54 protein-coding genes and 1 other annotated feature (2 of these 55 only partly in view) are annotated in these 57671 nt (G+C 37.9%); of the genes, 51 read left to right on the forward strand and 3 right to left on the reverse strand.

The annotated features are described in order from the left end of the window. The 18 genes from WAK64_RS03290 to pyrE all read left to right on the forward strand — a co-directional run. Positions 1-96, forward strand: the final stretch of a protein-coding gene (locus WAK64_RS03290; protein WP_336585516.1) for a cell division protein SepF. Its footprint begins 345 nt before the window's first position; the window shows 96 of its 441 coding nt (coding positions 346-441); its start codon lies off the left edge, out of view; its stop codon occupies positions 94-96. A gap of 4 nt (positions 97-100) precedes the next feature. Further along, on the forward strand, positions 101-361 hold the full coding sequence (locus WAK64_RS03295) for a YggT family protein (protein WP_336585517.1): 261 nt from the start codon (positions 101-103) through the stop codon (positions 359-361). A 101-nt stretch (positions 362-462) separates the two neighbouring features. Beyond that, entirely contained in the window at positions 463-1236 is a 774-nt protein-coding gene (locus tag WAK64_RS03300; protein WP_336585518.1) for a YlmH family RNA-binding protein, read from the forward strand. Positions 1237-1327: 91 nt separating this feature from the next. Then, entirely contained in the window at positions 1328-1843 is a 516-nt protein-coding gene (locus WAK64_RS03305; RefSeq protein WP_336585519.1) for a DivIVA domain-containing protein, read from the forward strand. A 46-nt stretch (positions 1844-1889) separates the two neighbouring features. Then, positions 1890-2121 (forward strand) — a binding site (T-box leader). A 98-nt stretch (positions 2122-2219) separates the two neighbouring features. After that, positions 2220-4985: an isoleucine--tRNA ligase gene (gene ileS / locus WAK64_RS03310; RefSeq protein ID WP_336585520.1), complete on the forward strand. Its 2766-nt coding sequence runs from the start codon at positions 2220-2222 to the stop codon at positions 4983-4985. Positions 4986-5096: 111 nt separating this feature from the next. Then, complete coding sequence (locus tag WAK64_RS03315) at positions 5097-5360, forward strand: hypothetical protein (RefSeq protein ID WP_336585521.1); 264 nt, start codon at positions 5097-5099, stop codon at positions 5358-5360. Between the two features lie 38 nt (positions 5361-5398). After that, positions 5399-5905, forward strand: coding sequence for a signal peptidase II (gene lspA, locus WAK64_RS03320; protein ID WP_336585522.1), 507 nt, complete (start codon positions 5399-5401; stop codon positions 5903-5905). Next, positions 5877-6797 carry an RluA family pseudouridine synthase gene (locus WAK64_RS03325; RefSeq protein WP_336585523.1) on the forward strand — a complete coding sequence of 307 codons (921 nt, stop codon included), beginning with the start codon at positions 5877-5879 and terminating at the stop codon, positions 6795-6797. Before lspA ends, WAK64_RS03325 begins: the two co-directional genes overlap by 29 nt. Before the next feature lie 188 nt (positions 6798-6985). Next, complete coding sequence (pyrR, locus tag WAK64_RS03330) at positions 6986-7525, forward strand: bifunctional pyr operon transcriptional regulator/uracil phosphoribosyltransferase PyrR (RefSeq protein ID WP_336585524.1); 540 nt, start codon at positions 6986-6988, stop codon at positions 7523-7525. 136 nt (positions 7526-7661) lie between these two features. Further along, positions 7662-8981, forward strand: a complete 1320-nt coding sequence (locus tag WAK64_RS03335; RefSeq protein WP_336585525.1) for a solute carrier family 23 protein — start codon at positions 7662-7664, stop codon at positions 8979-8981. Between the two features lie 230 nt (positions 8982-9211). Continuing rightward, positions 9212-10099 carry an aspartate carbamoyltransferase catalytic subunit gene (locus WAK64_RS03340; protein WP_336585526.1) on the forward strand — a complete coding sequence of 296 codons (888 nt, stop codon included), beginning with the start codon at positions 9212-9214 and terminating at the stop codon, positions 10097-10099. Between the two features lie 4 nt (positions 10100-10103). Further along, positions 10104-11387 carry a dihydroorotase gene (locus tag WAK64_RS03345; RefSeq protein WP_336585527.1) on the forward strand — a complete coding sequence of 428 codons (1284 nt, stop codon included), beginning with the start codon at positions 10104-10106 and terminating at the stop codon, positions 11385-11387. Next, complete coding sequence (locus WAK64_RS03350; protein WP_336585528.1) at positions 11384-12472, forward strand: carbamoyl phosphate synthase small subunit; 1089 nt, start codon at positions 11384-11386, stop codon at positions 12470-12472. The genes WAK64_RS03345 and WAK64_RS03350 overlap by 4 nt, the downstream gene beginning before the upstream one ends. Then, positions 12465-15671, forward strand: coding sequence for a carbamoyl-phosphate synthase large subunit (carB, locus tag WAK64_RS03355; protein ID WP_336585529.1), 3207 nt, complete (start codon positions 12465-12467; stop codon positions 15669-15671). Before WAK64_RS03350 ends, carB begins: the two co-directional genes overlap by 8 nt. Further along, entirely contained in the window at positions 15671-16447 is a 777-nt protein-coding gene (locus tag WAK64_RS03360) for a dihydroorotate dehydrogenase electron transfer subunit (RefSeq protein ID WP_336585530.1), read from the forward strand. Before carB ends, WAK64_RS03360 begins: the two co-directional genes overlap by 1 nt. After that, positions 16444-17379 carry a dihydroorotate dehydrogenase gene (locus WAK64_RS03365; RefSeq protein WP_336585531.1) on the forward strand — a complete coding sequence of 312 codons (936 nt, stop codon included), beginning with the start codon at positions 16444-16446 and terminating at the stop codon, positions 17377-17379. The genes WAK64_RS03360 and WAK64_RS03365 overlap by 4 nt, the downstream gene beginning before the upstream one ends. Next, complete coding sequence (gene pyrF, locus WAK64_RS03370; RefSeq protein ID WP_336585532.1) at positions 17351-18061, forward strand: orotidine-5'-phosphate decarboxylase; 711 nt, start codon at positions 17351-17353, stop codon at positions 18059-18061. The genes WAK64_RS03365 and pyrF overlap by 29 nt, the downstream gene beginning before the upstream one ends. Then, entirely contained in the window at positions 18061-18687 is a 627-nt protein-coding gene (gene pyrE, locus WAK64_RS03375; protein ID WP_336585533.1) for an orotate phosphoribosyltransferase, read from the forward strand. Before pyrF ends, pyrE begins: the two co-directional genes overlap by 1 nt. A gap of 170 nt (positions 18688-18857) precedes the next feature. On the opposite strand, the gene WAK64_RS03380 is transcribed toward pyrE, so the two are convergent. Together WAK64_RS03380 and WAK64_RS03385 are read right to left on the reverse strand one after the other, a co-directional pair. Beyond that, the gene (locus WAK64_RS03380) at positions 18858-19376 is read right to left on the reverse strand and encodes a DUF2199 domain-containing protein (protein WP_336585534.1); all 519 of its coding nucleotides are present in this window, start codon (positions 19374-19376) and stop codon (positions 18858-18860) included. A 389-nt stretch (positions 19377-19765) separates the two neighbouring features. Beyond that, positions 19766-21472: an Rqc2 family fibronectin-binding protein gene (locus WAK64_RS03385; RefSeq protein ID WP_336585535.1), complete on the reverse strand. Its 1707-nt coding sequence runs from the start codon at positions 21470-21472 to the stop codon at positions 19766-19768. A gap of 168 nt (positions 21473-21640) precedes the next feature. Here WAK64_RS03385 and WAK64_RS03390 point away from each other — a divergent pair, with 168 nt between their 5' ends. The 17 genes from WAK64_RS03390 to spoVM all read left to right on the forward strand — a co-directional run bounded on the left by WAK64_RS03390 (position 21641) and on the right by spoVM (position 39420). Further along, on the forward strand, positions 21641-24319 hold the full coding sequence (locus WAK64_RS03390; protein ID WP_336585536.1) for a calcium-translocating P-type ATPase, SERCA-type: 2679 nt from the start codon (positions 21641-21643) through the stop codon (positions 24317-24319). A gap of 183 nt (positions 24320-24502) precedes the next feature. Continuing rightward, complete coding sequence (locus WAK64_RS03395; RefSeq protein ID WP_336585537.1) at positions 24503-25378, forward strand: YicC/YloC family endoribonuclease; 876 nt, start codon at positions 24503-24505, stop codon at positions 25376-25378. A 52-nt stretch (positions 25379-25430) separates the two neighbouring features. Continuing rightward, complete coding sequence (remA, locus tag WAK64_RS03400; protein WP_336585538.1) at positions 25431-25703, forward strand: extracellular matrix/biofilm regulator RemA; 273 nt, start codon at positions 25431-25433, stop codon at positions 25701-25703. After that, positions 25703-26320: a guanylate kinase gene (gene gmk / locus WAK64_RS03405; protein WP_336585539.1), complete on the forward strand. Its 618-nt coding sequence runs from the start codon at positions 25703-25705 to the stop codon at positions 26318-26320. Before remA ends, gmk begins: the two co-directional genes overlap by 1 nt. Further along, positions 26320-26544 carry a DNA-directed RNA polymerase subunit omega gene (gene rpoZ / locus WAK64_RS03410; protein ID WP_336585540.1) on the forward strand — a complete coding sequence of 75 codons (225 nt, stop codon included), beginning with the start codon at positions 26320-26322 and terminating at the stop codon, positions 26542-26544. The genes gmk and rpoZ overlap by 1 nt, the downstream gene beginning before the upstream one ends. A gap of 160 nt (positions 26545-26704) precedes the next feature. Beyond that, entirely contained in the window at positions 26705-27904 is a 1200-nt protein-coding gene (coaBC, locus tag WAK64_RS03415; protein WP_336585541.1) for a bifunctional phosphopantothenoylcysteine decarboxylase/phosphopantothenate--cysteine ligase CoaBC, read from the forward strand. Then, the gene (gene priA / locus WAK64_RS03420; protein ID WP_336585542.1) at positions 27901-30318 is read left to right on the forward strand and encodes a primosomal protein N'; all 2418 of its coding nucleotides are present in this window, start codon (positions 27901-27903) and stop codon (positions 30316-30318) included. Before coaBC ends, priA begins: the two co-directional genes overlap by 4 nt. Positions 30319-30342: 24 nt before the next feature. After that, the gene (def, locus tag WAK64_RS03425) at positions 30343-30828 is read left to right on the forward strand and encodes a peptide deformylase (RefSeq protein ID WP_336585543.1); all 486 of its coding nucleotides are present in this window, start codon (positions 30343-30345) and stop codon (positions 30826-30828) included. Then, the gene (gene fmt / locus WAK64_RS03430; RefSeq protein ID WP_336585544.1) at positions 30825-31781 is read left to right on the forward strand and encodes a methionyl-tRNA formyltransferase; all 957 of its coding nucleotides are present in this window, start codon (positions 30825-30827) and stop codon (positions 31779-31781) included. The genes def and fmt overlap by 4 nt, the downstream gene beginning before the upstream one ends. Continuing rightward, complete coding sequence (gene rsmB, locus WAK64_RS03435; protein WP_336585545.1) at positions 31774-33114, forward strand: 16S rRNA (cytosine(967)-C(5))-methyltransferase RsmB; 1341 nt, start codon at positions 31774-31776, stop codon at positions 33112-33114. Before fmt ends, rsmB begins: the two co-directional genes overlap by 8 nt. Beyond that, positions 33114-34205: a dual-specificity RNA methyltransferase RlmN gene (gene rlmN, locus WAK64_RS03440; protein WP_336585546.1), complete on the forward strand. Its 1092-nt coding sequence runs from the start codon at positions 33114-33116 to the stop codon at positions 34203-34205. The genes rsmB and rlmN overlap by 1 nt, the downstream gene beginning before the upstream one ends. A 5-nt stretch (positions 34206-34210) precedes the next feature. Beyond that, on the forward strand, positions 34211-34960 hold the full coding sequence (locus tag WAK64_RS03445; RefSeq protein ID WP_336585700.1) for a Stp1/IreP family PP2C-type Ser/Thr phosphatase: 750 nt from the start codon (positions 34211-34213) through the stop codon (positions 34958-34960). Between the two features lie 6 nt (positions 34961-34966). After that, entirely contained in the window at positions 34967-36910 is a 1944-nt protein-coding gene (gene pknB / locus WAK64_RS03450) for a Stk1 family PASTA domain-containing Ser/Thr kinase (RefSeq protein ID WP_336585547.1), read from the forward strand. 24 nt (positions 36911-36934) lie between these two features. Beyond that, complete coding sequence (rsgA, locus tag WAK64_RS03455) at positions 36935-37816, forward strand: ribosome small subunit-dependent GTPase A (protein ID WP_336585548.1); 882 nt, start codon at positions 36935-36937, stop codon at positions 37814-37816. Positions 37817-37819: 3 nt separating this feature from the next. Next, on the forward strand, positions 37820-38476 hold the full coding sequence (gene rpe, locus WAK64_RS03460; RefSeq protein WP_336585549.1) for a ribulose-phosphate 3-epimerase: 657 nt from the start codon (positions 37820-37822) through the stop codon (positions 38474-38476). A gap of 121 nt (positions 38477-38597) precedes the next feature. After that, positions 38598-39245: a thiamine diphosphokinase gene (locus WAK64_RS03465; protein ID WP_336585550.1), complete on the forward strand. Its 648-nt coding sequence runs from the start codon at positions 38598-38600 to the stop codon at positions 39243-39245. A gap of 94 nt (positions 39246-39339) precedes the next feature. After that, a complete protein-coding gene (gene spoVM / locus WAK64_RS03470; RefSeq protein WP_336585701.1) occupies positions 39340-39420 on the forward strand; it encodes a stage V sporulation protein SpoVM in 81 nt (26 codons plus the stop codon). Positions 39421-39913: 493 nt separating this feature from the next. On the opposite strand, the gene rpmB is transcribed toward spoVM, so the two are convergent. Continuing rightward, positions 39914-40102: a 50S ribosomal protein L28 gene (gene rpmB / locus WAK64_RS03475; protein WP_336585551.1), complete on the reverse strand. Its 189-nt coding sequence runs from the start codon at positions 40100-40102 to the stop codon at positions 39914-39916. Between the two features lie 446 nt (positions 40103-40548). On the opposite strand from rpmB, the gene WAK64_RS03480 reads away from it, so the two are divergent. The 16 genes from WAK64_RS03480 to rpsP all read left to right on the forward strand — a co-directional run. Then, positions 40549-40911 (forward strand): Asp23/Gls24 family envelope stress response protein, encoded by a 363-nt coding sequence (locus tag WAK64_RS03480; RefSeq protein ID WP_336585552.1) that lies wholly within the window; start codon positions 40549-40551, stop codon positions 40909-40911. Positions 40912-40927: 16 nt separating this feature from the next. Further along, positions 40928-42601 carry a DAK2 domain-containing protein gene (locus WAK64_RS03485; RefSeq protein ID WP_336585553.1) on the forward strand — a complete coding sequence of 558 codons (1674 nt, stop codon included), beginning with the start codon at positions 40928-40930 and terminating at the stop codon, positions 42599-42601. Positions 42602-42672: 71 nt separating this feature from the next. Continuing rightward, positions 42673-43335, forward strand: a complete 663-nt coding sequence (sdaAB, locus tag WAK64_RS03490) for an L-serine ammonia-lyase, iron-sulfur-dependent subunit beta (RefSeq protein ID WP_336585554.1) — start codon at positions 42673-42675, stop codon at positions 43333-43335. Positions 43336-43384: 49 nt separating this feature from the next. Then, positions 43385-44275, forward strand: coding sequence for an L-serine ammonia-lyase, iron-sulfur-dependent, subunit alpha (gene sdaAA, locus WAK64_RS03495; RefSeq protein ID WP_336585555.1), 891 nt, complete (start codon positions 43385-43387; stop codon positions 44273-44275). Next, a complete protein-coding gene (recG, locus tag WAK64_RS03500) occupies positions 44268-46313 on the forward strand; it encodes an ATP-dependent DNA helicase RecG (protein WP_336585556.1) in 2046 nt (681 codons plus the stop codon). The genes sdaAA and recG overlap by 8 nt, the downstream gene beginning before the upstream one ends. A gap of 90 nt (positions 46314-46403) precedes the next feature. After that, positions 46404-46988, forward strand: a complete 585-nt coding sequence (gene fapR / locus WAK64_RS03505) for a transcription factor FapR (RefSeq protein WP_419465883.1) — start codon at positions 46404-46406, stop codon at positions 46986-46988. Beyond that, positions 46985-47977 (forward strand): phosphate acyltransferase PlsX, encoded by a 993-nt coding sequence (gene plsX / locus WAK64_RS03510; protein WP_336585557.1) that lies wholly within the window; start codon positions 46985-46987, stop codon positions 47975-47977. Before fapR ends, plsX begins: the two co-directional genes overlap by 4 nt. Positions 47978-47998: 21 nt before the next feature. After that, the gene (fabD, locus tag WAK64_RS03515) at positions 47999-48940 is read left to right on the forward strand and encodes an ACP S-malonyltransferase (RefSeq protein WP_336585558.1); all 942 of its coding nucleotides are present in this window, start codon (positions 47999-48001) and stop codon (positions 48938-48940) included. 2 nt (positions 48941-48942) lie between these two features. Then, a complete protein-coding gene (gene fabG / locus WAK64_RS03520) occupies positions 48943-49686 on the forward strand; it encodes a 3-oxoacyl-[acyl-carrier-protein] reductase (RefSeq protein WP_336585559.1) in 744 nt (247 codons plus the stop codon). A 180-nt stretch (positions 49687-49866) separates the two neighbouring features. Continuing rightward, positions 49867-50100 carry an acyl carrier protein gene (gene acpP / locus WAK64_RS03525; protein ID WP_336585560.1) on the forward strand — a complete coding sequence of 78 codons (234 nt, stop codon included), beginning with the start codon at positions 49867-49869 and terminating at the stop codon, positions 50098-50100. 174 nt (positions 50101-50274) lie between these two features. Further along, the gene (gene rnc, locus WAK64_RS03530; RefSeq protein WP_336585561.1) at positions 50275-51015 is read left to right on the forward strand and encodes a ribonuclease III; all 741 of its coding nucleotides are present in this window, start codon (positions 50275-50277) and stop codon (positions 51013-51015) included. 22 nt (positions 51016-51037) lie between these two features. Then, complete coding sequence (gene smc / locus WAK64_RS03535; protein WP_336585562.1) at positions 51038-54607, forward strand: chromosome segregation protein SMC; 3570 nt, start codon at positions 51038-51040, stop codon at positions 54605-54607. Positions 54608-54621: 14 nt separating this feature from the next. Further along, a complete protein-coding gene (gene ftsY, locus WAK64_RS03540; protein WP_336585563.1) occupies positions 54622-55611 on the forward strand; it encodes a signal recognition particle-docking protein FtsY in 990 nt (329 codons plus the stop codon). Between the two features lie 79 nt (positions 55612-55690). Further along, positions 55691-56023 (forward strand): putative DNA-binding protein, encoded by a 333-nt coding sequence (locus WAK64_RS03545; protein WP_336585564.1) that lies wholly within the window; start codon positions 55691-55693, stop codon positions 56021-56023. 11 nt (positions 56024-56034) lie between these two features. Continuing rightward, on the forward strand, positions 56035-57378 hold the full coding sequence (gene ffh, locus WAK64_RS03550; protein ID WP_336585565.1) for a signal recognition particle protein: 1344 nt from the start codon (positions 56035-56037) through the stop codon (positions 57376-57378). Between the two features lie 159 nt (positions 57379-57537). After that, positions 57538-57671 carry the beginning of a 30S ribosomal protein S16 gene (rpsP, locus tag WAK64_RS03555; RefSeq protein WP_336585566.1) on the forward strand. It continues 139 nt past the right edge of the window, so only the first 134 of its 273 coding nucleotides appear in the window; the start codon lies at positions 57538-57540; its stop codon lies beyond the right edge, outside the window.

Genomic DNA, 57671 nt, shown 5'->3' on the forward strand with positions numbered 1-57671 from the left:
ACTAATATCTTTTTATGCACACCAGACAATTATGAGGTTTCCGGAAATATTACGGAAATTTTAAAAGAAGAAGCACAACAAGAATCGAGGTGGTAAGAGAATGGATATTATTGTATTTTATCTAGTTAAAGCGCTTAATATATATAGCTATGCATTAATTATTTATATCTTAATGTCATGGTTTCCGAATGCTAGAGAGAGCGCCATTGGACAGTTTTTAACGAGAATATGTGAGCCGTATTTAGAACCGTTTCGTCGCATCATTCCTCCTTTAGGAATTATTGATATATCACCAATCGTCGCTATCATTGCGCTTAATTTTGCTTCAATGGGATTGGTTCAACTTACATATTGGTTTTAGATGATCGGATAATTATATAACAGTGGTTGAATGAATGGAGGAGTAGCTGTAATAGCTCCTCTATTTATTTTTTAAAACCAAAGTAAGGTGGAAGAATAGGAATGAATATTTATCAGCACTTTCGAGAGGATGAAAGGGACTTTATTGATACAGTGTTAGCTTGGAAGGATGATGTTGACCATCAATTTGCCCCAAAGTTAACAAATTTTTTAGATCCCCGTGAACAATTTATTGTGGCCTCTATCATTGGTCAAAACGATGATGTAGCCTATTCCTTTTTTGGTGGGGGAGAAGTGGTAGAACGGAAAAGATGTTTCCTATATCCGTCCTATTTTAAACCTGATGTGGAAGATTATCGTATCTCTTTATTTCAAATTCATTATCATCAAAAGTTTAATACTTTAGATCATCGACAAGTACTAGGTAGTTTAATGTCTATAGGCCTTGGTCGAGAAAAGTTCGGTGATATATTGTTCGATAATGGCATAATTCAATTTTTTGCCGATAGTGACTTAAAAGATTATGTGATGATGAATTTTGAATCGGTAGGAAAAGCTACTATAAAGGTAGATGAAATTCCTTTGGAAAATGCGCTAAAGGCCACTGATATATGGAAAGAATCGATGGAAACAGTATCATCGTTGAGGTTAGATGTTGTATTATCTGCATTATTAAATATGGGGCGTAGTAAAAGTCGACTTCTTATTTCATCTGGGAAGGTCAAGGTAAATTGGCGCGAAGAAGAATCATCGTCGTTTCTATGTGAACCAGGTGATATTATTTCTATTAGGGGATACGGGAGAATCAAAGTGATGGCAGTGGAAGGGAAAACAAAAAAAGACAAATGGAGAATGACAGTAGGATTACTAAAATAAATAAAGAATTTTGAAGGATTTTGCCCACAAATTGTCGAAACAGAAGTATAATGATATTTAAATATATACGAATTGTAGTGGAGGTGGCAGCATGCCCTTAACACCATTAGACATTAATAACAAAGAATTTAGTCGTGGGTTTCGTGGTTTTGATGAAGACGAAGTAAATGAATTTTTGGACCAAGTGATTAAAGACTATGAAAATTTTATTAAAGGTAAGAAAGAATTAGAAAAAAACTTATTTGATACAAAAGAGCGTCTAAGTCATTTTACTAACATCGAAGAAACCCTGAATAAGTCTATTGTTGTAGCACAGGAAGCAGCGGATGATGTGAAAAACAATTCACAAAAAGAAGCGAAGCTCATTATTAAAGAAGCGGAAAAAAATGCTGACCGGATTGTAAATGAAGCACTATCAAAAGCGCGAAAAATTGCGATTGAGATTGAAGAATTGAAAAAACAGTCAAAAGTATTCCGAACTCGATTTAAAATGCTTATTGAAGCCCAATTAGATCTGTTGAAGAACGAAGATTGGGATCGACTAATGGAATTTGATTTAGACGCTACTGAGTTGAAGGCACTTCAAGAAGAAGATTCTCTCACTTGACGCCTATCAGATTCTTGCATATAATTAATTTCACATTGAATATTAGATAACTGCTAAGATAGGGACAGTACGATCCTTCAGCAACCTTAAAGCGAGTCGTGGACAGTGAGAGCACGATAAGGTGGAAGATTGGAAAATCACCCTTGAGCCCCTCCTTGAACCATCGTAAGATTTATTAGAGGATGGCGAGTTGTTCACGTTACGAATGAAGAAAGTGGACCAATATGATGGTCTATTAGGGTGGTACCGCGGGAAATAACAAGCTTCTCGTCCCTTTTGGGATGAGGGCTTTTTTTATTTATGTAAAAATGCGGTTGAAACCTTGTTCATTTAGGTAAAATGGTGGGGAGCAGTCATTGTATAAGGAGGATAATAAATGGATTATAAAGATACGTTACTCATGCCGAAAACAGAGTTTCCAATGCGAGGAAACCTTCCGAAAAGGGAACCTGAAATGCAAGCGAAATGGGAAAGCATGGGCATTTATGAAAAAGTTCAAGAACGTACGAAAGATCGCCCGTTATTTGTTTTACATGATGGACCGCCGTATGCTAATGGAGATATCCATATGGGACACGCGCTGAATAAAATTTTAAAGGATTTTATCGTTCGATATAAGTCAATGAATGGCTACAACGCACCGTATGTTCCTGGCTGGGATACACATGGTTTGCCAATTGAACAAGCGTTAACTAAAAAAGGCGTTAAGCGTAAAGAAATGACAATTGCTGAATTTCGCGAGCGCTGTGAAAAATATGCATACACTCAAGTTGAAGGTCAAAGGGAACAATTCAAACAACTCGGTGTTAGAGGCGATTGGGATAACCCTTATATTACGTTAAAACCAGAATATGAAGCAGAGCAAATTAAAGTGTTCGGTGAGATGGCGAAAAAAGGGTATATCTATAAAGGGTTAAAACCAGTATATTGGTCTCCATCATCTGAATCTGCTTTAGCCGAAGCAGAAATTGAATACCAAGATAAGCGATCAGCCTCCATTTATGTGTCCTTTGCTGTTACAGAAGGAAACGGGGTGTTGGAAGAGGGTACTTCCTTCATTATTTGGACGACTACTCCTTGGACAATTCCTGCCAATTTAGCGATTGCTGTTAATAAAAATCTTGACTATGCTGTGGTGAGTGTTGAAGGAAAGAACTATGTTATCGCTCAAGATTTATTTGAAGAAGTAAGCGAGAAACTGGAATGGAATAATGCTGAGGTGGTTCAAACGGTAAAGGGTGCCGACCTTGAAAGCATCATGACGAAACATCCGTTATATGAACGTAATTCTGTCGTTGTATTAGGCGATCATGTAACCACTGAATCAGGTACAGGTTGTGTTCATACTGCACCAGGGCACGGGGAAGATGACTTCCAAGTAGGACAAAAATATGGCTTAGATGTATTATGTCCAGTAGATGAAAAAGGTGTAATGACAAGTGAAGCACCAGGTTTTGAAGGGCTATTTTATGATAAAGCTAATAAACCAATTACTGAAAAGCTTCAAGAAAATGAATCACTATTAAAGCTTGAATTTATTACACACTCTTATCCGCATGATTGGCGAACAAAGAAGCCTATTATTTTTAGAGCAACAGCGCAGTGGTTTGCTTCAATTAATAAATTTAGAGATCAGTTACTTACAGCAGTGAAGGAAACGAAGTGGGTACCGACATGGGGAGAAACACGTTTGTACAACATGGTGAGAGACCGTGGTGACTGGTGTATCTCACGTCAAAGAGCCTGGGGTGTTCCAATTCCTGTATTTTATGCTGAGAATGGTGAAGCGATCATTACAGATGAAACGATCCAACATGTATCTGAACTATTTAAAGCAAATGGGTCTAATATTTGGTTTAGTCGGGAAGCAAAAGAGCTACTTCCTAGCGGCTTTACACACCCTGGAAGTCCAAATGGACACTTTACAAAAGAACAAGATATCATGGACGTTTGGTTTGATTCTGGTTCTTCTCATCAAGCAGTATTAGAGGCGAGAGGTGATTTACAACGTCCAGCCGACTTATACCTTGAAGGGTCAGATCAATACCGTGGTTGGTTTAATTCTTCCTTAACTACAAGCGTTGCAGTTACAGGCAAAGCTCCGTATAAAGGTGTTTTATCACATGGTTTTGCTCTTGATGGAGAAGGACGAAAAATGAGTAAATCACTAGGAAATGTAGTCGTACCTTCAAAAGTAATGAAGCAACTAGGAGCAGATATTTTAAGACTATGGGTCGCTTCAGTCGATTATCAAGCAGATGTTAGAGTATCTGATCCAATCTTAAAACAAGTAGCAGAAGTGTATCGTAAAATCCGAAATACGTATCGATTCCTATTAGGAAACTTAGCTGACTTTAATCCTGAGCAACATAAAGTAGACTATGATCAACTTCGTGAAGTCGATCAATTCTTATTAATTCGCTTAAATCAAGTTGTTTCTGATGTGAAAAAGGCATACGATGAATATGATTTTGCTACGATTTATAATACGGTAAATAACTTCTGTACATTGGATTTAAGTTCTTTCTATTTAGATTTTGCCAAAGATGTACTTTATATCGAAGCATCGGATAACGTAGAGAGAAGAGCGATGCAGACCGTTCTGTATGAATCATTAGTTGCGTTAACAAAATTAATGAGTCCAATCTTATCTCATACTTCTGATGAAGTATGGTCGTTCATCCCAGGAGTTACGGAAGAAAGTGTTCAGCTAACGGACATGCCGGAAGTGAAAGAGTATTCCAATAGCTCTGTCATTTTACCTAAATGGGAAGCTTTCTTAAACCTCCGTGATCAAGTGTTAAAGGCGTTGGAAGAAGCGAGAAATGCCAAAGTGATTGGAAAGTCATTAACAGCCAAAGTAACTTTGTTTGTTTCAAATGAGACAAAAGAATTATTAGAATCGATTGATGAAAATATTAAACAGCTGTTCATTATTTCTGCATTTGAAGTAGGAGGTCCAGTGGAAAATGCCCCAGAGGGAGCTCTTCAATTTGAAAATGTGGCGATTTTAGTAGAAAAAGCTGATGGAGAAACATGCGAACGCTGTTGGACTGTTACTCCTGATGTTGGTCGTGATGGGAACCATGAGACACTTTGTCCACGATGTGCCTCAGTCGTTGAACAACATTATGTGAATTAGTAATAAATAGATGAGAGCGCGTAGTCCTCTCATCTATTTTTTTATTTCTATATCTTACATCGTGTGAAATCTCTGTTATCACTCATACTATAAGAAATTGGAGGGATGCAGATGATTCATGATCAACTTAGACGGGAACTTGAAGAAAATTTAGTCGAATTAATGCAAGCCACTTCTGATAATAAATTTGTACAAAGATTGATTGAAGAAGAACAAAAAGATATAATGAATGTTTTGCGTACATGGATTCATACGTCTCAATTCCATGAAGAAATGATACAATACTATCCATTTGAAGAAAAACAATGGGAGCAGTTTGGTCGAAAGGCACTTGTTGAAACTCCTCAATTTGATAATGTTTTTCAAAAACGATAATTATATGCTAAAATGCAAAGGTAATCATTTCTAAAGATATGGAGGCTTCCTTTGTGTTATATTATGTTATTGCTCTATTTGTTGTCCTATTAGATCAGTTTACTAAATGGTTGATCGTTCAAAGAGTAAATCTTGGCGAACAAATTAAGGTTATTGAAGATGTTTTATATATTACTTCTCACCGTAATAAAGGAGCGGCGTGGGGGATTCTAGAAGGACAAATGTGGTTTTTTTACATTGTTACAGTTATCGTGGTTGCCGGCATTGTGTATTTTTTACAGAAGGAAGCAAAAGGAAAAAGACTTTATAGTATTAGTTTAGCTTTTATTTTAGGGGGAGCGATTGGGAATTTTATTGATCGTGTGTTTCGCGGCTCAGTCGTTGATTTTATTAATACGTACATCTTTACGTATGACTTTCCGATTTTTAACATTGCAGATGCTGCATTGACAATTGGAGTCGTCCTCTTAATTATTGTTATGTTTAAAGAAGAGAGAGAATCAAAGGAGAATACGTATGGAAAGAATGGAACATCACATACTTGATGAACAGAAGGGACAGCGCTTAGATAAAGTGGTCGCTACTTTAAATAAAGAATGGTCTCGCTCTCAAGTGCAACAGTGGATAAAAGAAGGGGATGTAAAGATCAATGGGTCTGTCGTAAAGCCTAATTATAAATGTGCATTAGGCGATAAGGTACATATTCAAATTCCAGAGGCAAAGGAATTAGATGTGCTTCCAGAAGCGATGGACTTAGATATATATTATGAAGATAGTGATGTCATTGTCGTCAATAAACCTAAAGGAATGGTTGTTCATCCAGCCCCAGGCCACCCTTCAGGAACGTTAGTAAATGGCTTAATGGCTCATTGTAAAGACTTATCAGGAATTAATGGCGTTCTAAGACCGGGAATTGTTCATCGAATTGATAAAGATACGTCAGGTTTATTAATGGTTGCAAAAAATGATGTAGCTCATGAGCAATTAGTTAATCAACTTGTAGACAAGTCAGTGACCCGTAAATATCATGCTCTTGTACATGGAATCATACCACATGACTACGGGACGATTGAGGCTCCTATTGGACGAGATCAAAAAGACCGTCAAAATATGAATGTTGTCGATAATGGAAAACACGCTGTAACCCATTTTGAAGTAATGGAGAGGTTTAATGAGTATACTTACGTCGAGTGTCAATTAGAAACAGGTAGAACTCATCAAATTCGTGTTCATATGAAATATATTGGATTTCCATTAGTTGGAGACCCAAAGTATGGACCGCGTAAAACATTATCATTAAACGGTCAGGCGTTACATGCAAGTGTTTTAGGATTTAATCATCCTAAAACAAATGAATATTTGGAGTTTGAAGCACCGCTTCCGACATATTTTGATGAACTTCTACAATCTTTAAGGAAAAATATTGACAAGGATTAAATATTTCTATATGATGAAATTAACTTAATAAGAACCTTTAAATTGGTCCAGAGAGGCTAAGAAGGATACGGATTCTAAAATGAGTGTAATCTATTCATTAGGTTACCTGTGCCCTCTTGCCTATAGTAAGAGGGCTTTTTGCTTGGATCTTTCAATTTAGGTTCACTACTTTAAAAGGAGGTCAAAACATGACTCAAAAAGCGGTAGTGTTAGATGCACCTGCTATTCGTAGAGCATTAACGAGGATTGCACATGAAATCATTGAGAAAAATAAAGGGATTGAAAACTGTGTACTTGTTGGCATTAAAACAAGAGGCATTTATGTAGCTCAGCGATTAGCGGAAAGAATTCAACAAATTGAAGGACAGCAAATACCTGTTGGAGAAGTCGATATTACATTGTATCGAGATGATTTAACAAAGAAAACAAAAAATGAAGAGCCAGAAGTAAAAGGCTCTAATATTCCTGTTGATGTCACGAACCAAAATGTCATCCTTGTCGATGATGTGTTGTATACAGGTAGAACGGTAAGGGCAGCAATGGATGCTGTTATGGACAAGGGAAGAGCCTCCCAAATTCAATTAGCTGTATTAGTTGATCGAGGGCATCGGGAATTACCTTTGCGAGCAGATTATGTAGGAAAGAACATCCCCACTTCAGGTACAGAGCGTATTGTCGTTGAATTAGTCGAAGTGGACTCTGAAGATAAAGTTAGTATAAATGAATAATGACCCTTTTAAGGGCAGTCCAGAGAGGCTGACAAAGGGAGCGATGAAAGCGGAACACGCTTTCTTTCTCCGTACCTCTTTGTACCTCATTCGTTCAAAGAGGTTTTTTTATAGGGATTTTTAAGGAGGAAGGATAATGAAAAGAAGTCAAGATGTGGTATTAGACATAAAGGAAGTTCCGAATATTGGGAAATGGATTATTTTTAGTGTACAACACTTGTTTGCAATGTTTGGGGCTACTGTGTTAGTACCATTTTTAGTCGGTCTATCCCCCGCAGTTGCATTAATTTCTAGTGGGTTAGGAACGATAGCGTACTTAATTATTACAAGAGGCCAGATTCCAGCCTATTTAGGTTCATCCTTTGCATTTATTGTTCCGATTATTGGAGCGAAGGCACTTGGAGGCCCTGAAGCAGCAATGATGGGAAGCTTTTTGGCAGGGCTTGTGTATGGAATCGTCGCTTTGTTAATAAAGCGATTTGGGGTCAATTGGCTAAAACGAATTCTTCCACCAGTCGTTGTGGGTCCTGTAATTATCGTGATTGGATTAGGGCTTGCAAGTATAGCAGTGGATATGAGCATGTATGAAAATCCAGGGGCAGAAGAGCTAGTATATAGCAGCACTCATTTACTAGTCGCCCTTTCTACTTTAGCAATCACCATTATATGCTCTATATTCTTTAGAGGATTTCTTGGAATGATTCCGATATTAGCAGGTATCATCGGTGGATATACCATAGCCTATTTTGCTGGGATTGTTGATTTCACAGGTGTTATTGAAGCAAGCATCATTGAAGCTCCGTCATTCTTAGTTCCATTCGTTCATTATACTCCTAGCTTTTCATGGGGTATCTTTGCCCTAATGGTGCCAGTAGCCATTGTTACACTTGCTGAACACACGGGTGACCAGATGGTGTTAAGTAAAGTGGTGGGGAAGGATTTTATTGAAAAGCCTGGTTTACATCGTTCTATATTGGGCGATGGAGTAGCAACGATAATAGCGTCTCTTATAGGCGGTCCACCAAACACTACATATGGTGAAAATATTGGCGTATTGGCAATTACACGTGTGTTTAGCATCTTCGTTGTCGGAGGAGCAGCTATTCTCGCCATAATGTTTGGGTTTATGGGCAAGATATCAGCATTAATAAGTTCGATTCCACCAGCTGTTATGGGTGGGGTATCCATCCTTTTATTTGGAATCATTGCGTCGAGTGGGCTAAGAATGTTAATTGATAATAATGTAAATCTAGAAGAAAAACGGAATTTAATCATTTCTTCAGTCATCCTGGTAATTGGAATTGGAGGAGCATTTATTAAATTCAATGAAAATATTTCACTATCAGGAATGGCATTGGCAGCTATCGTAGGTGTTATCTTAAATCTAGTCCTACCTAGCCAAAATGAACCAACCGAAACGCAAATTAGTCAAGGAAAGAATCATTCAATCACATAAAGTCACCTTTTAAGCGCGTCCAGAGAGACGAAAAAGGGTGTAAGTGAATGGATTTATTAAAAGTTTTCAATGAAGCGAAAATTTTTAGTAAACCCACTCTAACACCCTGATTATTATCAGGGTGTTTTTTTGAAAAAATGAAATATTTTCTTTACGATGCTTACTATGATGTTTGAGTCTAATAATGAAGAGGACAAAGTTTGTAACCAACGTAATTAGGGGGAGAGATAATGAACTCATTAGTAACGATGAATGATTTAACTGTTGAGGAAATTGAATCCATACTAGAAGACGCCACAAAGTTTAAAAATGGTGAGAAATGGGAAAAGGAGAAGAAATCGTATGTGGCCAACTTATTTTTTGAGGCAAGCACCAGAACGAAGAGTAGTTTTGAAATGGCTGAGCATCGACTAGGATTACAAATACTCTCCTTTGATACAGGAACTTCGTCGGTCGTAAAAGGAGAAACCCTTTATGATACGGTTAAAACGTTAGAATCGATTGGGGTAGATGCTGTTGTTATTCGACATGGGCAGGACCGTTATTTTGATGAACTTTCAGGAGTCACTATCCCAATATTAAATGGTGGGGATGGATGCGGAAATCACCCAACTCAATGCTTATTGGACTTACTAACAATTAAAGAAGAGTTCGGAAAATTTGAAGGATTAAAGGTTTTGATCGTAGGGGATATTACACATAGTCGAGTAGCAAGATCGAATGCTGAAGCGTTAACAAAACTAGGAGCATCTGTGAGGTTTTCTGGCCCACCTGAATGGTTCAAAGAAGAGTTCTCCCGCTACGGTGAATTTATTCAATTGGATGAAGCTGTAGAAGACTCGGATGTGATCATGCTTTTACGCATTCAGCATGAGCGCCATAAAGAAACAGCTTCCCTTACTAAAGAGGAGTACCACGAGCAATTTGGCTTAACCGTTCAAAGAGAAGCCAGGATGAAACAAGGAAGTATCATTATGCATCCTGCACCGGTTAATCGTGATGTTGAATTGGCTAACACACTTGTAGAAGCTAATCGCTCTAGAATATTTAAGCAAATGGAAAACGGTGTATATGTTCGCATGGCTGTATTAAAACGTGCATTAGAAAATAGGGGGTAAAAGCATGAACAACTGGATAATTAGAAATGGAAAGATGTTGGATGAAAATAACGAGCTGTTCTCAACCGACATTCGTATACAAAATGGAGTCATTACAGAAATGGGTGGAAAGCTTGTTTCCCGAGGAGAGGAAGAATGGGATGCAAAGGGAAACTTGGTTGCACCAGGTTTTGTTGATTTGCACGTGCATTTAAGAGAACCTGGCGGTGAAAAGAAAGAGACGATAGAAACGGGTACCTTAGCTGCAGCGAAAGGTGGTTTTACCACAATTGCTGCCATGCCTAACACAAGGCCTGTTCCGGACACGGTCGATCACCTTACAAGTCTTAATCAAAAAATAAATGAAAAGGCACATGTCCGTGTTTTACCGTATGCATCCATTACAGAGCGACAAATAGGAGAAAAGCTTACTGATTTTGAAAGTTTAAAAAATAATGGAGCCTTTGCGTTTACAGATGATGGTGTTGGTGTTCAAAACGCAGATACAATGCTACAAGCTATGAAAAAGGCTCAGAAATTATCAGCTAGTATCGTAGCACACTGTGAAGAGAATACGCTAATTCATGATGGGGCTATACATGAGGGAAATTATTCTGAAGAACATAACATTCCTGGAATTCCGTCTGTATGTGAATCTGTTCATATAGCACGGGATGTATTATTAGCAGAAGCAACCGGTTGTCATTATCACGTTTGCCATATTTCTACTAAATCTTCTGTCAGGGTTGTACGTGATGCGAAAAGAGCAGGAATACCTGTTACAGCAGAAGTGACGCCACATCATCTCTTATTATCAGAGGATGATATTCCAGGTAACGATGCTAACTTTAAAATGAATCCTCCACTTCGAGGAAAAGAGGATCAAGCTGCATTGTTAGAAGGGCTATTAGACGGAACGATAGATTTTATTGCAACGGACCATGCACCACATACAAAAGAAGAAAAGGGTGAGGGGATGATGTTAGCACCATTTGGCATTGTTGGGCTTGAAACAGCATTTCCACTGTTATACACCAATTTAGTAGAAAAAGGAATTATTACGTTAAAGCAGCTTGTAGATTGGTTAACGATTAGACCAGCTGAAACCTTTAATCTTCCATTCGGAAAGATAACGGAAGGTATGACGGCGGATATTACCCTAATTGATCTGCAGTCAGAAAAAGAAATCGACCCGTCAACCTTCCTTTCGAAAGGAAAAAACACTCCTTTTGAAGGATGGAATTGTAAAGGCTGGCCAATCGCCACTTGGTTTAATGGAAAACTTGTATGGGAGGATGAACAACAATGAAAAGACAACTTCTATTAGAGGATGGTACATCTTTTATCGGTGAAGGATTTGGAGGGGAAGTAGATTCTATAGGTGAGGTGGTATTTAATACCGGGATGACAGGGTATCAAGAAATCCTATCAGACCCATCTTATTGTGGACAAATCATCACCTTCACCTATCCCTTAATTGGTAATTATGGAATTAACAGAGATGATTTTGAATCGATTAGTCCAGCAATCAAAGGAATGATTGTACGAGAAGTGGCAGACTTTCCATCAAATTGGCGTAGTGAAGAAAGCTTATTAGGTTTACTAAAGGAAAAAAATATACCCGGAATAGCCGGAATTGATACAAGAATGCTAACAAGGAAAATTCGTCAGTATGGTACGATCAAAGGAATGATTTGTTCTGCTGAAGAGAATCAAGAAGACTTATTAGCAAAGCTAAAAGGTACAAAACTTGCTAATGACCAAGTAAAACAAGTTTCCACTCAATCTGCTTATGCAAGTCCAGGAAGAGGGAAGCGTGTAGTATTAGTTGATTTCGGAATGAAACACGGTATTTTAAGAGAACTGAATAGAAGAAATTGTGATGTGATCGTTGTCCCTTATAATACAACGGCTGAAAAGATTCGCTCGCTGAAGCCAGATGGAATTATGCTTTCAAATGGACCTGGAGATCCAAAAGATGTTCCTGAAGCGATTGAAATGATAAAAGAGATCTTAGGTGAGATTCCTTTGTTTGGTATTTGTTTAGGCCATCAATTATTTGCGCTAGCTTGTGGTGCAGATACGTACAAAATGAAATTTGGCCATAGGGGTTCTAACCATCCTGTGAAAGACTTACGAACTGGAAAAGTGGCTATAACATCACAAAATCACGGATATTCCGTGCTAGAAAGCTCTTTAGCATCGACGAAATTAGAAGTTACTCATCTTGCCATCAATGATCAATCCATTGAAGGGTTAAAACATGCATCAGCACCAGCATTTACGGTCCAATATCATCCGGAAGCTTCACCAGGGCCAGAGGATGCGAATGGTTTATTCCAGGAATTTATTGAACTAATGGAGGAAGCTCGAAAGGAGACTCAACATGCCTAAACGTACAGATATTCAATCCATCCTTGTAATAGGGTCAGGTCCAATTATTATCGGACAAGCTGCAGAATTTGATTACGCAGGAACACAAGCATGCATGGCTTTAAAAGAAGAAGGGTATCGTGTCATACTTGTTAATTCAAATCCAGCGACAATCATGACAGATGCAGAAATTGCAGATAAAGTGTACATCGAGCCACTAACACTTGAGTTTGTAAGTAAAATAATTCGAAAAGAACGTCCTGATGCTATTTTGCCAACTTTAGGTGGGCAAACAGGGTTGAACATGGCTGTAGAACTTGCGGAAGCGGGAGTTCTAGAGGAGTGTTCTGTAGAAATATTAGGAACGAAGCTTGATGCGATTCAGCAAGCAGAAGATCGAGATTTATTCCGCAGCTTAATGAATGAATTGGGTGAGCCGGTTCCAGAGAGTGAAATTATTCATAATCTTGATGAAGCGTATAGCTTTGTGGAAGAGATTGGGTATCCAGTGATTGTTCGTCCCGCCTTTACATTAGGAGGAACGGGTGGTGGAATCTGTCATAATGAAACGGAATTAATTGAGATTGTTACATCTGGTTTAAAGTATAGTCCTGTTACACAATGCTTATTAGAAAAAAGTATTGCGGGCTATAAAGAGATTGAATATGAGGTAATGAGAGATGCGGATGATCATGCCATTGTCGTTTGTAACATGGAGAATATTGATCCTGTAGGTATTCATACAGGTGACTCCATTGTAGTAGCACCCTCTCAAACGTTAAGTGACCGCGAATATCAGATGCTACGTAACACTTCATTAAAGATTATTAGAGAGTTAGGGATCGAGGGAGGATGTAATGTCCAATTGGCACTTGATCCAGATAGCTTCCAATACTATATCATTGAAGTTAATCCGCGCGTAAGTCGGTCTTCCGCTTTAGCCTCTAAAGCAACGGGATATCCAATTGCAAAGCTAGCGGCTAAAATTGCGGTAGGATTGACTTTAGATGAAATGGAAAACCCGGTGACTGGGAAAACCTACGCATGTTTTGAACCATCATTAGATTATGTAGTAACCAAAATACCACGTTGGCCTTTTGATAAGTTTGAAGCGGCAAAACGGAACCTTGGTACACAAATGAAAGCAACTGGTGAAGTGATGGCAATCGGACGAACATTTGAGGAGTCACTTCTAAAAGCGATTCGTTCACTTGAGAGCAATGTTTATCATATTGAACTTGAAGATGGTCATCAATTTGAAGATAAATTAATTGAGAAAAGAATACGAAAAGCTGGTGATGAGCGCCTATTCTATATTGGAGAAGCGTTACGAAGAGGAAGGACAATCGAAGAAATTCACGAATGGAGTAAGATTGATGTATTTTTCTTAAATAAAATGAGAAGAATAATAGAATTTGAGAGCATTCTTGCTGAGAATACATTCTCTTACGAACTAACGAATGAAGCAAAACGGTTAGGATTTTCTGATATAACCATAGCCAAACTTTGGGGTGTTCGTGAAAAGGAAGTCTATGATTGGAGACGAGAGAAGGACATTATCCCTGTGTATAAAATGGTTGATACATGTGCAGCTGAATTCGAATCTGAAACGCCATATTTTTACGGTACTTACGAGCAGGAGAATGAGTCGATTGTAACGGAAAAGGAAAGTGTGGTTGTATTAGGGTCAGGGCCGATTCGAATTGGGCAAGGAATCGAGTTTGATTATGCGACAGTCCATTCTGTCTGGGCAATTAAAGAAGCGGGCTATGAAGCCATTATTGTGAATAACAATCCAGAAACCGTTTCAACTGATTTTAGTATTTCTGATAAGCTCTATTTTGAGCCATTGACGATTGAAGATGTCATGCATATTATTGATCTGGAGAAGCCAAAGGGCGTCGTTGTTCAATTTGGTGGACAAACAGCTATTAATTTAGCTGACGAGTTAGTCAAACGAGGAGTCAAGATTTTAGGAACATCTTTAGAGGATCTTGATCGCGCTGAAAATCGTGATAAGTTTGAACAAACACTTTCACAATTAAACATTCCTCAGCCGGCTGGTAAAACGGCATTCTCGGTTGAAGAAGCTGTTGCGATTGCTCGTGATATTAGTTATCCAGTGCTTGTAAGACCTTCTTATGTGCTTGGTGGTAGAGCGATGGAAATCGTTTATCAAGAAGATGATTTATTGAAATATATGACAAATGCGGTAAAAGTAAATCCAGAGCATCCTGTATTAATTGACCGATATTTATTAGGAAAAGAAATTGAGGTTGATGCCATCTCTGATGGTGAAACTGTAATTATACCAGGAATAATGGAGCATATAGAGCGAGCGGGTGTTCATTCAGGTGATTCGATCGCAGTGTACCCACCGCAAAAGTTAACAGAAGAACAAAAAGAAACGATTGTTCATTATACGACAAAAATAGCAAAGGGTCTAAATATTATTGGCCTGCTAAATATTCAATATGTCATTTCAAAAGGAGAAGTATTTGTCCTTGAAGTAAATCCAAGATCTTCGAGAACGGTTCCTTTCTTAAGTAAAATTACGGGTGTGCCAATGGCGAATATTGCGACAAAAGCTCTGCTTGGTCATAACTTAGTTTCCATGGGCTATTCCCCGGGACTTGTACCGGAAAAGTCAGGGGTTTATGTTAAGGTACCAGTGTTTTCCTTTGCTAAATTAAGAAGAGTAGATATAACTTTAGGCCCTGAAATGAAATCAACCGGTGAAGTTATGGGGAAAGATTTCACATTAGAAAAAGCTTTATATAAAGGTATGGTTGCGGCTGGAATGGAAATTAAGACACATGGTTCTGTTCTACTTACCGTAGCCGATAAGGATAAAAAAGAGGCTATAGGCATAGCACAACGCTTCATAAATATTGGATATCAAATCTTAGCAACGAAAGGGACGGCAAGCTACTTAGAGCAAGCAAACATCCCTGTAAAAGAGGTTGATAAAATTGGTTCAGATGGACCGACGTTGTTAGATGTGATTCAAAGTGGTCAAACACAGCTTGTTATCAATACGTTAACGAAAGGAAAGCAACCAGCACGAGATGGGTTCCGCATTCGAAGAGAGTCGGTTGAAAATGGTATTCCATGCTTAACATCATTAGATACAGCAGAGGCTATCCTCCAAGTAGTGGAATCGATAACGTTTTCAGCAGACCCATTAACAAAGATGACAAACACTCAGGTGAACAAATAATGATGAGAAAAGAGCGTATGAAGATAAAGTATCATCAAGAAATTGCCTATAATATTTATGAATTGGTTCTTGAAGGAGAACTCGTTGGAGAGATGAAAGAACCAGGGCAATTTGTCCATTTAAAAGTTGGTGAAACCGATCCATTGCTACGCAGACCAATCAGCATTGCTGCAATTGATCGAATGAAAAAGCAGTGTACGCTTATTTATCGTAAAGAAGGGAAAGGTACGACGCTTCTCTCTTCTTTAAAACAGGATGAATATATAGATGTATTAGGGCCATTAGGGAATGGATTTCCTATCGATGGAAACGGAGAAGGGAAGACAGCTTTATTAGTAGGGGGCGGGATTGGCGTTCCCCCCTTATATGAACTGTCTAAGCAACTCGTTAAGAAAGGGTTTAATGTTATCCATGTGTTAGGCTTTCAAAATCAGGATGTTGCTTTCTATATAAAGGAATTTTCATTACTTGGGTCAACATATATTGCTACAGTCGATGGGGACCTTGGAGTAAAAGGATTTGTAACAGATTGCATTAAGGAGCATAACCTTGAGTTTGATATGTTTTATGCTTGTGGCCCGACAGTCATGTTAAAAGCACTTGAAGCAGAATATGGTGACAGAAAAGGCTATATTTCATTGGAAGAAAGAATGGGGTGTGGAGTCGGCGCCTGCTTCGCCTGTGTTTGTCATACTGCTGAAGACCCAAATGGAACTAGTTATAAAAAAGTATGTAGTGATGGACCAGTATTTTCGGTCGGGGAGGTCGTACTGTGAGTGTACAAGTCGAATTACCAGGATTATCATTAAAAAACCCAATTATGCCGGCATCAGGATGCTTCGGATTTGGTCGCGAGTATAGTCAGTTTTATGACTTAAATGTGCTAGGGGCAATCATGATTAAGGCAACGACCTTAGAAGCACGGTTCGGGAACCCTACACCAAGAGTAGCAGAAACCCCTTCAGGCATGCTGAATGCCATAGGCCTTCAAAATCCTGGATTAGAAAAAGTCATCACGGAGGAACTGGATTGGTTAAAGCAATTTAATGTTCCGATTATAGCGAATGTAGCTGGTACTACTACTGAGGATTACGTAAAAGTGGCCGAAGAGATATCAAAAGCTTCTAATGTTCATGCGTTGGAGCTTAACATTTCTTGCCCAAATGTTAAAAAGGGCGGCATTACGTTTGGGACGATTCCTGAAGTTGCGCAACAACTTACAAAAGCAGTGAAAGAAGTATCATCGGTCCCTGTTTATGTAAAATTATCTCCCAATGTATCTGACATCGTAGAAATGGCGAAAGCTGTAGAGGCCGGTGGGGCAGATGGTTTAACGATGATTAACACACTTATCGGCATGAGGTTAGACCCTCATACAGGGAAACCGATTATTGCAAATGGTACAGGTGGTCTTTCTGGACCTGCGATTAAACCGGTAGCTATTCGTATGATATACGAAGTAAGTCAACATATCTCAATTCCGATCATTGGCATGGGTGGAATAGAAAATGCTCAAGATGTTATTGACTTTATATCAGCTGGAGCGAGTGCAGTAGCGGTAGGAACAGCAAACTTTGTTGATCCTTTCGTCTGTCCGAATATTATCGAAGAATTACCATCACTCATTTCATCACTTGGTGCAGACCATATTCTAGATCTGAGAGGGAGGAGTTGGAACCGTGAAGCGAGAACTCATCACAGCACTTGATTTTCCAACTTGGAAAGAAACAGAAGCGTTTCTTCATCAGTTTGACCGACCGCTGTTTGTGAAAGTTGGAATGGAATTATATTTGCAAAACGGCCCTTTCATTATTGAAGAACTAAAAAAGAAAGAACATCGTATTTTCTTAGATTTAAAGCTTCATGATATTCCGAATACAGTAAAGAGAGCGATGCGTGGTTTAGCTTCATTAGGAATCGATCTCATTAATGTTCATGCAGCTGGTGGAAAACATATGATGGAAGCCGCATTAGAAGGGCTTACTGAAGGGGTTATAAAAGGTTATGATCGCCCTAAGCTTATCGCTGTTACTCAGTTAACATCCACCTCTGAAGAACAAATGAAACGAGAACAAAATATTGTGAGTAGTCTAGAGGAATCTGTGTTACATTATGCACTTTTGGCAAAAAGTGCTGGATTAGATGGTGTCGTTTGTTCAAGTCAGGAAGTCCCAAGTATTCAACAAAAGTGTGGAGAAGACTTTCTTACAGTCACACCGGGAATACGGCTTGCAAGTGATGATGCCCATGATCAAGCACGTATTGTCACACCTAAAAAAGCAAAGCAATTAGGAGCATCTTCTATTGTTGTTGGAAGAAGCATCACTCAAGCAAATAATCCGGTTGAAGCCTATGAAAAAATCTTAACAGAGTGGGAGAGTGTGTCGTAATGAGAAAAGAAATCGCTGAAAAACTATTAGAGATTGAGGCTGTCTTCTTACAACCAAATGACCCCTTTACTTGGTCTTCTGGTATACAATCACCAGTTTATTGTGATAATCGGTTAACGTTAGCATATCCTCAGCTTCGTAAGCAGATTGCCACCGGGTTAGCAGATCTCGTTTCAACTCACTTTCCGGAAGCAGAGGTAGTAGCTGGAACAGCAACAGCCGGGATTCCTCATGCAGCATGGGTTAGTGATGTTTTAGACTTACCTATGAGTTATGTTCGTTCAAAGGCGAAGAAGCATGGGAAAGGGAACCAAATAGAAGGAGCCATTCAAGAGGGACAAAAAGTTGTTGTTATTGAAGATTTAATTTCAACAGGTGGAAGCTCCATAAATGCGGTCAAAGCACTTGAAGAAGCGGGATGTGAGGTGCTTGGAGTGGTCTCCATTTTCACTTATGAATTAGCGAAAAGTGCACAAGCATTTGAAGCAGAGGGCATAGAAGTTTATAGTTTGTCAGATTTCCATACGCTACTAGAAGTAGCTGTGGAGAAAAAAATAATCGACGATAAGGAATTTCATTCTCTTCAACAATGGTGCAGAAATCCTTTGGATTGGAAAACCCCTTGACTAACTGAGAGATAATAGCCTCTGAAATTAATTTAAAAAGCAGTCAACTCGTAGAAAAAGGGGATAACTGAATTAATTAATGGGTTCTCTCTTTTTAGAGGAAAAGTCGAAAAAAATAGTTAGTACGATAAATGGGAGAAAAAAGAGCATTGATTATTAAATCAATGCTCTTACTCTTCGCTATCATTATTCACACAAAGTTTTTCAGCTATTTCTTGTACCCGTTCAAGTGTCATTCCGTTTCTAAATTCCACTGCCAAAGGATGGTCAGTTGGTTCAAGTTCAACATAAGGTCTAATTCCACCTTCTCTGTGGTGAACCCTTGCCTTCAAGTTTATCGTATCAGGATAGCAAGGCAGTGCAGTAGAAAACCAACCAACCATCGGCTCTAATCGTTCTGGATTATCCCAATCCTCTTTTACTTTATTATAATTAGCTTCGCTTAACGAAACCCAAACCCCCCATATGAACTCTTCATCAGTGCCGATTATAGGAATTTCAACACATCCTCTAATAAAGAAATGTTCATTGTCCATCACGCATAAGTCTTTACTAAGTTTAAACCGCTCTTGCCGTTCTTCAGGTGGGAGGAATTCGTAATAGACAGGTGCGACGGTTCCATAGCTGGTTGGAAGCTCATCGTAGTACTCTCCACAACAACTACAAGTGTATTCTTTAATTTTTGTCATGACGTACCTCCATATTTTTTGGTTCCTACTTTAAATAAATAATACCATTTACCTTAAATACCTTTGTTTGAATTACTATATAAACCTAATATTTTTTAGTCAGGTAAATATCAAATATCCCTCGAATTAGTATGTAATTTTATTAGTTAAATTTCTGCTAGTTTCATAAAAATTTCAATATAAACGCTGTATTAACAATAAAAAAGACAGACCATTAAATGGTTATTAGTCCGTCTTTTTAGTATTAAGTTTTAGTTATTCTCTCCAAAAGGAGAACCCGTTTTGAATTAACAACGACTCTCATTTGAAGGTAATGTTATAAACGTCTTATCATTTAACGGAAGGAAAATAGAACCTATAAAACAATAGTAGTTATTAAGTGAAAAAAATTATTTCTTAAGTTTGCGGACTTGATCAATGTTAGGTGTAACATAAACGGTTTGCTGATGATCGTATATCACAAATCCAGGTTTTGCTCCATTAGGTTTTTTCACATAGCGGATTTGTGTGTAATCGACAGGAACGGAGCTAGATTCTCTTCCCTTGCTATTATAGGCAGCTAGCACTGCGGCTTCTTGAATCGTAACGTCTGAAGGAGCAGGGTTTTTGATGACAACATGTGAGCCTGGAATATCCTTTGTATGAAGCCATATATCGTTCTTATTAGCAAAACGATTCGTTAAATAATCATTTTGCTTATTATTTTTTCCAACGTAAATGAGGTCACCGTCTGTAGAAAGAAATTCTTCTAATTGTGGTTTTCCATTTACTTTCTTCTTTTTCTTCGCTTCACTTTTAAAGCGCAAATATCCCTCTTCGACTAATTCTTCACGCATTTCCTCGACATCTTTAGGGGAGGCACTTTCAATTTGTTGAATTAAAATATCAAAATATTTTATTTCTTCTTCCGCTTTATTAATTTGTTCTTTTACAATTTCTAAAGCATTTTTAGCCTTTTGATATTTAGTGAAATATCTCTGGGCATTCTCACTAGGACTTTTTAACGGGTTAAGCTCAATTTCCAAGGTTTCTCCGTTATTGTCGTAATAATTCACTACTTCTACAGATGTCATTCCTTTGCTTACGGCAAATAAATTGGCCGTTAATAGTTCGCCGCGGAGCTGGAAGTCATTTGCTTGTTGTGCATCATGTAAAGTCTTTTCTAATTTCTTAATTTTTGACATGTTCTTTTCACGTTCATTTTTTAAGAAACGTTCGAGATCATGTGCTTGTTGTTTGACGCGATCACGAGCCGCTTTTTGGTAAAAGAAGCGATCGAGCATGTCACTTAATGTAGTGAATGCCTTCGTTTCTCCTTCAAGGTGATTCAAAGGAATCATATAAAAATGTTCCTTGTTCCCATATGTAATGGAAGGAGAGTAATTCGCTGATTTCACCAATTGAAGCAAGGAAAAAAAGGCGTTAGGGAGCGTTGTTCGATTAGGTAATCCTGCTTGAAAGAGTACTTCCTTAGCAAACAAAGGTGATATTCCAGCAAATGTTGAAACAATTTGTTTATCTAATTTTCCACTATTAAAGTCTATTTTCTTTAATATATCCTCCTCCGTACTTGCAAACGGATTAAGTTTTTCTTGTTGAGGAGGGGATTTGTATGGTTGTCCCGGGAGAACACTACGATATGAATTTACCGCAAATGAAACATGCTTAATGCTATCTAAAATAATATTGCGGTCTTTATCGACTAGGATGATATTACTATGTCGCCCCATAATTTCAATAATAAGCTGTTTTACGGATTCATCCCCAATCTCGTTCCTTCCTCTAACTTCGATAATTATGATTCTTTCTAGTGCAGGTTGGTGAATGCTTTCAATCGTGTAACCCTCAAGGTGTTTGCGTAACAGCATACAAAACATTGGTGGTTCACTAGGATTTGCGTACTGTTCCTTCGTTATTTGGACTCTCGCGTAGTTAGGGTGGGCTGATAAAAGCAGGCGATGATTAGCCCCTTGTGCACGAACAATTAATAGCATTTCGTTTTTATATGGCTGATGAATCTTATTAATTCTTCCTCCTGTTAGTTTAGAAGAAAGTTCTGCTGTCATTGCTTTTGTAAATAAACCGTCGAAAGACATTCTTTTTCATCCTCTTTTCTATAGACAGTCCTTAATATAAGGGTATTTGTCTTTGTAAACTGTTCAGTATTGAAACATATATAAATCATATCATTTTTTGGGACGAGTCTGAATAAGATTGCTATGAGAGAGACAACTTTCGTGACAGAAGGAGAGTGAATCGATGGAATGAAATATCATGAAATGGAAGAGCGTGATATAGAAAAGGGGTTAGATACGAACTACAACGAAGGATTGTCATCTAACAGAATTCAAACAATAAGAAAAAAGGTTGGATATAACGAATTAGCAGAAGTGGAAAAACAATCGTTACTATTACTTTTTTTTAGTCAATTTAAAGACTTCATGGTTCTTGTATTATTAGCGGCAACATTAATATCTGGACTATTAGGAGAATACATTGACTCAATAGCGATTATGGCAATTGTGTTGATTAACGGTATCTTAGGTTTTTATCAGGAGCGTAAAGCAGAAAAGTCGCTCCAAGCATTAAAACAATTATCTGCGCCACAAGTACTAGTGATGCGAGATGGGAAATGGATTAAAATCCCTTCTAGAGATGTTGTTCCAGGAGATATTCTTAAGTTTCAAAGTGGAGACCGTATTGGTGCAGATGTTCGATTAATTGATGCGGTTAATTTAGAAATTGAAGAGTCAGCCTTGACCGGAGAATCGGTTCCTGTTTCCAAAAATACAGAGCCAATAAAAGCAGCTCATGTTAATTTAGGGGATATGCATAATATGGCATTTATGGGAACGATGGTTACACGAGGACATGGGTTAGGGGTTGTCACATCAATCGGAATGAATACAGCTATGGGAAAGATTGCGGACCTTCTTCAATCTGCTGAGACGATGGAGACCCCATTGCAAAGAAGGCTAGAGCAGTTAGGGAAAATCCTTATTTCAGCCGCTTTGTTATTAACGTTATTAGTAGTCAGTATTGGGATACTTCAAGGTCATGATATGTATACGATGTTCCTTGCTGGTGTTTCTTTAGCAGTTGCCGCTATTCCAGAGGGACTTCCTGCTATTGTGACGGTAGCTCTTTCTCTAGGTGTTCAACGAATGATACGAAAAAAAGCGATTGTAAGGAAGTTACCAGCCGTCGAAACATTAGGATGTGCCTCCGTTATTTGTTCAGACAAGACTGGGACACTTACTCAAAATAAAATGACCGTAACTCATTTATGGAGCGGGGGGAAGACCGTAACGGTTTCTGGGACAGGGTATAACCCAGAGGGGTGCTTTTATATCGGAGAAAGGCGTATCTACCCTTTGGAAGATGTCCCATTTAAACAGCTCCTTTCATACGGGTTACTTTGTAATCATGCCAATTTGGTTACGAAAGAGGAAGAGTACAGTATTGAAGGAGATCCTACTGAAGGAGCCATGTTAGTTGCCTCTCTAAAAGCTGGATTACAAAAAGATTCGCTATTAAAATCATATACGATAGAAAAAGAAATTCCATTTGATTCCAAACGAAAAATGATGAGTGTAATAGTTAAAGATGAATATGGAAAACGTTTCTTAATCACTAAAGGAGCACCTGATGTAATCTTTAACTTAAGTGAATCTATATTTTGGAACGGAAAATTACAATATATGAGTGAAAAGCTTAGTCATCAAGTGAACCAAGCCATTACGCAATTAGCTGCTGGAGCATTAAGAACGATTGCCGTTGCGTATAAACCTCTCGATTCACATGCAGCATTCAAAAAAGAATTTGAACTTGAAAACAATCTAACCTTTTTAGGTTTACAAGGAATGATTGATCCTCCACGACCAGAAGTAAAGGAAGCGGTGAAAGAATGCCGTGAAGCAGGGATTAAAACGGTGATGATTACTGGAGATCATTTATTGACGGCAAAAGCCATTGCGCATCAACTTGGAATTATAAAAGGTAATGAAAAAGTATTAGAAGGTAGCGAGCTATCGCGAATGGAAGTTAAGGAATTAGAAGAAGTTGTGGAGGATGTAGCGGTATTTGCCCGTGTATCTCCAGAGCATAAGCTGAAAATTGTCAAGGCACTCCAGAATAAAGGACATGTAGTAGCCATGACAGGAGATGGGGTGAATGATGCACCAGCCATCAAAGCGGCAGATATTGGTATTGCCATGGGCATTACAGGTACGGATGTTGCAAAAGAAGCATCTTCACTTGTACTCTTAGACGATAACTTTAATACAATCAAAGCAGCAATAGGCGAAGGTCGGAATATTTATGAAAATATTCGAAAATTTATCCGTTATTTATTAGCTTCTAATGTAGGTGAAATACTCGTTATGTTATTTGCGATGATTTTGGCCCTTCCCTTACCTTTAGTACCGATTCAAATTTTATGGGTGAATCTTGTTACAGACGGTTTACCAGCAATGGCATTAGGCTTGGATAAGCCAGAAGAGAATGTTATGAAACAAAGACCACGACATCCTCGAGAAGGTGTTTTTGCTAGAGGGTTAGGGTGGAAGGTTGTGTCTCGAGGTTTTTTAATTGGAATGGTTACACTAATTGCTTTTATCTTTGCCTACAACCAGCACCAAGATAATTTACCTTACGCTCAAACGGTCGCATTTGCCACCTTAGTAATGGCACAGTTAATTCATGTATTCGACTGCCGAAGTGAGAGGTCTGTCTTAGCAAGAAACCCTTTTGGTAATCAATATCTCGTGTGGGCTGTTATTTCGTCCATTATTTTAATGATAATGGTCATATATTTACCAATGCTTCAGCCAATATTCCATACGGTATCCATTTCGATGAAGGACTGGCTGTTAATTATTGGGTTAAGCTCGTTGCCGACATTTTTATTAGCAGGCTCATTTTTTGCAGGAAAATCAAAGTAATTTATGATATAATCCAAAAGGTAGTAGAGAAGCACACTCTATTACCTTTTTTGTTAACAAAACAATAAATAATTGTTATTATTTGAAATCTTCCTTTATTTTGTATGATTGTTTCGTAGACAAATAAAATAATCAAATTACATAGTTTACTAACTGAAGAAGCAGAATGGAAGTGAGGGTATCGTGGTAGTTAGTATGACAGGGTTTGGTCGAAGTGTAAAATCTATAGAAGATGCTAAAGTGACAGTAGAAATGAAAAGTGTCAATCATAGATATAGTGATTGTTATGTCCGTATGCCTCGTCAATTACTAAAAATGGAAGATAAACTAAAGAAAATTATCCATAAAAGGATTAAAAGAGGCAAGATAGATGTTTTTGTGAATGTTGAAGGTAATGTTCTTGTTCACCGGAAAGTGAAAGTTGACTGGCAACTTTTAGACCAATACGGTCAATCGGTAATGGAAATTAAAGAGAAACTAAATATATCTTCTTCTCTGGAGTTAAGAGATATATTAAGTAAGGAAGAGATCGTCGTTATTGAGGAAGTAGAAGAAGAAAACGTGATGATCGAGCAATTAGTATTAGAAGCTACGAAAGAGGCCACGGAGAACCTTTTTAGTATGCGAGAATTTGAAGGTGCTGCATTACAAAAGGAGTTAAAGGGCTATCTCAATTCGATGAAGGAAATCCTTCTTTCTGTAACAGAATATGGACCAACCGTAGCAGACCAATATAAAGAGAAGCTTGCTTCAAAGCTATCCAACTATACTTCAGGTTTGATAGATGAAAATAGATTGTTAACAGAGATCGTTATTATGGCAGAGAAAGTAGATATATCAGAAGAGGTTTCCCGACTCGAGAATCATATACAGCAATTTTCAGTCACCCTAGAGAAGAACGAGCCTATAGGTCGAAAATTAGATTTTTTATTACAAGAAATGAATCGGGAAGTAAATACAACCGGAGCTAAATGTAATGATGTAACTTTGTCGACTCTTGTTGTTGATTTGAAAGCAATTATTGAAAAGATGAGAGAACAAGTACAGAATATTGAATAAAGGTTTAACATAATGATGTCAAGGTCACACTAGACCTGAATGGAGGGGCACCATGTCGATTAAATTAATTAATATTGGCTTTGGGAATATCGTCTCGGCAAATCGGATTGTATCCATTGTTAGTCCTGAATCTGCTCCGATAAAAAGGTTAATTCAGGATGCAAGAGATAGGGGAACGTTAATTGATGCTACATATGGAAGAAGGACACGGGCCGTCATCATTACGGACAGTGATCATGTTATATTGTCTGCGGTTCAACCTGAAACGGTAGCCCATCGCTTAACAGATAAAGTAGAACTAGCAGAAGAAGGGCAGGGTAAATAATGAAAGATAAAGGGTTGTTAATCGTTCTTTCAGGTCCATCAGGAGTAGGGAAAGGGACGGTTCGAAAAGCCATTTTCTCTGAGGAAGATACGAATTTTGAGTACTCAATCTCGATGACGACGCGATTACCTCGTGAAGGAGAAGTGAACGGTGTAGATTATTTCTTTAAGTCAAGAGAAGAATTCGAAAGCTTAATCCAGCAAGAAAAATTACTGGAGTATGCTGAGTACGTGGGTAATTATTATGGTACACCTGTTGATTATGTTCGAGAAACCCTTGATTCAGGGAAAGATGTATTTCTAGAGATAGAAGTTCAAGGAGCGCAACAAGTCCGTAAGAAATTCCCAGATGGACTATTTATATTTTTGGCTCCCCCAAGTTTGTCAGAGCTAGAAAACCGGATTGTAACAAGAGGTACCGAGAGCGAGGATTTAATTCGTAATCGTATGGATGAAGCTAGGAAAGAGCTAGAAATGATGAACTTATATGATTATGTTGTCGAAAATGACAAGATTGAGTTAGCTGTCGAGAGAATAAAGGCAATTGTTGTGGCTGAGCATTGTCGTAGAGAACGAGTTCAAGGCCGATATATTAAAATGCTGGAGGCGGGAAAATAATGTTATATCCATCTATTGATTCACTTATGAACAAAATTGATTCAAAATACTCATTAGTCAGTGTTGCAGCAAAAAGAGCACGTCATCTTCAAGAAGAGGGTAAGGAAAAACTAGATTCTTATGTATCACAAAAATATGTTGGTAAAGCTTTGGAAGAAATTCATGCTGGAGAATTAATGATGAAAGAACAAGAGAGTGACGCCGTTTATTCCGATGAAAAATAACAACCTACTTTTAGGTTGTTATTTCTTTTTTAATGGGAAAACAGAATTTTTTAAGGCTAAGAATAAGAGGGCGCATAGTAATTAGAAGGAAGTATACGAGCGTCTAGGCTTTTGTTAAGGTATAATCTTAGAAAAGAGAGTTTCTGATGGAGGTTTTGTTATGCTTACGGGGAAGAAAATTTTGTTATGTGTTTCAGGAGGGATTGCTGTTTATAAAGCAGCTGCCTTGACAAGTAAGCTGACTCAAAGTGGAGCAACTGTTAAAGTGATCATGACAGAATCTGCTCAACAATTTGTAGCACCACTAACTTTTCAAGCGTTATCACGGAATCCTGTATATACAGATACTTTTGATGAAAAGGATCCTTCGGTTATTGCGCATATAGACTTGGCGGATTGGGCGGATTTAATATTGGTTGCCCCATCTACAGCTAATGTTATTGGGAAACTTGCTAATGGAATTGCAGATGATATGTTAACAACGACATTGCTTGCCAGTACTGCACCGGTTTGGATTGCCCCTGCCATGAATGTTCATATGTATGACCATCCAGCAGTGAAAAAAAATATTGAAAGTCTAGCTGCGTTTGGGTATGAATTTGTTGAACCGAGCGAAGGATATCTTGCTTGTGGATATGTTGGGAAAGGACGATTAGAAGAGCCTGAGAAGATCGTTGAAATTATGGAGAATTACTTTTCAAACTCTACTTTATTAGCGGGTAAAAAGGTATTGATTACGGCAGGACCAACCCGTGAAAGTTTAGACCCTGTTCGTTTTTTCTCTAATCATTCTACAGGGAAAATGGGATTTAGCCTGGCTCATCAGGCACAAAAGTTGGGGGCGGAGGTAATCTTGATTTCAGGGCCAACAACATTAACGCCTCCTAACAATGTTGATTTCAGACCGGTTGAAAGTGCGCTAGAAATGTATGAAGAGGTAATGAAATCCTATGTTGACCAAGATATCATTATTAAAAGTGCTGCAGTTGCCGATTATACGCCGGTGAAGGTGGCGAATGAAAAAATCAAGAAGCAAGAGGGAATCTATACGATTGAAATGGAACGAACGATGGATATATTACGTACACTTGGAGAAAGGAAAACAAACCATTTCCTTGTCGGGTTTGCAGCAGAAACACATTCCGTTGAAGAGTACGCTTTACGAAAATTAAAGAAGAAAAATGCTGATATGATCATCGCGAATAATGTGGCGATGGAAGGTGCTGGCTTTGGAGTCGATACGAATATCGTCACGATGTATTTGGGGAATGGAGAAAAAATAGAACTTCCGTTACTTTCTAAGCAAGAAACGGCAAGACAGATATTAATGGAAATTTCTCGACAGGTAGATGTGCAATGATTCATCAACCTATTGCATCCGTTATCGTAGATGTTCCTGCTATGCAAACGGATAGAGGATTCGATTATCTTATACCCGAGGAATGGTTAGGGAGAATCTTTCCAGGAATGAGAGTCATCGTCCCTTTTGGCCCTAGGAAGGTACAAGGGTTTGTCATTAAGCTAAAGACAGAAAGTGATTTTAATAAATTGAAAAAAATATCTGTTCCTCTAGATTTATTTCCTGTCTTGAATGATGAGCTATTAGAGTTAGGGAATTGGCTCACAGAAAAAACTCTTTGTTATAAAGTATCAGCATTTCAAGCAATGCTTCCAGCTGCTATGAAAGCGAAATATGAAAAACGTTTCTTTCTTAAGAGTGAAGTAAAGGAGATTTCAAAAGGGCTGCAACAGTTTTTTCAAAAATCTCTTGAATTAGATTGGAAAGAAGCGGAGGAAAAGCATTTATTAACGAAGCTTCATCAAGAAGTAAAAAAAGAACATATTGAAATTCAATATATAGTGAAAAGTCGAGGAAAGAAGAAAAAGGTTAAAATGCTCACAATCAAAATGCAAGCGGAGGTTGTTGAGGATGCAATCCTGTCTCTTCCTAAAAATGCAGAGAAACAAAAGAAAATCCTTGCCCATTTAGCCCATTTTAATCGACCTTTACCAGAGCGGAAGGTTTTAGAGGAAACAAATTCTACTTCTCAGAGTGTGAAAACATTAGTGAAAAAAGGTTTTATTGAGGAATTTTATCAAGAAGTTTACCGCGATCCTTATGAAAATCGTACGTTTAAAAAAACGTTTCCTTTACCATTAACTGTTCATCAACAGGCGGCAATTACACCGATTCTTTCATCAATAGAAAAGAGACAACATGAAACCTTCTTACTATACGGTGTAACGGGTAGTGGGAAAACAGAAATTTATTTACAGTCAATCCAAAGGGTTTTAAACGAAGGGAAAGAAGCGATCGTATTAGTACCAGAGATTTCTTTAACACCTCAGATGGTCCATCGTTTTAAAGGGCGCTTTGGAGATGATGTTGCTGTTTTGCATTCAGGATTATCAGTTGGTGAAAAATACGATGAGTGGCGGAAAATTCAGCGTAAAGAAGTCAAGGTAGTTGTCGGTGCCCGTTCAGCTATTTATGCACCATTTGAGAACTTAGGAATTATTATCATTGATGAAGAGCATGAAACGAGTTATAAGCAAGAGGAGAGTCCTCGTTACCATGCAAGAGAAGTAGCGATTCAGAGAGCTAAAAGATATCAGTGCCCAGTTATTTTAGGAAGTGCAACACCGTCGTTAGAATCCTTTGCAAGGGCCAAAAAGAATGTTTATACTTTATTAAGTTTACCAAGTCGTATGAATAATCAGCCGCTCCCTAGTGTAGCAATTGTGGATATGAGAGATGAATTAAGAGAAGGAAATCGTTCGATGTTCTCTCGGGAATTATTTGAAAAGCTTCAAGATCGATTGGAGAAAAAGCAACAGACAGTCTTATTCCTCAATCGGAGAGGATATTCATCTTTTATTATGTGCCGAGACTGTGGTTATGTACTTCAGTGCCCACATTGCGACATTTCATTAACGTATCATCGTTCCTCTAATAATATGAAATGCCATTATTGTGGGTTTGAAACGAGTGTACCGAAAACGTGTCCTGATTGCCAAGGGGAACACATTCGATACTTTGGAACAGGCACGCAAAAAGTGGAGGAGGAATTAACGAAACTACTCCCACAAGCAAAAATTATTCGTATGGATGTTGATACGACAAGTAGAAAAGGTGCTCATGAAAAATTATTGAAGGCTTTTGCTGAAGGAAAAGCAGATATCCTATTAGGTACTCAAATGATTGCCAAGGGCCTCGACTTCCCTAATATAACCCTCGTTGGGGTGTTAAGTGCAGATACTATGCTTCATCTCCCAGATTTTCGAGCGGCTGAGAAGACGTTTCAGCTTTTGACCCAAGTAAGTGGGCGAGCAGGAAGACATGAACTACCAGGAGAGGTTATCATTCAAACGTATACACCCGAACATTATTCGGTTCAGCTTGCTAGCAAACAAGATTACGATGCCTTTTACGAACAAGAAATGAGAATGAGGAAGATGGCAAGCTATCCACCTTACTACTATTTAGCACTTGTGAATGTTACCCACGAGGATTTGTTAAAGGTTGTAGACAGCGCTGATCGAATGACAAAGTTTATTTCATCGAGATTGTCTGATGAAGCGATTGTTTTAGGTCCTTCTGCATCACCTATTCCACGGATTAATAATAGATATCGGTATCAATGTTTGATAAAATACAAGCGGGAACCAAGGCTATCTGCTACTCTGAAATCTTTAATTGAACAATTTCAATCTCAAGTCGCTTCTGATGGACTAACGATTTCAATAGATATGAACCCTTATATGATGATGTAAATAATAAAAAGGAGAGGATATTCGTTGGCAATTTTACCAATTGTAAAGTATCCAGCAGAGGTACTTGAAAAGCAAACAAAGACGGTTACAAACTTTGATAAGAAACTAAAAAAATTACTAGACAATATGTATGATACGATGATTGAAGCTGACGGAGTCGGTTTGGCTGCACCACAAATTGGAAAAGAATTAAGTGTCGCAATAGTAGATATAGGGGATGAATCGGGAACGATTGAACTAATAAACCCTACTGTATTAGAGACAAGTGGACAAGAAACAGATATTGAAGGGTGTTTAAGCTTTCCAGGACTATATGGTGAGGTTACAAGGCCAAGTTATGTAAAGGTTCAAGCACAGGATCGCAACGGTCGTCAATATATTATTGAAGCAGAGGGCTTTTTAGCTAGAGCGCTGCAGCACGAAATAGACCATCTTAATGGCATTTTATTTACAAGTAAAGTCGTACGGTATATTGAGGAAGAAGAATTAGAAAGGTATGAAAGTGAATGACAAAAATAGTTTTTATGGGAACACCAGATTTCTCAGTTCCTATCCTTCAAAGAATAATTCAAGACGGTTATGAGGTAATTGGAGTCGTTACTCAACCAGACCGACCTGTCGGAAGAAAGCGAATCTTAACACCTCCACCAGTAAAGGTTGAAGCGTTAAAGCATCATATTCCTGTTTATCAACCAGAAAAAATTAGAGAAAAAGAACAACTGCAAAAAATTATCGATTTACAACCAGATTTAATTATAACAGCTGCCTTTGGACAAATTTTACCAAAAGAATTGTTAGATGCTCCTCCATTAGGGTGTATTAATGTTCATGCTTCTTTACTTCCTGAGCTTAGAGGGGGTGCGCCCATCCACTACAGTATTATACAAGGAAAAGAAAAGACAGGAATTACCATCATGTATATGGTTGAAGCTCTCGATGCAGGTGATATGATTAGTCGTGTAGAAGTACAGATAGATGAAAGGGATCATGTTGGAACTCTCCATGATAGGCTTAGTGCTTCTGGCGCAGATTTATTAGCTGAGACACTTCCTAAGCTTCTTAGAAATGAAATAAAAGCTGTGCCTCAAAATGACGAGGAGGCTACGTTTGCACGCAATATTAAACGTGAGCAAGAAAGAATTGATTGGACGAAGACCGGTGAGGAAATTTACAATCATATTCGCGGATTGAACCCTTGGCCAGTTGCCTTTACTACACTTGGAGGGAAAGTGTTGAAGGTTTGGTGGGGTGAAAAGGTGACCACAAGTGAATTTGGAGGAGCTCCAGGTGAGATTGTTGGACTCGAAGAAGATGGATTTATCGTGGCTACTGGAAATGAGACGAAAATAAAAATTGTACAACTTCAACCTTCAGGCAAAAAACAAATGAGTGCAGAACAATTTTTACGAGGTTCGGGAGCAACTTTGTCTAAAGGAACTATTTTAGGGGTAGAAAATGAATAGGACAAAAAAATCAGTTCGTGAAGCAGCATTAGAAGTATTAGAAGCGGTCGAAAAAAATCAATCGTATAGCAATCTCCTATTAAATCATGTAATTGAAAGATATCGATTAAAGGGTCCTGATATAGGGCTTGTTACAGAACTAACATATGGGACAATTCAGCGAAAACTTACTTTAGATTATTATTTAGCTCCATTTCTAAAGAAGAAAATTGATGGATGGGTTCGTCAATTGCTGCGTATGTCATTATATCAAATGGTTTTTTTGGACAAGGTTCCTGATCGAGCTGTAATTTATGAAGCAGTTGAAATTGCCAAAAGGAGAGGGCATAAAGGAATTGTTGGCATGGTTAACGGAGTACTTCGTTCTGTTCAGCGTCAAGGAGTCGCTTCTTTAGAGTTACTTAAAGATAGGGAAGAACGACTTAGCGTTGAAACAAGCCATCCTTTATGGCTAGTGAAAAGATGGGTTTCGCAATTCGGCTATGAAAAAACAAAAGAAATGTGTGAAACGAATATTTTAGCCCCATTTCAAACAGGGCGAGCGAATGAAACGAAGGTTACAGTTGAAGAGCTCATTCCTATGCTTAAGGAAGAGAATGTTGAAGTTGAGAAAAGTCTCTTTGTTCCAGAAGCCTTTCATTCTATAAGAGGGAATCTTGTAAAAACAGACGCTTTTAAACAAGGGCTTTTTACGGTTCAGGATGAAAGCTCAATGATGGTCGCTTATGCTCTTCAATTAAAACCGGAATTAACCGTTTTAGATTCGTGTGCTGCACCAGGGGGAAAGACCACTCATATTGCGGAAAAAATGAATAATACAGGTAAGGTATTAGCCCTTGATTTACACGATCATAAAGTGAAGTTAATTAAGGAAAACGCGGAACGACTTGGATTATCGACGATAACTACAAAGACAATGGATAGCAGAAAAATTGGAGAAGCAGTTGAAAAGGAGTCATTCGACCGAATTCTAGTTGATGCACCGTGCTCAGGATTAGGGGTTTTAAGAAGGAAACCTGATATAAAATATAGTAAAAAAGAACAAGACTTGAATTCCTTACAAAAGATCCAATTGGATATTTTAGACGCCGTAGCTCCCTTATTGAAAAAGGATGGAATTCTCGTTTACAGTACTTGTACAGTAGACAAAGGTGAAAATATGGGAACTGTAGAGAGGTTTTTAGAGAATCATCCTGAGTATGAACCTTGCCCTCTTGTAACTCTCCCTAAAATGGTAGAGCCGTTTATTCAAGATAACACACTACAAATTTTCCCTCAGGATTTTGGTGGTGACGGCTTCTTCATTTCAAGCTTTAGAAAGAAGGAAAACTAATGGAAAATACAACAGTGAAAAAAACAAAAAATGAAAAGAATAATCAAAAACCATCCATCTATTCATTAGAGCTTCATGAGCTCAAAGAATGGTTGGAAAATAATAATGAAAAAAAATTCCGTGCTGCACAAATATATGAATGGTTATATCAAAAGCGTGTGTCTTCATACGATGAAATGACAAATCTTTCAAAAGGATTAAGAATGAAATTAGAAGATAATTTTACTTTAACTACGTTAAAGACATTAATCCAACAAACATCAAATGATGGAACGATAAAATTTCTATTTGAATTACATGATGGGTACAGCATTGAGACTGTTTTAATGCGTCATGAATACGGAAATTCTGTTTGTGTCACAACGCAAGTTGGCTGTCGCATAGGCTGTACGTTTTGTGCTTCTACTCTAGGAGGATTAAAGCGGAATTTAGAGGCGGGTGAAATTGTTGCTCAAGTTGTGAAGGTGCAGCAAGCCTTAGATGAAATGGAAGAGAGAGTCAGTTCCGTTGTCATTATGGGAATAGGCGAACCTTTTGATAATTATGATGAAATGATGTCATTCCTTAAAATTATTAACCATGATGATGCATTAAATATAGGGGCAAGGCATATTACGGTTTCCACAAGTGGAATTATCCCGAAAATTTATAAATTCGCAGATGAGAAACTCCAAATCAACTTTGCTATTTCACTCCATGCACCAAATACTGAACTGCGAAGCAAGTTAATGCCGATTAATCGTGCATACAAACTCCCTGAATTAATGGAAGCCATTAAGTATTATATAAACAAAACGGGTCGAAGAGTAAGCTTTGAATATGGGTTGTTTGGTGGAGAAAATGATACAGCTGAACATGCATTAGAACTAGCTGCGTTAATTAAAAATGTAAAATGCCATGTGAATTTAATTCCAGTTAACTATGTTCCAGAGCGCGACTATGTTCGTACACCAAGAAAACAAATTTTTGAATTTGAAAAAATACTCAAAGATCATGGGATTAATGTCACAATTAGAAGAGAACAAGGGTCTGACATTGATGCAGCATGTGGACAGTTGCGCGCGAAGGAGAGAGAAGAAGAGACGAGGTGACGAACGTGAAAGCTATATTTCTTACAGATACAGGTAAAGTTCGTCAGCATAATGAAGACCATGGAGGAGTTTTTATCAATCAACATGGGGACCGCTTGGCTATCGTAGCTGATGGTATGGGCGGTCATAATGCTGGCGATGTTGCTAGTGAAATGACTGTAAGCTTATTAGCAGACTACTGGGAGAAATCAGACAAGTTTCAAACTGCTCAACAATCAGAAGACTGGCTAAAAACGCATATTTTAAATGTAAATAAACAGCTTCTAGAGCACGCAAGAACACATCCAGAATGTGAAGGAATGGGAACCACAATTGTTTCCGCAATTTGTACAGATCGTTTTCTAACGATAGCAAATATTGGTGATAGTAGAGGATACGTTTATAATGAATCAGGGTTGACTCAAGTAACAAATGATCATTCTTTTGTTAATGAGTTAGTGAAGACAGGTCAAATATCGCGTGAAGATGCAGAATTTCATCCACGAAAAAATGTGCTCATACGTGCGTTAGGTACGGAACAACATGTAGAAGCGGATGTGAAAACCATCATGTTTGAAATGGATGATGTGCTGCTTCTCTGTTCAGACGGACTTAGTAATAAACTATCTGAATCTCAAATGTTAGATATCATTACTAGTTCTAATGACTTACAAGTAAGAGCCCAATACATGATTGATTTAGCCAATGATAATGGAGGAGAAGATAATATTTCCATTGTTTTGCTAGAGTTTGTAAACGGTGATGAAAGTAGGTGATAGAGAATGTTGATAGGAAAGAGAATTAATGGTCGTTACAAAGTCCTTGAGATGATCGGGGGCGGAGGGATGGCCAATGTTTATTTAGCCAGAGATATGATTCTTGATCGTGATGTAGCCGTGAAAGTATTACGGATGGATTTTGCTACTCAAGATGAATTTATTCGTCGATTTAAACGTGAAGCGCAGTCTGCAACAAGTCTTGCGCATGCTAATATCGTAAGCATTTTTGATGTTGGAGAAGAAGATGGTATCTATTATCTCGTAATGGAGTATGTAGATGGGCTTACTTTAAAGCAATACATACAAAAGCAGTATCCAATATCAATCGATAAAGCGATTGATATTATGAACCAACTAACTTCCGCAATCCAGCATGCCCATCAACATCATATTATTCATCGTGATATCAAACCACAAAATATTTTAATTGATCATTCAGGAAATATCAAGATTACGGATTTCGGGATCGCGATGGCATTAACTAACACCTCAATTACTCAAACCAATTCAGTTTTGGGGTCAGTTCATTATTTATCTCCAGAACAAGCCAGAGGTGGGATGGCAACAAAAAAGTCTGATATCTATTCATTAGGAATCGTGATGTTTGAACTTATTACAGGGCGACTTCCGTTTTCAGGGGAATCTGCAGTTTCTATTGCATTAAAGCATTTGCAATCAGAGACACCGTCTTTAAAAAGGTGGACACCGAACATTCCTCAAAGTATCGAGAATGTTGTCTTAAAAGCAACCGCTAAAGATCCATTTCATCGATACGATAGTGTTGAGGATATGAAGGAAGATTTATCAACAGCATTGGATGCTGCAAGAATAAACGAGCAGAAATTTGAAATACCGCTAGATGAAGAGGCGACGAAAGCTATTCCGATTATTACAGATCATCATGTTAATAGCCATCTATCGGAAACAAAAATTCATGAAACGGCTGAACAACCGAAGGTACAAACGGTAAAGGAGAAGCCAAAGAAAAAACGAAAATGGTTATGGATTATTTTGACGCTCTTCGTGTTAGGGTTAGGAATCTCAGCTTATTTTATTGTTCCTTTATTAATGGGCTCTAAAGAAGTGGAAGTACCAGACCTATCTGGAAAGAATTTAAGGGAAGCTTATAGTATTTTATCGAGTCAAGGGTTTGAGTTCGGCGATGAAATAGAATTGCCCGATGAAGAAATTGAGAAAGGGTTAATTATTAAAACTTCTCCCAAAGCAGGCCAATCTGTAAAAGAAGGTACTGAAATAGACTTATACATTAGTACTGGAAAGGAAACCTATTCTGTGGGGAATTATATAGGTAATAGCTATGAACAGGTTAAGAAGCAATTAACAACTTTAGGTTTTAAAGTAAGTGAAGAACCTGTATTCAGCACAGAATCAGAAGGGACTATTACGAAGCAAAATATTAGTCCTGGTGAAAAGGTTGTCCCAGAAGAAACAGAGATTATATTAAGTGTGAGTCAAGGAATAGAAACGTTTACGCTGGATGACTTGAAAAATATGTCTCTTAATGACCTAAATAATTATGAACGTGAAAAGAGAATTACAATTAAGTATTTAGAAGAAGAATATAGTGACGACGTTCCTGAAAACCACGTTATTCGACATAATCCATCAGCTGGAGCTCGGATTGAAGTTGGAAGTACTGTAGAGGTCGTATTGTCAAAAGGAAAAGAGGAAGTACCTCCAAGAAGAGTAACAAAGACCATTATGATACCTTATGAACCAACAGAAGATGGTATGCCTAATCAAGTAACGGTATCCTATCAAGACTCAGCTACGTTAAATGAAGAAGTAAATACAATTGAAATAACTGAAAATACACCTTATCAATTTCAGTTTCATATTGAAGAAGGTGAAAAAGCGTCATGGAAGGTAATCCGTAATGGTGAGGTTATTATCGAGGACGAACTAACATTCGAGGAAGCAGAATAATGAATTGAAAGTAGGAGGGCTGTAATGCCAGAAGGAAAAATAATGAAAGCACTTAGTGGTTTTTATTACGTTCAAAGTGGAGATAAAATAGTTCAGTGCAGAGGACGAGGAGTATTTCGAAAAAATAAGATTTCGCCTTTAGTTGGAGATTATGTTGTCTATCAAGCTGATAATGAAAAAGAGGGCTATATTTTAGAAATTAAACCTAGAATAAATGAATTAATAAGGCCTTCAATAGCGAATGTTGAGCAAGCTATTCTTGTTTTTTCTGCAGTGGAACCTGATTTTAGTAGTTCATTACTTGATCGATTTCTTGTGCTTGTAGAAGCAAAGGGGATTAAACCGCTAATATGTATTACAAAAATGGATATGGTTCAAGATAAGAAAAAAACGGATATCCTTTCTTATATAGAGGATTATAGAGGGATGGGGTATGATGTAATCCCTACCTCTTCATTCTCTAAAGAAGGACTAGACGAGTTAAAACCTTATTTAAAAAATATTATTTCCGTGTTTGCCGGTCAGTCCGGTGTGGGAAAAAGTTCATTGTTAAACGCCCTTAAGCCTGAGCTTGAATTAAAAACAAATCATATTTCTTCTCATTTAGGAAGAGGGAAGCATACAACCCGTCATGTGGAGCTCATAGATGTTGAAGGTGGGTGGGTTGCCGATACACCAGGTTTTAGTTCTTTAGAGTTCACGGAATTGGAACTAGAAGAATTAGGTAGTTGTTTTCCGGAGTTTGTAGAGAAAAAGAATGAATGTAAATTTAGAGGCTGTTTACATCTGAATGAACCTAAGTGTGCGATTAAGAGTGCCGTACAGTCTGGTGATATTCCTACTTATCGATACGAACATTATGTACAATTTTTTGAAGAGATTAAAGATAGAAAGCCGAGGTACTAGTTTATGGTTAAGATTGCGCCATCAATTTTGTCAGCAGATTTTGCACAGTTGAAAAATGAAATAATAGATGTTGAAAAAGGGGGAGCAGATTATATCCATATTGATGTAATGGATGGACATTTTGTTCCTAATATTACGATAGGGCCATTAATTGTTTCGGCGGTCCGCCCTGTTACTACATTGCCTTTAGATGTGCACTTAATGATTGAAAATCCAGATCAATATATTGAAGCGTTCGCACAGGCTGGAGCAGATATCATTACCGTTCATGTAGAAGCTTGCCCGCATCTTCATCGGACTATACAACAAATAAAGTCATTCGGTATTAAAGCGGGAGTAGTTTTAAACCCTAGTACCCCACCGGAGATGATTCAACATGTATTAGGAGATATAGATATGGTTCTTATGATGACAGTCAATCCTGGATTTGGAGGTCAGTCATTTATTCATTCTGTTTTGCCTAAGATTAAAACCGTCCGTAACTGGATTGAAGAAAATAATTTACCGATTGAGATTGAAGTAGACGGAGGAATAAATCCGGAAACAGCTAAATTATGTTCTGATGCTGGAGCTGATGTATTTGTTGCAGGCTCAGCTATTTATAATCATGCGGACAGAGAACAAGCTATTAAGAAGATTAGACAAGGGATATTTAAGTAATAGTAACAAGGGGGCGTTATAAGGAACTAATCTTATAACGTGCCTTTTTTATATTGGATGATAAATGTCACTTTAAAAAGGGCAGAAGAAAAGGTTGCTAAGGAAGGGTGGAAAGAAAAAGATGATTATTCATATAGTCGGAGGCGGACCGTTAACTGAGCTTCCGAGTTTACATAATTGGAATTCACCAGAAATAATTTGGGTAGGTGTGGATCGAGGAGTATATACATTAATGAAGCAATCCATTTCACCTAAGGTAGCATTCGGAGATTTTGATTCTGTATCAAAAGAAGAATTTGAAGAAATTAAACATAATGTAGAACAAGTTTATCGTTATCATCCGGAAAAAGATGAAACAGACATGGAACTAGCGTATACATGGGCGATAGAGCAGTCACCAAATAAAATTCGAATCTTCGGAGCAACGGGGGGGAGAATGGATCATTTTATCGCAAATATACAACTCCTAATCCGAAAGGTAACAAATAAAATTTCTTGTAATGTAGAAATAGTGGATAGTAAGAATACCTTGGTTGTATTTCCCCCAGGAGAATATACAGTAGACATAGAGCAAGAAAAGCGCTATATTTCATTTTTCTCCATGAGTGAAAAAGTTGAGAATTTATCGCTTTTGGGTTTTAAATATGAACTAAATCGACATTCTCTCCAGTTAGGATCTACGCTATGTATTAGTAATGAACTTATTCAATCATCTGGTACTTTTTCCTTCACGAGTGGCATATTATTAATGGTAAGAAGTACAGATTAATATCTTACTAATTATGCACACAAAATGAATTCAGAGGAATAAAATAAAACGTCAAAGAGGATTGAAGCTTTATGATTCATGGGGAGGGAATATTATGAGATTTTATACCATTAAACTACCAAGGTTTATAGGCGGCCTTGTCCGTGCCATGCTAGGAACGTTCAAAAAAGAATAGGTTTTTTAACGAATTGTTGTTATTTGTTCCTTATTAGCTTCAAACTTAGAGTTTAATCTTTTTCAGTCATTTGTACCTATACTATTATCTCTTGAACACGAAAAAACGGCATCTCCATTGTTAGATACAGTCGGGAGAAGCCGTTTTTTGTGGAAAAAGGTTAACAATATACAGTTTGGAAAAGAAGAGGCAATACCAGTAGCTACTATTCATAATGAAAGGAAGGAGAACGGTCAATACTATGATCAAGAAGGAAAAATAATTAGAAGATGTAAAATGCATTCCTGTAAGAGCTCGGCAGGAAAACAAAAAGGTCCATATCAAGTAATCAAAAGATTTACTCTTCTCTTTTATAAAGGACCTTGTTATAGAGGGATATTTTTTGAAAATAACTTTAATGTATCTCGTGTAGTTAAAGTCGACTGTAGCATGTTAGTTAGGGTGACAATAGTAAAAAAGGTATATGCACGAGTGCATATACCTTGAGCGCTGATTATACGCGTTCTACTTTACCGGATTTTAATGCTCTTGCAGAAACCCATACACGTTTAGGCTTTCCGTCTACAAGAATGCGAACTTTTTGAAGGTTAGCGCCCCAAGTACGCTTTGTAGCGTTCATCGCGTGGGAGCGAGCGTTACCAGAACGAGCTTTACGACCTGTAACTACGCATTTTTTTGGCATGATATTCCCTCCTCACAAAAATGAAGCTGAAACATATTTTCAGTTTCACAATTCATCTTTATCTCAAACATACTTTAATAATTTATCATAACCACTTTCATAATGCAATACTTCAACGAAAACTTATCAAGAAAAATTACTTGACGCAAAAATAATATCTAAAGATTTCCACTTGCAATTGTCTTTTTAATCGAATGTTCAGTTAGTTTTATCGCTGAACTCGTAAAGATTGACTAAAATGAAAGACTAAATAATGATCCTGTTAGTAGCTTTTAGGGAATACTAGACAAGATAAAGGGGATTTTATATAATACATATTTAGTTTTGCTTTTAAAAATATAATAGTTATAGTAAAATGGCTGTAGCCAAGCAAGTATATTGTATAGTAGCTGTGTCGGTTTTATAAGTGGAAACAGCCTTACTACACATTTAAGGGGGAACGATAAATGTCCATCGAACTAACAAACTCATTAGGACAAATCGATATTTCAAACGATGTAATTGCAATGATTGCTGGTGGAGCAGCAATGGATTGCTATGGTATCGTTGGTATGGCTTCGAAAAATCAAATCAAAGACGGTTTGACAGACATATTACGAAAAGAAAATTTCACACGTGGTGTGATTGTACGTCAAGAGCAGGAAGAAGTACATATTGATATGTTTATCATTGTTAGTTATGGAACAAAAATTTCAGAGGTAGCTAATAATGTACAATCAAAAGTGAAATATACTCTGGATAAAACCGTAGGATTAACGGTTGACTCTGTTAATATTTTTGTGCAAGGTGTTCGTGTGACGAACCCGTAGTGAGGAGGAAAGATTTGTGTCAATTACAGCATTGAATGGAAAACGTTTTGCAGAGATGGTCATTCAAGGAGCAAATCACTTATCAACAAATGCTCAAATGGTCGATGCATTAAACGTATTTCCTGTTCCAGATGGAGATACTGGAACAAACATGAACTTATCAATGACATCAGGAGCTAAAGAAGTTCAGCAGAATGTACGGGAAGAAATCGGTAAAGTAGCATCTTTTCTTTCCCGAGGTCTCTTAATGGGTGCTCGTGGAAATTCTGGAGTCATTTTATCTCAATTGTTTAGAGGGTTTGGGAAAGCCATTGAATCAAAGCATAACGTGACGACAGAGGAATTTGCTCTTGCTTTAGAAGCAGGTGTTAATACAGCCTATAAAGCGGTTATGAAGCCTGTTGAAGGGACGATTTTGACCGTAGCAAAAGATGCTGCAAAAAAGGCAATAGAAATTGCCATAGAAGAGTCTGACTTTGTTAAGTTTATGCAAAAAGTTGTAGATGAAGGACAAGCTTCCTTAAATCGCACACCTGAATTACTTCCAGTATTAAAAGAAGTCGGGGTTGTGGATAGTGGTGGTCAAGGTTTACTTCTAATTTATGAAGGCTTTTTAGCAGAATTGAAAGGTGAAACCGTATCGGAAATGAAATCATTTCAACCTCATATGGAGGAGCTTGTTAGTGCTGAGCACCATAAGGCGCAGGACTTCATAAATACAGAAGATATTGAATTTGGCTACTGTACAGAATTTATGGTTCGATTTACAAATGAGAAAACAGCTAATCATCCATTTGTTGAAGAAGTGTTCAGAGAAGACTTAAGTCAATATGGCGATTCACTATTAGTGATTTCAGACGATGATATTGTTAAGGTTCATATTCATTCTGAACAGCCTGGTGAAGTCCTTTCTTATGGACAACAATATGGTGACTTGATTAAAATAAAAATAGAAAATATGAGAGAACAGCATACGTCTATTGTAGGGGACACAAAGCCCCTTCAAACCGACCTTCCGAAGAAAAGAGAAAAACAAGAGTATGGTATTGTAACGGTCTCTATGGGAGAAGGAATTGCTGATTTATTTAAAAGTATCGGTGCTGCTTATGTAATTGAAGGTGGACAAACCATGAACCCTAGCACAGAAGATATTTTAAAAGCGATCGAAGAGGTTCATGCTGAGAAGGTAATTATTCTTCCGAATAATAAAAACATCATTATGGCGGCGGAACAAGCTTCCGAAGTTGCTGACATAGATGTTGTAGTGGTCCCTTCCAAAACAGTACCACAAGGAATGGCTGCCTTACTTTCTTTTAACCCTTCTGCCACCATAGAGCAAAATAAAGAAGGAATGACAACGGCACTTTCATTTGTAAAAACAGGTCAAATAACGTACGCAGTTCGCGATACAAATATTGATGGTGTTGAAATTGCTAAAGATGACTTCATGGGGATAGCCGATGGCAAAATAGTCATAACAAACTCGAATAAATTAGAATCTGCAAAATTATTGCTCGAAAATATGATTGATGAAGATACTGAAATCGTCACCATTTTACATGGTGAAGGGGTCACATCTGAAGAAGTTGAATCAATTTCCGAGTATGTTGAATCACATTTTGAAGATGTTGAAATTGAAGTTCATGATGGAAAGCAGCCTTTGTATTCATTTATTTTTTCAATTGAATAGTTTTTTCAATAGAAGGGGATTCCCCTTCTATTTCCATATGGGAGAAAAGTATAAGGGGAAGGGGAAAGATTATGAAATACAAATCCGTTTTTGATATTATCGGCCCAATTATGATTGGACCCTCAAGTTCTCATACAGCAGGTGCTGCAAGGATTGGTCGCGTTGCACGAAGTTTGTTTAGGAGAGAACCGAAATGGGTAACGGTTTCATTATATGGTTCCTTTGCTAAGACGTATAAAGGCCATGGAACTGATGTTGCTCTTATTGGGGGGATATTAGATTTTGATACATTTGATGAACGTATTATTTCCGCAATTGACATCGCGAAGGAGAAAGGGATTCGAATCACCTTTCATGAAGAGGAAGCGATTACAGACCATCCTAATACGGCAAGAATTAATATAGGGGATGAAAATGGCTCCATGGAACTTGTTGGAATTTCTATTGGTGGTGGAAAAATAGAAATAATCGAGCTAAACGGTTTTCAATTAAAATTAAGTGGACATCATCCAGCTATATTAGTTGTCCATGATGACAGGTTTGGGGCAATAGCGTCAGTCTCTGCTATTTTAGCTAAGTATAAAGTCAATATTGGTCATATGGAAGTATCTCGAAAAGAGGTTGGCAAAATGGCTTTAATGACAATCGAAGTAGATCAAAATATTAACGATAATATTTTAACGGAAATTTCAAATCTAAATAATATTACTCAGGTAACAAGAATTGTAGATTAAAAGACCCTAAAAGTGACAGCGCTTTCATTAATGGTTAGGAGTTGATTATATGTTTCGTAATGTTGCAGAATTAGTTGAATTAGCTGATAGTCAAAATAAAAAGATCTCTGACATCATGATTGAGCAAGAAATGAAATATAAGAAAAAATCACGAACTGATGTTATGGAGTTAATGGAACGTAATTTAGTCGTAATGGAGCAAGCAGTCGAAAAGGGATTGAATGGTGTGCAATCTCATTCAGGGTTAACCGGTGGTGATGCCCTACTCATGAAGAAGTATATTGAAAAAGGAAATATATTAAGTGGTGAAACGATACTTGATGCAGTTAGTAAGGCCGTTGCCACAAATGAAGTGAATGCAGCAATGGGGACAATTTGTGCAACACCCACAGCAGGATCTGCTGGTGTCGTCCCAGGAACACTTTTTGCTGTCAAAAACAAGTTGAATCCCACACGTGAGCAGATGGTTCGCTTTTTATTTACTTCAGGTGCTTTTGGTTTTGTTGTTGCAAATAATGCTTCCATTTCCGGAGCAGCTGGAGGGTGTCAAGCAGAAGTGGGGTCTGCAGCGGGGATGGCAGCTGCCGCGATTGTTGAGATGGCCGGAGGGTCTCCCGCTCAATGTGCGGAAGCGATGGCGATTACGTTGAAAAACATGCTGGGGCTTGTCTGTGACCCTGTAGCAGGTCTCGTTGAAGTACCATGTGTCAAACGTAATGCGATGGGCGCTGCGAATGCGATGGTTGCGGCTGACATGGCTTTAGCTGGAATTGAAAGTCGAATTCCTTGTGATGAGGTGATTGATGCTATGTATAGAATTGGTTTAAGTATGCCCGTGGCATTAAGAGAAACGGCACAAGGAGGGTTAGCGGCTACTCCAACGGGGAGAGAGCTAGAAGCGAAAATCTTTGGGATACCGCTAGAAAAGAAAAATGAATAAAGTTCGCTTACCTATTCAAGTGTTAAAGGGTGTTGGAGAGGGAACAGCACAACAATTAGCCGATACAGGGATTCATACAGTAGCTGATTTATTTGAGTATCTTCCTTATCGCTATGAGGACTATCGGTTAAAAGAATTAACAGAAGTAGCTCACGAAGAAAGAGTAACAGTAGAGGGGAAGGTTCATAGTGAGCCTTCTCTTATGTATTATGGTAGGAAGAAGAACCGTCTTACTATAAGGTTGCTCGTTGGGAGATATTTAATCCAAGCCATCTTTTTTAATCAACCATATTTAAAGAAGAAAATCTCCATCGGTGATACGGTAACCATAAGTGGGAAATGGGATAAACATCGTCAAATCGTTACGGTCCAAAGCTATACTTTAGGACCTCATAATACCCAAAAAGATTTTGAACCGGTCTATTCATTAAAAGGGTCAATTTCTAGTTCAACTATTCGCAAACTATTAGAACAAGCGTTTTTGAAACACAGTGAGTTGATTGAGGAAAACTTACCTGACCACCTTCTTAAACAATATAGGCTTTTGGATAAGAGAAGTACTTTAGAAAAACTACATTTTCCTTCTTCGCCTGATGATATGAAACAAGCGAGAAGACGATTTGTTTATGAGGAATTTCTACATTTTCAGTTGAAAATGCAAGGACTAAGAAAGTTTGAACGTGAAAATTCCTACGGGATTTCCCAACAGTATCATGTAGAAAAAGTGAAAGAACTCATTGGTTTGCTACCATTCTCCTTAACGGATGCACAAAGGAGAGTCGTTAATGAAATCTTGACAGATTTGAAATCTCCCTACCGAATGAATCGTCTCCTACAAGGGGATGTAGGATCTGGGAAGACTATCGTTGCGGCAATTGTACTATATGCTAGTGTTACGGCTGGATTTCAAGGAGCACTTATGGTCCCAACAGAAATATTAGCTGAGCAGCATGCGGAATCTTTGATGAAAATTCTTCAGCCAGTTGGTTTAAATGTGGCTTTGCTAACATCATCTGTAAAGGGAAAGAGAAGAAAACTGTTACTAGAAAAATTAGAGGAAGGGGAGGTTGATATTCTTATTGGGACCCATGCCCTAATTCAAGATGAGGTTTCGTTTAAACACTTAGGCTTAGTCATAACGGATGAACAACATCGGTTTGGTGTAGGCCAGAGACGTATCCTTCGTGAAAAGGGAGAAAATACAGATGTCCTATTCATGACGGCTACGCCTATTCCTCGGACGCTTGCCATTACTGTATTTGGAGAAATGGATGTCTCTGTTATAGATGAAATGCCTGCAGGAAGAAAAAGAATAGAAACGTATTGGGCGAAGCAAGAAATGCTCGAACGCGTGTTGAAATTTATGGAAAAAGAGCTGTCCAATGGAAGGCAAGCTTACGTTATATGTCCTCTAATTGAGGAATCAGAGAAGCTGGATGTGCAAAATGCTATAGATGTACATAGTCAATTGTCCTTATACTTTGAGGGAAGACAGCAGGTTGGGTTAATGCATGGAAGGCTTAGCGCAGAAGAAAAAGATCATGTTATGCAGGAATTTAGTGACAATCATTTGCAAATACTAGTATCAACTACTGTTGTAGAAGTAGGGGTAAATGTACCAAATGCTACCATGATGGTCATTTATGATGCGGAGCGGTTTGGGTTATCGCAACTGCATCAACTAAGGGGACGAGTCGGCAGAGGAGAACATCAATCTTACTGTATATTATTAGCTGATCCTAAAACGGAAGTAGGAAAAGAGCGGATGCAAATTATGACTGAAACAACCGATGGGTTTGTATTAAGTGAAAAGGATTTGGAACTAAGGGGACCTGGAGATTTTTTCGGAAAAAAACAGAGTGGTCTTCCTGAATTTAAAGTAGCTGATATGGTGCATGATTATCGCACGTTAGAAGTTGCCCGCGATGATGCAAAAAAGCTTATCCAGTCAGTAGAGTTTTGGGAAAATGATGAATATAGCGCGTTAAGAAGGTATCTTCAAGAATCTGGGGTAATGGAAGGTGAAAAGCTAGATTAAGAGTGGAAGGTAAGATATGTTCTTGCATTCTGCTCTTTTTAATTATATACTACTATTAGTACCTAGTGCTAATTATGGACGGTGTGAGTTATGAGACAATCAAAAAAGGTTCGTCAAGAACTATTACAGCAAACGATTCAAGAAAACCCTTTTATTACAGATGAAGAGCTTTCAGAACAATTTGCTGTCAGTGTGCAAACGATAAGATTAGATCGAATGGAATTATCCATCCCTGAATTGAGGGAAAGAATAAAGCATGTTGCTGAAAAAACGTTTACTGATGAAGTCAAATCACTTCCAATTGAAGAAGTGATTGGTGAAATAATAGATATAGAATTAGACCAAAGTGCAATTTCGATATTTGATGTGAATGTGGAGCATGTTTTTAAGCGTAACCAAATTGCTCGTGGACACCACCTATTTGCGCAAGCAAACTCTTTGGCTGTTGCTGTTATTAACGATGACTTGGCACTTACTGCGGAATCAAAAATACGTTATCATCGCCCTGTAAAGATTGCGGAAAGGGTAATTGCGAAAGCGAAGGTTGTAACGTCGGTAAATGAAAAAGGACGAACCATCGTGGAAGTAAGTAGTTATGTAGGACAAGAACTTGTTTTTAATGGTATCTTTGAAATGTATCGTTCGAAAATTGATGCAAAGGATGTTTCAAAATGAAAATAGCAATAGATGTAATGGGTGGAGACAACGCACCAAACGAGATTGTAAAAGGAGTATTATTAGCTCGCGAGCAATTCAGCGATATAGAATTCATCTTGTTTGGAAATGAGGAGAAGATTTCGCCATTGCTTGATTCAAACGAGCGCTTAGAAATTGTACATACAGATGAAGTGATTTTAGGAACGGATGAACCGGTTAGAGCTGTTAAAAGAAAGAAAAATGCTTCGATGGTTATGATGGCACAATCGGTAAAAGACGGGAAAGCCGACGCATGTATTTCAGCGGGAAATACAGGAGCTTTAATGGCTGCTGGATTATTTGTTGTTGGTCGAATAGATGGCATTGATCGTCCGGCATTAGCACCTACTTTACCAACGATTGATAGTAAAGGCTTTCTAATGTTGGATTTAGGGGCGAACGTAGATGCTAAACCAGAACACCTACTTCAATATGCCATCATGGGGAGTGTTTATGCTTCAAAAGTACGTGGTATAGAAAATCCTCGTATCGGTTTATTAAACATTGGAACAGAGGAGAAGAAGGGGAATGAGCTGACAAAGCAGGCGTTTTCCATGATAAAAGATACGGATTTGCATTTTGTAGGGAATGTTGAATCTAGAGATTTGCTACAAGGAGTAGCAGATGTTGTCGTCACTGATGGATTTACTGGCAACATGGTATTAAAAACACTTGAAGGAACGGCTATCAGTATTTTCTCAATGCTAAAAGATGTATTTACCTCTTCTCTAAAATCAAAAATAGCAGCAGGAATGGTGAAGGGTGACCTCACTTCGATTAAAGATAAAATGGATTATACAGAATACGGTGGAGCAGGGTTGTTTGGATTGAAAGCGCCAGTTGTTAAGGCGCATGGGTCTTCAAACGCCAATGCCATCTTAAATGCTATTAAACAAGCGCGAAGTATGGTCATTTATGATGTACCTACAACCATTAAGGAAGCGGTAGAAAGGCAAAATCAAAAATAAAATAGGTGGGGGGATGTTTATATGGGTAAAATTGCATTTGTATTTCCAGGCCAAGGCTCACAACAAGTTGGGATGGGGAGAGAATTAGCGGACTCTTATCACTCCGTTCGAGATATTTTTTCTGCAGCAGATGAAAAGCTACCATTTTCGCTCTCTCAAATGATATTTGAGGGACCAATAGAGACTTTAACTAAAACTGAAAATGCACAACCAGCAATTTTAACAACGAGTGTGGCGTTTTTACAATTGTTAAAGGCAGAAGGAATCACTCCAGATTATGTGGCAGGTCACAGCTTAGGAGAGTATTCTGCTCTAGTCGCTGCAAATGTACTTCCTTTTGATGATGCGGTGGAAGTTGTTCATAAACGAGGGTCACTTATGAATGAAGCAGTTCCAGCAGGTAAAGGGAGTATGAGCGCGATTTTAGGGTTAGATCGTGCCACTTTATCAGCTATAACTGAAAAGGTAACGGCAGAAGGGGACTCAGTGCAATTAGCCAACCTGAATTGCCCTGGTCAAATTGTGATATCAGGTACAAAAGAAGGGGTGGAAAAGGCTGCGACAGCGGCAAAGGAATCGGGGGCGAAGAAGGTTATTCCTCTAGTCGTTAGTGGTCCTTTTCACTCCCAATTAATGAAACCAGCAGCTGATCAATTCGAAACGGTCCTCGATCGTGCCGATTTTCAACCAGCATCTGTTCCGGTTATTTCCAATGTGACAGCGTTGCCTGTGACTAACGAAGAAGAAATTCAATCCCTACTTCTAAAGCAACTGTATTCTCCTGTGTTATGGGAGGATATTATCGAAGAACTTCTCTCCTTAGGTGTAACGACCTTTGTCGAAGTAGGACCTGGGAAAGTGTTATCTGGTTTAATCAAGAAAGTAAACCGTAGAGTTATGACTCTGCAAGTTAATGATGAAGCAAGCTTGCAAAAAACGCTACAAACCTTAAAGGAGAATTAGGAATGAAACTAAAAGGTAAAACAGTACTAGTAACAGGTGCTTCAAGAGGTATTGGTCGCGCTGTAGCTCTTGAATGTGGTAGCCAGGGTGCAAATGTTGTTGTTAACTATTCAGGTAGTGAAGCAAAAGCAAATGCAGTGGTGGATGAATTAAAAGCAAATGGTAGCGAAGCTATTGCTATTCAATGTAATGTTGGCGACAGTGAAGCAGTTAGCGATATGGTAAAACAAACCATCTCGGAATTTGGCTCTCTAGATGTTTTAATAAACAATGCAGGAATTACGCGTGATACGTTGCTTATGAGAATGAAAGAGCAAGAATGGGACGATGTAATTAATACGAACCTTAAAGGTGTTTTCTTATGCACAAAGGCAGTAACAAGACAAATGATGAAGCAGCGAAATGGACGTATTATTAATATTGCTTCCATCGTAGGGATTACTGGTAATCCTGGTCAAGCCAATTATGTTGCAGCAAAAGCTGGAGTTATCGGCTTAACGAAAACAACGGCGAGGGAATTAGCATCGAGAAATATTACTGTCAATGCGATTGCGCCAGGTTTTATCACTACGGATATGACAGACGAACTTCCAGAAGAAGTTCGAAATGAAATGTTAAAGCAAATTCCGTTAGCTCGATTAGGTAAACCAGAAGATATTGCAAAGCTAACGGCTTTCATTGCTTCAGAAGATGCTTCCTATATTACGGGACAGACGCTTCAAGTTGACGGGGGAATGGCCATGTAAAAAGTAGCTAGTTCAAAGAAGTTGGATCGATGTTTACTTTTTAAATGAAAAGAAAGAATGAATATTGACATCTAAGCTCTTTGTTAACCGTAGACTTATGGGTATATCGATCCAAATGGAGGTTGAACTTTTCTACTTAATGTTTTACTATAATGAATGACTTGAAAGGAGGTGAAAAACATGGCAGAGGTTTTAGATCGCGTAACGAAAATCATTGTTGATCGCCTAGGTGTAGATGAAGCACAAGTAACTCTTGAAGCATCTTTTAAAGATGATTTAGGAGCGGACTCACTAGACGTAGTAGAACTAGTAATGGAACTTGAAGATGAGTTCGATATGGAAATTTCTGATGATGATGCAGAAAAAATCAGCACAGTAGGTGATGCTGTGAATTACATAAATAGTAATCAATAATCACCTACGATGGCTCCGTTTCTAACGGGGCTTTCTTTGTGAGATGGTATAGTGCTCTTTAATAAACATCATTAATATTATTTAGAAAAGGCTTTACCATTTTAGTATAATTGAAATAAAATCTAGTAAATGTATACTGGTGTTATAAAGAATTTCAAGCAAGGTGGAGGCACTATGCGAAAAATAAACAAAAATCATAATCTAAAAAATTGGAATGAAATAGAGAGGGATTTTAAACGTTTTCAGAATGATATTGAAATTACGTTTCAAAATGATTCTTTATTAAAACAAGCTTTTACACATTCATCCTATGTGAATGAGCATCGTAAGAAACCGTTCGAAGATAATGAGCGTTTAGAGTTTTTAGGAGATGCAGTGTTAGAATTGACCATTTCTCATTTTCTATATCAAAAATACCCAACGATGAGTGAAGGAGAATTAACTAAGTTACGTGCCGCAATTGTTTGTGAACCGTCCTTGGTAACTTTTGCTAACGAGCTGCAGTTTGGTGAGTTGGTACTCTTAGGAAAAGGAGAAGAAATGACTGGAGGCAGAAACCGTCCTTCCTTACTTGCCGATGTTTTTGAATCCTTTATCGGCGCTTTATATTTAGATCAAGGAACGGATAAAGTTGTCTCCTTTTTAGAAAAGATTGTATTTCCTAAAATAAAGAACGGTGCTTTTTCTCATGTGATGGATTATAAAAGTCAGCTACAAGAGTTTGTTCAACGAGATGGAGTTGGAGGGATAGAATATAAAATCCTTCAAGAAAAAGGTCCTGCTCACAATAAAGAATTTATTTCACAAGTGATTTTAAGTGGAACAGAACTAGGGATAGGTAAGGGTAGATCGAAGAAAGAAGCAGAGCAAAATGCTGCACGGATGGCCCTCGATAAACTAAAGCAGAATATTTAAGACAGAAGGTAGGAGAAGGAAGATGTTCCTAAAACGTTTAGACGTCGTAGGTTTTAAATCATTTGCTGAGCGGATTGCTGTAGAATTTGTCCCTGGGGTTACAGCTGTAGTGGGTCCGAATGGGAGTGGAAAAAGTAACATTACAGATGCGATTCGCTGGGTTCTTGGTGAACAATCAGCAAAATCTCTACGTGGCGGAAAAATGGAAGATATTATTTTTGCTGGAAGTGATTCTAGAAAATCTTTAAACTTTGCAGAAGTCACCTTAACATTAGACAATGAGGATGAATTTTTGCCTATTGATTATAACGAAATAAGTATCACGCGCAGAGTCTTCAGAACAGGAGAGAGCGAGTACTTAATTAATAAGCAAACATGTCGGTTAAAAGACATCGTTGATTTATTTATGGATTCCGGCCTTGGCCGAGAAGCCTTTTCAATTATTTCTCAAGGAAAAGTAGAGGAAATTTTAAATAGTAAAGCAGAAGGCCGACGTGCAATTTTTGAGGAGGCGGCCGGAGTATTAAAATATAAACATCGTAAGAAAAAAGCAGAAACGAAACTTGGAGAGACACAAGAGAATCTTAACCGGGTAAATGATATTCTCCATGAATTGGAAAGTCAAGTCGAACCGCTACGAATCCAAGCGAGTATTGCAAAGGATTTTCTCGATAAAAAAGATGAATTAAAGGCGTTTGAGGTGGCCGTCACTGTTCATGAGATTGAAGATTTACATAAACAGTGGGAATCCTCAAAACAAACGTTGGAAGAGCAAAGGGAAAGAGAGTTACAATTAACGACCATCTTAAACGAAAAAGACTCTGAATTAGTGAAGAAGAAGGACCAGATGGTTGCTTTAGATGAATCGATAAATGACCTCCAAAATGTCCTGCTTACGGTTAGTGAAGATTTAGAGAAATTAGAAGGTCGTAAAGAAGTGTTAAAGGAAAGAAAGAAAAACGCTTCACAAAATAAAATACAACTGGAAGAAAGTATAAAAGAGCTTTTGGATAAAGAGCAATCGTTATACAAACAGAAAGAAGAAGTAGAGAAAGAATATGCTACTCTGTCAAGTACAGTTGAAGAATTAAAACGTAAAGTGCAGCAGGCGCAAAGTGAATTAATTAAGCTAAATGAGAACATAGATGAAAAAATTGAAGATTTAAAAACAGAATACTTTGAGAAAATTAATGAACAAGCAAATGCTCGAAACGAGAAGCAGTACTTAACTCAACAAGTGGAGCAACAAGCTTCTAGAACTTCTCGTCTAGAATTAGAAAATGAAAAATATGTAACCGAGCGAGAAGCAATAGAAGAAAAAAAAGAGCTATTATTAAATGAACTGAAAGATATACAACAGTCTCTAGATGACCAAGTTACTTTATATCGAAATGAACAAATAGGGTTAGAACAGACGAAGAAAAAATATCAGAAGCAAGAAACGGCTCTCTACCAAGCGTATCAATTTTTACAACAAGCAAAATCACGGAAAGAAATGCTTGAGGAGATGGAGGAAGGTTTTGCTGGATTCTATCAAGGTGTTAAAGAAGTATTAAAAGCAAGGGAAACAAAATTACAAGGTGTACACGGAGCTGTTGCTGAGCTAATTCATGTGGAAAAAGCATATGAAAAAGCAATGGAAACGGCCCTTGGTGCTGCGATGCAGCATATTGTAGTTGATGATGAAAAAAATGCACGAAAAGCGATTTCTTATTTAAAGCAACATCAATTTGGACGAGCAACATTTTTACCATTGACCACAATTAAAGGGAAAACGATCCCTGATGCTCTTTTTAGGTCTATTTCAAGTCATTCATCATTTGTAGGGCTAGGAGCACAACTTCTACAATATGACAAAGACTATGAAAATGTAATAGCAAGCTTATTAGGGAATGTTGTCATTACGAAGGATTTAAAGGGTGCTAATGAGATTGCCAAACAGACTTCTTACCGTTATCGAATGGTCACTTTAGAAGGGGATGTTGTAAACCCAGGAGGTTCGATGACAGGAGGGGCGCTAAAGCAAAAAACAAATTCCTTACTTTCAAGAAAAGGGGAATTAGATGATATAAAGGAAAAGCTTCTAAAAATGGAAGCACAGTCATCCCTTTTGGAAAATAATTTAAGGAAGTTGAAGTCTTCAATTGAACTTCAAGAGAAGAAAATAGAGGATGCACGACGAAAAGGCGAACAGAACCGTTTAAAAGAACAAGAAGTGAAAGCTCAGCTCAGAGAGCTTGAAATCGCTCAACAAAACATGAACGAGCGGCTGGCGATATATGATTTAGAAATGAATGATTTTCACTCTGCACAAGAAAAAATGAACAAGAGAAAAGAAGTATTGGATGCTATGATTGAGTCAATCGGGCACGACTTGCTTGAATTAAACAAAAATATAGAAGAGTTAACGAAGCGAAAAGCCGATCAGACATTTTCTAAAGATGAATTATCAAAACAATTAAGTGATTTGAAAGCTGAATTAGCGGTTAAAGGCGAGAAGCTCTCTAATACATCTAAACAAAAAGTATTTTTAGATGAGGAAATGAACATTACCCAAAATAAAAAAATACGAATTGAAGAAGATTATGAGTGGTTAAAGGAAGAAATTAATTCTAATTTTAGCGGAGAAGAGCAACTAGAACAAAATGCAGAAGAAACAAGGGGTCAAAAAGAAGATACAACTTCGTTAATTTCTGAACGACGTAAAGAGCGTATGGAAATCTCTCAGATAATTGAAGACAAAGAGATAGAACAAAAAGAATTACAGCGTCAATATCGTGGAATTACCGTGTTCTTAAAAGATGAAGAAGTTAGAATGAACCGCCTGGATGTAGAGCTCGATAATCGATTAAATTACTTACGAGAGGAATATTTATTAAGCTACGAAGCTGCAAAAGAAGAATTTCCTTTAATGCTAAATATTGAAGAAGCTAAAAAGAAGCTAAAATTAATTAAACTAGCGATTGAAGAGCTTGGGACAGTAAATATCGGAGCAATTGATGAATACGAGAGAATATCGGAGCGGTATGAGTTTTTAATTGAACAAAAAAATGATTTACAAGAGGCAAAGGATACACTATTTATTGTTATTGATGAAATGGATGAAGAAATGAAAAAAAGGTTTGAACATACTTTTATTTCAATAAGGGAGCATTTCGAAACTGTTTTTCAATCGTTGTTTGGAGGTGGAAGGGCAGACCTTGTCTTAACGATGCCTGATGATTTACTCCAAACTGGGGTAGAGATTGTTGCACAACCGCCAGGGAAAAAGCTCCAAAATTTAGGGCTGTTATCTGGTGGTGAACGAGCCTTAACGGCCATTGCACTGCTGTTTTCAATATTAAAGGTTCGACCGGTGCCTTTTTGTATTTTAGATGAGGTCGAAGCTGCATTGGATGAAGCTAATGTTCAAAGGTTTAGTTCTTATTTGCGCAATTTTAGCCAGGATTCTCAGTTCATTGTCATTACACACCGTAAAGGGACTATGGAAGAAGCGGATGTGCTATATGGGGTAACGATGCAAGAGTCCGGTGTATCCAAGCTTGTCTCAGTCAAATTGGAAGAAACGAAAGAATTAATGAAAACAAAGTAAGGGGAAGTGTTCAAATGAGTTTCTTTAAAAAGCTTAAGGATAAATTTACTACCTCCACAGATAGTGTGACAGACAAATTTAAAGAGGGTTTAACTAAAACACGAAATAATTTTTCGAATAAAGTGAATGACCTTGTGGCGAGGTATCGTAAGGTCGATGAAGATTTTTTCGAAGAACTTGAAGAGATTTTAATCGGAGCAGACGTTGGGTTTAATACGGTTATGGAGTTAATAGACGAATTGAAATTAGAAGTCAAACGTCGAAACATTCAAGATGCAAAAGAAGTTCAAAGTGTAATTTCAGAGAAATTAGTTGAAATTTATGAAGGTGGAAACGTATCATCTAGTGAACTAAACATGCAAGACAATGAGTTAACAATCATCTTATTTGTTGGAGTAAATGGAGTAGGGAAAACGACAACGATAGGGAAATTAGCACATAAATTTAAACAAGAAGGTAAAAAAGTGGTATTAGCCGCAGGCGATACGTTTCGTGCGGGTGCTATTGAGCAATTAGAAGTATGGGGAGATCGAGTAGGGGTAGATGTTGTGAAACAAACGGAAGGATCTGATCCTGCAGCCGTCATGTTCGACGCGGTTCAATCTGCTAAAGCTAAAAAAGCCGATGTGTTAATATGTGATACTGCCGGTCGTCTTCAAAATAAAGTTAACTTAATGAAAGAGCTTGAGAAAGTAAAAAAAGTAATCGAACGAGAAGTTCCTGGTGCCCCTCATGAAGTGTTGCTTGCTCTTGACGCCACAACGGGACAAAATGCCTTAATTCAAGCCAAAACGTTCAAAGAGGCTACAAATGTCTCTGGGATCGTCTTAACAAAGCTAGATGGAACAGCGAAGGGTGGAATTGTCCTAGCGATTCGTAATGAGCTACAAATCCCTGTGAAATTTGTAGGGTTAGGCGAAAAAATGGATGACCTTCAGCCGTTTGATGCTGAAAAGTATGTATATGGCTTATTTTCTGACCTTGTCGATCAAGCGGAAGAGTAATCTTCTGCTTGACTTTTAAGTGGTGTCTAGGTATCCTTCATATGTAAAGGTTTTTCACTTAACAAAGGTGGAGAGATGAATGCTAGAAAGAACGACGAGACTTAATTATCTATATGATTTTTATTCTTCGTTGTTAACTCCAAAACAACAAAGCTATATGTCCTTATATTATTTAGACGATTTCTCATTAGGTGAAATTGCTGGAGAATATGAAGTGAGCCGACAGGCAGTCTATGACAATATTAAACGGACAGAAGCCATGCTTGAGGAGTACGAAGAGAAATTAAAGCTTTTTGAAAAATTTCAACAAAGATCTAAACTGATTCAACAGTTAAAAAAGGACCTAGAAACAGATGATGTTGGGAAAGACGATTTATATCAATTTCTTGAATTAATAGAGAATTTAGATTAGGAGGCGGCATTATGGCGTTTGAAGGGTTAGCCGACCGACTTCAGAATACGATGCAAAAAATCCGTGGAAAAGGTAAGGTTTCTGAATCGGATGTAAAAGAAATGATGAGAGAAGTACGTCTTGCTCTATTAGAAGCAGACGTTAACTTCAAGGTAGTAAAGCAATTTATCAAGAAAGTAAGTGAACGAGCAGTTGGTCAAGAGGTTATGCAAAGCCTTACTCCTGGCCAACAAGTTATTAAGGTAGTAAAGGAAGAGCTAACAGAACTAATGGGTGGGGAGCAAAGTGTCATTGCGGTAAATAAACGCCCTCCAACCGTTATTATGATGGTAGGTCTTCAAGGAGCCGGTAAAACGACGACTACTGGGAAACTTGCTAACTTATTAAGAAAAAAGAACAATCGTAAACCCCTTTTAGTAGCAGCAGATATTTATAGACCTGCAGCGATTAAGCAATTAGAAACGCTTGGAAAGCAGTTAAGTTTGCCTGTTTTTTCAATGGGAGATAAAGTAAGCCCTGTTGAAATTGCGAAACAAGGGATAGAAAAAGCAAAAGAAGAACATCATGATTATGTTTTGATTGATACGGCAGGACGTCTTCACATTGACGAACATTTAATGGAAGAGTTAAAACAAATTAAAGAGCTTACAAATCCAGATGAAATATTTTTAGTCGTTGATGCTATGACGGGGCAAGACGCAGTCAATGTAGCAGAGAATTTTAATGAAGCACTTGGGATAACCGGTGTTGTATTAACGAAACTTGATGGAGATACTCGTGGTGGTGCAGCCTTAAGTATTCGATCTGTTACAGACAAGCCGATTAAGTTTGTCGGAATGGGTGAAAAGATGGACGCTCTTGAGCCGTTTCATCCAGAGCGTATGGCGCAACGAATTTTGGGGATGGGAGATGTATTATCCCTTATCGAAAAAGCTCAAGCTAATGTAGACGAAGCTAAAGCAAAAGAGCTTGAACAAAAAATTAAAACGGCTTCTTTCACGTTTGATGACTTTCTTGAACAATTAAGTCAGGTAAAGCAAATGGGACCACTTGATGAACTAATTAAGATGATGCCAGGTGCGAATAAAATCAAAGGTTTAGATAAGATGAACGTTGATGAGAAGCAAATAAGTCATATAGAAGCCATCATTCAATCGATGACAAAAGAAGAAAAACTCCATCCTGAAATTATTAACGCAGGCAGAAGAAAACGAATTGCTAGGGGTAGCGGTAGGACCATTCAAGAAGTGAATCGACTACTTAAGCAATTTGAAGATATGAAAAAAATGATGAAACAAATGACAAGTATGCAAGGAAAAGGGAAAAAGAAAGGGTTTAAATTCCCGTTTATGTAAGTTTTTCTAAAAAAACAGAGCTGTTAAGAAAAAAGACTTTACAAACAGAGATGTTATTTGGTATTATACTAACGTCTGTTAAGAAAAAAGACTTTACAAACAATATATACATTTGATATTATACTATCTTGTGTGAAACTATTCGGAGGTGCTTTAAACATGGCAGTAAAAATTCGTTTAAAACGTATGGGAGCAAAAAAATCTCCTTTCTATCGTATCGTAGTAGCAGATGCTCGTTCACCACGTGATGGACGTGACATTGAAACTGTAGGAACTTACAACCCAGTTGCAGA

Origin of the sequence: Bacillus spongiae, from assembly GCF_037120725.1 — a bacterium.
Taxonomy (GTDB): Bacteria; Bacillota; Bacilli; order Bacillales; family Bacillaceae_K; genus Bacillus_CI; species Bacillus_CI spongiae.

Bases quoted from the DNA above. Each gene is read 5' to 3' on its own strand.
- WAK64_RS03295 (WP_336585517.1), top strand. From the start codon at position 101: ATGGATATTATTGTATTTTATCTAGTTAAAGCGCTTAATATATATAGC.
- WAK64_RS03300 (WP_336585518.1), top strand. From the start codon at position 463: ATGAATATTTATCAGCACTTTCGAGAGGATGAAAGGGACTTTATTGAT.
- WAK64_RS03305 (WP_336585519.1), top strand. From the start codon at position 1,328: ATGCCCTTAACACCATTAGACATTAATAACAAAGAATTTAGTCGTGGG.
- ileS (WP_336585520.1), top strand. From the start codon at position 2,220: ATGGATTATAAAGATACGTTACTCATGCCGAAAACAGAGTTTCCAATG.
- WAK64_RS03315 (WP_336585521.1), top strand. From the start codon at position 5,097: ATGATTCATGATCAACTTAGACGGGAACTTGAAGAAAATTTAGTCGAA.
- lspA (WP_336585522.1), top strand. From the start codon at position 5,399: ATGGAGGCTTCCTTTGTGTTATATTATGTTATTGCTCTATTTGTTGTC.
- WAK64_RS03325 (WP_336585523.1), top strand. From the start codon at position 5,877: ATGGAAAGAATGGAACATCACATACTTGATGAACAGAAGGGACAGCGC.
- pyrR (WP_336585524.1), top strand. From the start codon at position 6,986: ATGACTCAAAAAGCGGTAGTGTTAGATGCACCTGCTATTCGTAGAGCA.
- WAK64_RS03335 (WP_336585525.1), top strand. From the start codon at position 7,662: ATGAAAAGAAGTCAAGATGTGGTATTAGACATAAAGGAAGTTCCGAAT.
- WAK64_RS03340 (WP_336585526.1), top strand. From the start codon at position 9,212: ATGAACTCATTAGTAACGATGAATGATTTAACTGTTGAGGAAATTGAA.
- WAK64_RS03345 (WP_336585527.1), top strand. From the start codon at position 10,104: ATGAACAACTGGATAATTAGAAATGGAAAGATGTTGGATGAAAATAAC.
- WAK64_RS03350 (WP_336585528.1), top strand. From the start codon at position 11,384: ATGAAAAGACAACTTCTATTAGAGGATGGTACATCTTTTATCGGTGAA.
- carB (WP_336585529.1), top strand. From the start codon at position 12,465: ATGCCTAAACGTACAGATATTCAATCCATCCTTGTAATAGGGTCAGGT.
- WAK64_RS03360 (WP_336585530.1), top strand. From the start codon at position 15,671: ATGATGAGAAAAGAGCGTATGAAGATAAAGTATCATCAAGAAATTGCC.
- pyrE (WP_336585533.1), top strand. From the start codon at position 18,061: ATGAGAAAAGAAATCGCTGAAAAACTATTAGAGATTGAGGCTGTCTTC.
- WAK64_RS03380 (WP_336585534.1), bottom strand. From the start codon at position 19,376: ATGACAAAAATTAAAGAATACACTTGTAGTTGTTGTGGAGAGTACTAC.
- WAK64_RS03385 (WP_336585535.1), bottom strand. From the start codon at position 21,472: ATGTCTTTCGACGGTTTATTTACAAAAGCAATGACAGCAGAACTTTCT.
- WAK64_RS03390 (WP_336585536.1), top strand. From the start codon at position 21,641: ATGAAATATCATGAAATGGAAGAGCGTGATATAGAAAAGGGGTTAGAT.
- remA (WP_336585538.1), top strand. From the start codon at position 25,431: ATGTCGATTAAATTAATTAATATTGGCTTTGGGAATATCGTCTCGGCA.
- gmk (WP_336585539.1), top strand. From the start codon at position 25,703: ATGAAAGATAAAGGGTTGTTAATCGTTCTTTCAGGTCCATCAGGAGTA.
- rpoZ (WP_336585540.1), top strand. From the start codon at position 26,320: ATGTTATATCCATCTATTGATTCACTTATGAACAAAATTGATTCAAAA.
- coaBC (WP_336585541.1), top strand. From the start codon at position 26,705: ATGCTTACGGGGAAGAAAATTTTGTTATGTGTTTCAGGAGGGATTGCT.
- priA (WP_336585542.1), top strand. From the start codon at position 27,901: ATGATTCATCAACCTATTGCATCCGTTATCGTAGATGTTCCTGCTATG.
- fmt (WP_336585544.1), top strand. From the start codon at position 30,825: ATGACAAAAATAGTTTTTATGGGAACACCAGATTTCTCAGTTCCTATC.
- rsmB (WP_336585545.1), top strand. From the start codon at position 31,774: ATGAATAGGACAAAAAAATCAGTTCGTGAAGCAGCATTAGAAGTATTA.
- rlmN (WP_336585546.1), top strand. From the start codon at position 33,114: ATGGAAAATACAACAGTGAAAAAAACAAAAAATGAAAAGAATAATCAA.
- pknB (WP_336585547.1), top strand. From the start codon at position 34,967: ATGTTGATAGGAAAGAGAATTAATGGTCGTTACAAAGTCCTTGAGATG.
- rsgA (WP_336585548.1), top strand. From the start codon at position 36,935: ATGCCAGAAGGAAAAATAATGAAAGCACTTAGTGGTTTTTATTACGTT.
- rpe (WP_336585549.1), top strand. From the start codon at position 37,820: ATGGTTAAGATTGCGCCATCAATTTTGTCAGCAGATTTTGCACAGTTG.
- WAK64_RS03465 (WP_336585550.1), top strand. From the start codon at position 38,598: ATGATTATTCATATAGTCGGAGGCGGACCGTTAACTGAGCTTCCGAGT.
- spoVM (WP_336585701.1), top strand. From the start codon at position 39,340: ATGAGATTTTATACCATTAAACTACCAAGGTTTATAGGCGGCCTTGTC.
- rpmB (WP_336585551.1), bottom strand. From the start codon at position 40,102: ATGCCAAAAAAATGCGTAGTTACAGGTCGTAAAGCTCGTTCTGGTAAC.
- WAK64_RS03480 (WP_336585552.1), top strand. From the start codon at position 40,549: ATGTCCATCGAACTAACAAACTCATTAGGACAAATCGATATTTCAAAC.
- sdaAB (WP_336585554.1), top strand. From the start codon at position 42,673: ATGAAATACAAATCCGTTTTTGATATTATCGGCCCAATTATGATTGGA.
- sdaAA (WP_336585555.1), top strand. From the start codon at position 43,385: ATGTTTCGTAATGTTGCAGAATTAGTTGAATTAGCTGATAGTCAAAAT.
- recG (WP_336585556.1), top strand. From the start codon at position 44,268: ATGAATAAAGTTCGCTTACCTATTCAAGTGTTAAAGGGTGTTGGAGAG.
- fapR (WP_419465883.1), top strand. From the start codon at position 46,404: ATGAGACAATCAAAAAAGGTTCGTCAAGAACTATTACAGCAAACGATT.
- plsX (WP_336585557.1), top strand. From the start codon at position 46,985: ATGAAAATAGCAATAGATGTAATGGGTGGAGACAACGCACCAAACGAG.
- fabD (WP_336585558.1), top strand. From the start codon at position 47,999: ATGGGTAAAATTGCATTTGTATTTCCAGGCCAAGGCTCACAACAAGTT.
- fabG (WP_336585559.1), top strand. From the start codon at position 48,943: ATGAAACTAAAAGGTAAAACAGTACTAGTAACAGGTGCTTCAAGAGGT.
- acpP (WP_336585560.1), top strand. From the start codon at position 49,867: ATGGCAGAGGTTTTAGATCGCGTAACGAAAATCATTGTTGATCGCCTA.
- rnc (WP_336585561.1), top strand. From the start codon at position 50,275: ATGCGAAAAATAAACAAAAATCATAATCTAAAAAATTGGAATGAAATA.
- smc (WP_336585562.1), top strand. From the start codon at position 51,038: ATGTTCCTAAAACGTTTAGACGTCGTAGGTTTTAAATCATTTGCTGAG.
- ftsY (WP_336585563.1), top strand. From the start codon at position 54,622: ATGAGTTTCTTTAAAAAGCTTAAGGATAAATTTACTACCTCCACAGAT.
- WAK64_RS03545 (WP_336585564.1), top strand. From the start codon at position 55,691: ATGCTAGAAAGAACGACGAGACTTAATTATCTATATGATTTTTATTCT.
- ffh (WP_336585565.1), top strand. From the start codon at position 56,035: ATGGCGTTTGAAGGGTTAGCCGACCGACTTCAGAATACGATGCAAAAA.